The 57,671-nt window shown below is 67.9% G+C and carries 41 protein-coding genes and 1 other RNA gene (2 of these 42 only partly in view); 19 read left to right on the forward strand and 23 right to left on the reverse strand.

All coding sequences use genetic code 11. The features are described 5' to 3' along the window. Both KF907_RS06845 and KF907_RS06850 read right to left on the reverse strand, forming a co-directional pair. Positions 1 to 119, reverse strand: the 5' portion of a protein-coding gene (locus tag KF907_RS06845) for a histidine phosphatase family protein (RefSeq protein ID WP_291219250.1). It extends 487 nt beyond the left edge of the window; the window shows 119 of its 606 coding nt (coding positions 1-119); it begins with the start codon at positions 117 to 119; its stop codon lies off the left edge, out of view. A 132-nt stretch (positions 120 to 251) separates the two neighbouring features. After that, the gene (locus tag KF907_RS06850) at positions 252 to 3,215 is read right to left on the reverse strand and encodes a M14 family zinc carboxypeptidase (RefSeq protein WP_291219251.1); all 2,964 of its coding nucleotides are present in this window, start codon (positions 3,213 to 3,215) and stop codon (positions 252 to 254) included. Positions 3,216 to 3,339: 124 nt separating this feature from the next. Between KF907_RS06850 and ubiH the strand changes: the two genes are divergently transcribed. Both ubiH and KF907_RS06860 read left to right on the forward strand, forming a co-directional pair. Continuing rightward, positions 3,340 to 4,542: a 2-octaprenyl-6-methoxyphenyl hydroxylase gene (gene ubiH / locus KF907_RS06855; RefSeq protein ID WP_291219253.1), complete on the forward strand. Its 1,203-nt coding sequence runs from the start codon at positions 3,340 to 3,342 to the stop codon at positions 4,540 to 4,542. Next, positions 4,539 to 5,729 carry a UbiH/UbiF/VisC/COQ6 family ubiquinone biosynthesis hydroxylase gene (locus KF907_RS06860; RefSeq protein WP_291219255.1) on the forward strand — a complete coding sequence of 397 codons (1,191 nt, stop codon included), beginning with the start codon at positions 4,539 to 4,541 and terminating at the stop codon, positions 5,727 to 5,729. The genes ubiH and KF907_RS06860 overlap by 4 nt, the downstream gene beginning before the upstream one ends. 73 nt (positions 5,730 to 5,802) lie before the next feature. Here KF907_RS06860 and KF907_RS06865 read toward each other — a convergent pair whose 3' ends face one another. The 6 genes from KF907_RS06865 to KF907_RS06890 form a co-directional block, all read right to left on the reverse strand. Further along, positions 5,803 to 6,297 carry a cupin domain-containing protein gene (locus KF907_RS06865; RefSeq protein WP_291219257.1) on the reverse strand — a complete coding sequence of 165 codons (495 nt, stop codon included), beginning with the start codon at positions 6,295 to 6,297 and terminating at the stop codon, positions 5,803 to 5,805. Between the two features lie 70 nt (positions 6,298 to 6,367). Continuing rightward, positions 6,368 to 6,607 carry a hypothetical protein gene (locus KF907_RS06870; protein ID WP_291219258.1) on the reverse strand — a complete coding sequence of 80 codons (240 nt, stop codon included), beginning with the start codon at positions 6,605 to 6,607 and terminating at the stop codon, positions 6,368 to 6,370. A 55-nt stretch (positions 6,608 to 6,662) separates the two neighbouring features. Then, positions 6,663 to 7,997, reverse strand: coding sequence for a S8 family serine peptidase (locus tag KF907_RS06875; RefSeq protein ID WP_291219260.1), 1,335 nt, complete (start codon positions 7,995 to 7,997; stop codon positions 6,663 to 6,665). A 221-nt stretch (positions 7,998 to 8,218) separates the two neighbouring features. After that, positions 8,219 to 12,040, reverse strand: coding sequence for a translocation/assembly module TamB domain-containing protein (locus KF907_RS06880; protein WP_291219262.1), 3,822 nt, complete (start codon positions 12,038 to 12,040; stop codon positions 8,219 to 8,221). Then, positions 12,037 to 13,785, reverse strand: coding sequence for an autotransporter assembly complex protein TamA (locus KF907_RS06885; RefSeq protein ID WP_291219264.1), 1,749 nt, complete (start codon positions 13,783 to 13,785; stop codon positions 12,037 to 12,039). The genes KF907_RS06880 and KF907_RS06885 overlap by 4 nt, the downstream gene beginning before the upstream one ends. 533 nt (positions 13,786 to 14,318) lie before the next feature. After that, positions 14,319 to 16,913 (reverse strand): glycosyltransferase, encoded by a 2,595-nt coding sequence (locus KF907_RS06890; protein WP_291219265.1) that lies wholly within the window; start codon positions 16,911 to 16,913, stop codon positions 14,319 to 14,321. Between the two features lie 194 nt (positions 16,914 to 17,107). On the opposite strand from KF907_RS06890, the gene KF907_RS06895 reads away from it, so the two are divergent. The 11 genes from KF907_RS06895 (at position 17,108) to KF907_RS06945 (ending at position 34,644) form a co-directional block, all read left to right on the forward strand. Continuing rightward, positions 17,108 to 18,973, forward strand: a complete 1,866-nt coding sequence (locus KF907_RS06895; RefSeq protein WP_291219266.1) for a hypothetical protein — start codon at positions 17,108 to 17,110, stop codon at positions 18,971 to 18,973. A 28-nt stretch (positions 18,974 to 19,001) separates the two neighbouring features. Beyond that, positions 19,002 to 19,357, forward strand: an RNA gene (gene rnpB, locus KF907_RS06900) — RNase P RNA component class A. 113 nt (positions 19,358 to 19,470) lie between these two features. Then, the gene (gene gspL / locus KF907_RS06905) at positions 19,471 to 20,661 is read left to right on the forward strand and encodes a type II secretion system protein GspL (protein ID WP_291219268.1); all 1,191 of its coding nucleotides are present in this window, start codon (positions 19,471 to 19,473) and stop codon (positions 20,659 to 20,661) included. After that, the gene (locus tag KF907_RS06910) at positions 20,658 to 21,149 is read left to right on the forward strand and encodes a type II secretion system protein GspM (protein ID WP_291219270.1); all 492 of its coding nucleotides are present in this window, start codon (positions 20,658 to 20,660) and stop codon (positions 21,147 to 21,149) included. The genes gspL and KF907_RS06910 overlap by 4 nt, the downstream gene beginning before the upstream one ends. A gap of 43 nt (positions 21,150 to 21,192) precedes the next feature. Next, complete coding sequence (locus tag KF907_RS06915) at positions 21,193 to 21,960, forward strand: type II secretion system protein N (RefSeq protein ID WP_291219272.1); 768 nt, start codon at positions 21,193 to 21,195, stop codon at positions 21,958 to 21,960. Then, positions 21,960 to 22,763 (forward strand): inositol monophosphatase family protein, encoded by an 804-nt coding sequence (locus KF907_RS06920; RefSeq protein WP_291219274.1) that lies wholly within the window; start codon positions 21,960 to 21,962, stop codon positions 22,761 to 22,763. The genes KF907_RS06915 and KF907_RS06920 overlap by 1 nt, the downstream gene beginning before the upstream one ends. Positions 22,764 to 22,935: 172 nt before the next feature. Further along, positions 22,936 to 25,890 (forward strand): VIT domain-containing protein, encoded by a 2,955-nt coding sequence (locus KF907_RS06925; RefSeq protein WP_291219275.1) that lies wholly within the window; start codon positions 22,936 to 22,938, stop codon positions 25,888 to 25,890. 49 nt (positions 25,891 to 25,939) lie between these two features. Next, positions 25,940 to 26,491, forward strand: a complete 552-nt coding sequence (locus tag KF907_RS06930; RefSeq protein ID WP_291219276.1) for a Pycsar system effector family protein — start codon at positions 25,940 to 25,942, stop codon at positions 26,489 to 26,491. Positions 26,492 to 26,553: 62 nt separating this feature from the next. Continuing rightward, positions 26,554 to 30,672, forward strand: a complete 4,119-nt coding sequence (locus tag KF907_RS06935; RefSeq protein WP_291219277.1) for a hypothetical protein — start codon at positions 26,554 to 26,556, stop codon at positions 30,670 to 30,672. 5 nt (positions 30,673 to 30,677) lie between these two features. After that, on the forward strand, positions 30,678 to 31,529 hold the full coding sequence (gene prmC / locus KF907_RS06940; protein ID WP_291219279.1) for a peptide chain release factor N(5)-glutamine methyltransferase: 852 nt from the start codon (positions 30,678 to 30,680) through the stop codon (positions 31,527 to 31,529). A 175-nt stretch (positions 31,530 to 31,704) separates the two neighbouring features. Then, a complete protein-coding gene (locus KF907_RS06945; protein ID WP_291219280.1) occupies positions 31,705 to 34,644 on the forward strand; it encodes a glycoside hydrolase family 5 protein in 2,940 nt (979 codons plus the stop codon). A gap of 33 nt (positions 34,645 to 34,677) precedes the next feature. On the opposite strand, the gene dxs is transcribed toward KF907_RS06945, so the two are convergent. From dxs to modA, 9 genes are all read right to left on the reverse strand, one after another. Further along, the gene (gene dxs / locus KF907_RS06950; protein ID WP_291219281.1) at positions 34,678 to 36,570 is read right to left on the reverse strand and encodes a 1-deoxy-D-xylulose-5-phosphate synthase; all 1,893 of its coding nucleotides are present in this window, start codon (positions 36,568 to 36,570) and stop codon (positions 34,678 to 34,680) included. A gap of 294 nt (positions 36,571 to 36,864) precedes the next feature. After that, positions 36,865 to 37,767, reverse strand: a complete 903-nt coding sequence (locus KF907_RS06955) for a hypothetical protein (protein ID WP_291219282.1) — start codon at positions 37,765 to 37,767, stop codon at positions 36,865 to 36,867. Positions 37,768 to 37,979: 212 nt separating this feature from the next. Next, positions 37,980 to 38,573, reverse strand: coding sequence for an HNH endonuclease (locus KF907_RS06960; RefSeq protein ID WP_291219283.1), 594 nt, complete (start codon positions 38,571 to 38,573; stop codon positions 37,980 to 37,982). A 197-nt stretch (positions 38,574 to 38,770) separates the two neighbouring features. Beyond that, on the reverse strand, positions 38,771 to 39,253 hold the full coding sequence (locus tag KF907_RS06965; RefSeq protein WP_291219285.1) for a GNAT family N-acetyltransferase: 483 nt from the start codon (positions 39,251 to 39,253) through the stop codon (positions 38,771 to 38,773). A 27-nt stretch (positions 39,254 to 39,280) separates the two neighbouring features. Continuing rightward, on the reverse strand, positions 39,281 to 41,071 hold the full coding sequence (locus KF907_RS06970) for an acyl-CoA dehydrogenase C-terminal domain-containing protein (protein WP_291219287.1): 1,791 nt from the start codon (positions 41,069 to 41,071) through the stop codon (positions 39,281 to 39,283). Positions 41,072 to 41,105: 34 nt separating this feature from the next. Next, positions 41,106 to 41,549: a hypothetical protein gene (locus KF907_RS06975; protein WP_291219289.1), complete on the reverse strand. Its 444-nt coding sequence runs from the start codon at positions 41,547 to 41,549 to the stop codon at positions 41,106 to 41,108. A gap of 66 nt (positions 41,550 to 41,615) precedes the next feature. Next, positions 41,616 to 42,296, reverse strand: a complete 681-nt coding sequence (locus KF907_RS06980) for an ATP-binding cassette domain-containing protein (protein WP_291219290.1) — start codon at positions 42,294 to 42,296, stop codon at positions 41,616 to 41,618. Further along, a complete protein-coding gene (gene modB, locus KF907_RS06985; RefSeq protein WP_291219292.1) occupies positions 42,289 to 42,981 on the reverse strand; it encodes a molybdate ABC transporter permease subunit in 693 nt (230 codons plus the stop codon). Before modB ends, KF907_RS06980 begins: the two co-directional genes overlap by 8 nt. Continuing rightward, positions 42,978 to 43,760 carry a molybdate ABC transporter substrate-binding protein gene (gene modA, locus KF907_RS06990; RefSeq protein WP_291219294.1) on the reverse strand — a complete coding sequence of 261 codons (783 nt, stop codon included), beginning with the start codon at positions 43,758 to 43,760 and terminating at the stop codon, positions 42,978 to 42,980. Before modA ends, modB begins: the two co-directional genes overlap by 4 nt. 142 nt (positions 43,761 to 43,902) lie before the next feature. Here modA and KF907_RS06995 point away from each other — a divergent pair, with 142 nt between their 5' ends. Then, on the forward strand, positions 43,903 to 44,397 hold the full coding sequence (locus tag KF907_RS06995) for a molybdopterin-dependent oxidoreductase (RefSeq protein ID WP_291219295.1): 495 nt from the start codon (positions 43,903 to 43,905) through the stop codon (positions 44,395 to 44,397). Positions 44,398 to 44,459: 62 nt separating this feature from the next. On the opposite strand, the gene KF907_RS07000 is transcribed toward KF907_RS06995, so the two are convergent. Together KF907_RS07000 and KF907_RS07005 are read right to left on the reverse strand one after the other, a co-directional pair. Further along, on the reverse strand, positions 44,460 to 45,362 hold the full coding sequence (locus KF907_RS07000) for a prohibitin family protein (protein WP_291219297.1): 903 nt from the start codon (positions 45,360 to 45,362) through the stop codon (positions 44,460 to 44,462). 327 nt (positions 45,363 to 45,689) lie between these two features. Next, entirely contained in the window at positions 45,690 to 46,571 is an 882-nt protein-coding gene (locus KF907_RS07005; RefSeq protein WP_291219299.1) for a DUF1684 domain-containing protein, read from the reverse strand. Between the two features lie 74 nt (positions 46,572 to 46,645). On the opposite strand from KF907_RS07005, the gene KF907_RS07010 reads away from it, so the two are divergent. After that, on the forward strand, positions 46,646 to 48,148 hold the full coding sequence (locus KF907_RS07010; RefSeq protein WP_291219300.1) for a rhomboid family intramembrane serine protease: 1,503 nt from the start codon (positions 46,646 to 46,648) through the stop codon (positions 48,146 to 48,148). A gap of 732 nt (positions 48,149 to 48,880) precedes the next feature. Here KF907_RS07010 and KF907_RS07015 read toward each other — a convergent pair. Beyond that, entirely contained in the window at positions 48,881 to 50,164 is a 1,284-nt protein-coding gene (locus KF907_RS07015) for a hypothetical protein (protein ID WP_291219302.1), read from the reverse strand. A gap of 183 nt (positions 50,165 to 50,347) precedes the next feature. Then, positions 50,348 to 51,442 carry a hypothetical protein gene (locus KF907_RS07020; protein WP_291219303.1) on the reverse strand — a complete coding sequence of 365 codons (1,095 nt, stop codon included), beginning with the start codon at positions 51,440 to 51,442 and terminating at the stop codon, positions 50,348 to 50,350. 223 nt (positions 51,443 to 51,665) lie between these two features. Here KF907_RS07020 and recQ point away from each other — a divergent pair, with 223 nt between their 5' ends. Then, a complete protein-coding gene (gene recQ, locus KF907_RS07025; RefSeq protein ID WP_291219304.1) occupies positions 51,666 to 53,480 on the forward strand; it encodes a DNA helicase RecQ in 1,815 nt (604 codons plus the stop codon). 80 nt (positions 53,481 to 53,560) lie between these two features. On the opposite strand, the gene KF907_RS07030 is transcribed toward recQ, so the two are convergent. Continuing rightward, complete coding sequence (locus KF907_RS07030) at positions 53,561 to 53,821, reverse strand: hypothetical protein (protein WP_291219306.1); 261 nt, start codon at positions 53,819 to 53,821, stop codon at positions 53,561 to 53,563. A gap of 201 nt (positions 53,822 to 54,022) precedes the next feature. Between KF907_RS07030 and apaG the strand changes: the two genes are divergently transcribed. From apaG to KF907_RS07045, 3 genes are all read left to right on the forward strand, one after another. Continuing rightward, complete coding sequence (gene apaG, locus KF907_RS07035; protein ID WP_291219307.1) at positions 54,023 to 54,406, forward strand: Co2+/Mg2+ efflux protein ApaG; 384 nt, start codon at positions 54,023 to 54,025, stop codon at positions 54,404 to 54,406. A 33-nt stretch (positions 54,407 to 54,439) separates the two neighbouring features. After that, positions 54,440 to 55,288, forward strand: coding sequence for a symmetrical bis(5'-nucleosyl)-tetraphosphatase (locus KF907_RS07040; protein ID WP_291219309.1), 849 nt, complete (start codon positions 54,440 to 54,442; stop codon positions 55,286 to 55,288). 231 nt (positions 55,289 to 55,519) lie between these two features. Further along, on the forward strand, positions 55,520 to 57,514 hold the full coding sequence (locus KF907_RS07045) for a dockerin type I domain-containing protein (RefSeq protein ID WP_291219311.1): 1,995 nt from the start codon (positions 55,520 to 55,522) through the stop codon (positions 57,512 to 57,514). 33 nt (positions 57,515 to 57,547) lie between these two features. Here KF907_RS07045 and KF907_RS07050 read toward each other — a convergent pair whose 3' ends face one another. Next, positions 57,548 to 57,671: the final stretch of a DUF6522 family protein gene (locus KF907_RS07050; protein WP_291219312.1), read on the reverse strand. The gene runs 167 nt beyond the window's last position; the window shows 124 of its 291 coding nt (coding positions 168-291); its start codon lies beyond the right edge, outside the window; it ends in the stop codon at positions 57,548 to 57,550.

Genomic DNA, 57,671 nt, shown 5'->3' on the forward strand with positions numbered 1-57,671 from the left:
CCCGCGGCGAGGCCTTGCACGTCGGTGAAGCCGCGTGCCGACAGCGGTGGATCGCCATGCCCCACGCAGAGCGCGGCATCGGCATCGGTGGTGCCGTGGCAGGTGAGGATCAGGTCCATCAGAAAAAGTTCGTGCAGGTCTGGTAGGGCCGATGTTGCGAGCGGGGCGACGCGGTTTCGTAGGAGCCCGTTCACGGGCGATCGGTGTTGCGATGGAACGAACGAAGGAAAGCATCGCCCCTGAAGGGGCTCCTACAAGGAATCGAAGTGAAGGATCGCATTGGTCACGAGCGGGTAGCTGCCGAGCGTGGCAGCGCGGTACAGCGGGTTGATCGCGAACAGCAGCACGCGGCCCTTGCCGTGGCGGGCTTCGACGAGGGCGGCGCGTTGCGCAAGTTGACCGCCGCCGTCGAGCAGGCCCGAGACGAACAGTTCGTTGGCATCGGCGAAGCGCAGCAGGGCCCGCGGGCGCAGGGCTTCGGGGATCACGCGCGGATTGTTGCGGCGGTGTTCGTCGCTGAGCGGCAGGGCCTGCCAGCGTTCCGCATGCGGAAGCTCCGGTGGCGTGCCGAAGCCGGCGGTCTGCGGCAGGTCGATGTCGTCGGGGCCACCACGGCCGGTCGGGCGCCTGTGGTCGTCGGCACTGTGCGGCGGACGCCCGCCGGCCTGCTGGCTCAGGGTGAACGACAGGCCTTCCGCGGTGTAGACGGTGAATGGCTTGGCGTAACCCCAGGTCACCGGACTCGCCGATTCGGTCGCCTGCGCGCGCACGAGGGTGCCGTTGAGGCGCAGGCCGTCGCGTTTGGCGATGCCGACGCCGGGTGCCAAGCCGATCTCGATCGCGAGTTCGGCAGTGTCGCCGGCGGTGACCAGCAGGCCGCCGTCGGCGACGAAGCGCTTGAGGTTGTCGACACCGCGTGCGCCGAGACCAGGGCGCACGTCGTCCGTTTCGTCGATGCGGCCGAGGTTGGGCGTGAGCGCGGTCTTCTTCCACGGCATCGCATTGCCCCACATCGGCAGGCCGTCGACGATCTGGCGCACCGGGCCGGCATCGACCGGGCCGAACAGGATCACGTCGTAGCGTGAGCGCAGCCTTGCATCGGTGGCGACATCCTGCGTGCTGATGTAGTCGTAGCGGATGCCGAGTTCGTCGAGGGCGAGGCGCCACCAACCTTCGGTCTGGGTCGAAAGCCAGCTGTGCAGCACGGCGACGCGCGGCGTGCGCAGTGCGCGCGTGGGCACCGACGGCGCGCTGTCGGTGGCGGTCACGTCGAGGTGGAGGCGGCGTGCGATGTCATCGAAGCCGGCATCGGCCTTGCGCACGATCAGCGATCCGGCGGCGTAGTCGCGTCCGCCATGCTGGAACGCCTGCGTGGCGACCTCGATCGATGCGCCTTTCGCGGCGAAGCGCAGGCTGGCCAGTTCGGCGGTGGCGCTGTTGGCGACGATGCGCAGCGCGCCGCTGCCGGCGATCGCGCGCGCGGGAAGGGCGCCGTCGACGCGCCGCATGCGCGCCTTGAGGATGCCGGTGTCTGTGACGCGCTCTACATCGACGCCGAACTGTTCGCCGAGGGTCCAGCCGGTGTCGTCGTACGGACGCTTCTGCGGATCGTCCGGCGACCAGTACTGGCGGTCGAGCAGTACATCGGCGACGCGCGACCACGGCTGGTCGAGGCGCACGACGAAACTGCCGGCAGGGAAGCTGCGCGTTTCGGGTTCTTTTGCTGTGTCCTTGTCATTGGTTTCGCCGGGCTTGCGCCGCGGCGACGGCCGCGTGATCGTCAGCGCCTCGTCGAGGCGATGGATCTCGACATGCTGGCGACGCATGACCTCGAGCAGCTTCGCCTGCGCGGGACTGCGCGGATCGTCGGCACTGAACACGTAGGCGGCCGGGCCGCTCTCATGCGGCTTGGCGATCGCGCGCTTTGCCTTCAGCCAGTGATTGCGCAGGAAGGTCTTGCCATTCGCGGCGAAGTAGTCGAGCGCACTGAGCACGCCGCTCTGCGAATAATTGTTGTTGTTGCGCTGCGACCACAGCACCTTCGCGCGGGGTGGGTTCGGCTTGTACCAGGTGCGTTCGTACTCGTCGGGATCGAGCTGGCGCTCGACGGTGTCGGCGCCGCCGTTGCCGAAGGTCTCGTAAAGGCGGCTGATGCCGTTGCGCATCGCCGCGACGAACATGAGATAACCCGGGCTCCAGGTGTCGAAATTGCCGTGCGTGTACACGCCGGGCAGGCCGAGGCGGGTCAGCGTCTCGACATTGCTCCAGCCGAGCTGGTGCCATTCGTTGACCAGCAGAGGATCGATCCAGGCGTTGTACGGGCCGTCGCCGACCGTGTTGTCGTAGAGAAACGGCACCGACTCGTGCAGGTCGTGCAACACCTGCGGATGCCAGTCGGCCCAGGCGTCGATCATGTTCCGGGTCAGGGCGAGCGAGGCGATCATGGCGTCGCGGTTGTTGTCGTGGGCGACGTAGTGGCCCCAGTACAGCAGGCGCGGATACTGCGCATCCGGATGCGCGCGATGCCAACGATAGAGGTCGACCATGCGCTCCCAGCCGTCCGCCTCGACGACCGGCGTGATCAGGGTGATGACATTGGCGCGGATCGTGCGGATGTATGGCGCCTCGTCGACGGTGAGGCGATAGGCCAGCTCCATCAGCGAAGTCGGCGTACCGGTTTCGGTCGAGTGCAGGGCACCACTCAGCCAGTACACGGGAGTTGTGGCCGCCACCAGCTCCGCGGCGCGCGTGTCATCGAAACCAATGCGGCGCGGGTCGCCGAGGTCGGCGAGGCGCGCGCGGTTCGCGTCGAGGTCGGCGATCAGCTTCGCGTCGGCGATCGCCACAGCGATCATTTCTCGCCCCTCCTCGGAGCGCCCGATCGAAAACACCTTCACGCGCGGGCTGGCCGCCTCGAGCATGCGGAAGTAGCCGTGCACGTCGGCGAGCCGCGGCAGGTGGTTCGGCGCACCCGAGACGTCGCCGAGTACCTTGGCCGGCGTCGGCACGGTTTCCGAAGCCGGCAGGTAGTCGGTCAGGATGGTGTTGAACGCGGGTTCGGTCGTGTATTTGGCGATCTGCGCGCCATACCACGCATCGACCGGCTGTGCCGGATCGCGCGCAAAATGCGCCTCCATCGGCGAGATCGGCGCCGGCTGAGCGGTGGCGACCAGCGGCAGCACAAGCGAAGCGGCAAGCAGGAACGTTCGGCGCATGGCGAATCCGGCGGCAGGCCCGCACAGGGACATGAGCCCTGCATTGTGCCAGCGACGGGCGGGAGCGGCATGCGACATTCGTAGGCAGTCAGGCAGGGACGCGGGCTCGGCTATCATCCGGCGCATGAAGGAACGATTCGACATCGTCATCGTCGGCGGTGGGTTGGTCGGGGCCAGCCTGGCGATCGCGCTCGACCGCAGCGGTCATCGGGTCGCCCTCGTCGAGGCCGCCTTGCCACGGGTCGAAACGCAACCAAGCTACGACGAGCGCAACCTCGCCCTGGCACGGGTGACGATCGATGGCCTGGCCTCGCTCGGTGTGTGGCCGCATGCCTCGGCGGCAGCCACGCCGATCCGGCGCATCCATGTCAGCCGGCGCGGCGATTTTGGCAGCGTGCACCTGGATTGCGTGCAACTCGGACTGGCCGAATTCGGGGCGGTACTGCCGGCGCGCGAACTCGGCCGTGCCCTGCTCGCGCGGCTGGGAGCCTGTACGCGGCTGGTGCGCATCGCGCCGGCCGAACTGGTCGGCCTCGACGTGCACGCCGATGATGCCGACGCGTGTCTGCGCACGCCGGAGGGCGAACGCCGGCTGTCGACACGCCTGGTGGTCGGTGCCGACGGCACGCAATCCTTCGTGCGCGATGCGGTTGGAGTGGAGGTCGATGAAACCGATTACGCGCAGAGCGCCTTCGTGACGACCCTGACCTGCGAGCGCCCGCTCGATGGCCAGGCCTACGAGCGTTTCACCGACACCGGCCCGGTCGCATTGCTGCCGCTCGGCGGTCGGCGCGCCGGTCTCGTGCTGAGCGTGGCGAGCACCGATGCCGCCCGCGTAGCCGCGCTCGACGATGCCGCCTTCGTTGCCTTCGTGCACGAACGGTTCGGCTGGCGCGCGGGCCGTTTCAGCCGACCCGGTGCGCGCCGGCCGTATCCGTTGAAGCGCACGCTGGCGCGTGCCCTGGTCGCCGGCCGTGCCGTGCTGGTCGGCAATGCCGCGCAGACCGTGCATCCGCTCGGTGCGCAGGGTTTCAATCTCGGCCTGCGTGATGCGCTGACCTTGGCCGAGCTAGTCGAGGCGGCAGACGATCCCGGTGCGGCGGACCTGCTGGCAGCCTATGTTGAACGCCGTCGCCCCGACCGCGAGGCGACGACCGCTTTCAGTGACGACCTTGTGCGCCTGATGGGCAACGACAGCGCGCCGTTGCGCGCATTGCGGTCACTCGGCTTCGCCGCGCTCGCGGCCAGCGATGGCTTGCGCCGGCGTGTCGCCCTGCGCGGCATGGGTTTTCGCGGTGATGTGTCGGCACGGGCGCTCGAGCGATGAATCGTCGTGCCGAGCTTGATGCGATCGTGGTCGGTGCCGGCATCGTCGGCTCGGCGACCGCGCTCGCGCTCGCGCGCGAAGGTTTCGACGTCGCCCTGGTCGAGGCGCAGGCGCCGAAACCATGGCAGGTCGACGATCCGGTCGATCTGCGCGTGGTCGCGCTCGCGCCTGATGGCGCGGCCCTGCTCGATGCGCTCGGTGTGTGGCAAGGCATCCTCGCCGCGCGCGTCGGTCCGTACCGGCGCATGTGCGTGTGGGACGCGCTGGCGCCCGGCGAACTCGTCTTCGACGCGATCGAACGCGGCGAGTCCGCGCTCGGCTGGATCGTCGAAAACCGTCTTTTGCAGCATGCACTGTGGCTGGCGCTTGAGTGCGGCGCGAATCCGGTGCGCCTGCGCTGTCCCGACACGCTGGCAGGCATCGAGGATGACGACGACGGCATCGTCGCCACCTTGGCCAGCGGCGAACGCCTGCATGCGCGCGTCCTGATCGGCGCTGACGGCGTCGCCTCTCCGCTGCGCGAACGCTTGCGTATCGGCACACACGGTCGCGATTACGGCCAGCGTGCGGTGGTTGCCCATGTCGCAACCGAGCGCGCGCATGAAGCGACGGCCTGGCAACGCTTCCAGCCGGGCGGTCCGCTGGCCTTCCTGCCGCTTGCCGACGGGCGTTGTTCGATCGTGTGGTCGCTGCCCGAGGCCGAGGCCGCACGCGTGCTCGCGCTCGATGACGAGTCCTTCCGCGGCGAACTCGGTTGCGCACTTGATTTCCGCCTCGGCACGATCACCGTGACCACGCCACGCGCCGCGTTTCCGTTGCGCCTGCGCCTGGCCGAGCGCTATGTCGCCGGCCGTTGCCTGCTGATCGGTGATGCCGCTCACGGCGTGCATCCGCTGGCCGGACAGGGCATGAACCTCGGCCTGCGCGATGTCGCCAACCTGCGCCGGCAATTCATCGAGGCGCGCACGCGCGGCGGCGACATCGGCGCGGCCCACGTGCTGCGCCGCTACGAACGCGAGCGGCGCAGCGAAAACACCGTCGCCGCACGCGGCTTCGACCTCATCGAGCGCGTGTACTCGTCCGATTCGATGGCGCTGGCCTTGCTGCGCGGCAGTGCACTGGCCATGGTCAATCGCATCACCCCGCTGCGCGATCTGTTCGGCGCCGCCGCGGCCGGGCGCTTGTGACGGTGCATTGCGTGATCCGAAGGAAGCGGAATGGTGCCGGCGGTCGGCATCGGGCGCTCCGCGAATGGATGACTCAGGCCACCCCCTGGCCCGACGTGATCGCATCGAGCTCGCGCAACCGGCGTTCAACCTCCGGCGCGCTGTCGAGCGTGCGGAAGCCGCGCCATTCGTAGCCGGGGGCGACGGTGCAGCCGACCAGGGCGTATTCGCCGAGCGGGCGTGCCGATTGCCAGCAGCCGGCCGGGACGACGAACACCGGCGCGGTGTCGGCGTCGACCGGCCCGAGGCGGTGGCGCGTCAGCGCGCCGTCGCGCGGGTCGAAGCGCAGCAATTCGAGCGCCTCGCCTTCGTACCAGTGCCACAGTTCGTCGGCGTCGACCGCGTGCCAGCGGCTGATCTCGCCTGCCGTGAGCAGATAGTAGATCGAGGTCGCTACCGCGCGCGGACGAGCTTCCTCGCCGAAGGCGGTCTGTGTGGTCGACTCGTAGATGCGGCGGTAGCGTCCGCCTTCGACATGCGGCTCGAGCGCGAGCTTGCGCGCGAGCTGTTCGGATCGGGGGTTGGTCATGGGCGGCATGATACGCGAGGCCGCTGCACGCCCCGAATCGGCGGTCCGACGGGTATTCGCGCGGCCTTGCCTACCAGGTCTCGTCCGCGCCGGGCGGGCCGATGTCGATGCCGGCGTCGCGGGCGACGTCGACGACGCCGTCGATGCCGGTGATCGAGCGCGCGACGGCGGGTGTGGCCGTACCGGTGATGCTGCCGATTTCGGCGAGCACCGCGTCGACCGAGAACCCCTTCTGCTCGAGTTCGCGCGCGATGTCGCCGGCCGCGTGCTGCGGGTCGGTCGTGACGATCCAGCGTTGGCGCTTGCTCATGGTCCGATCCAGGGCTGCGGCATGGGCCGGCATCGGCCGGCCCATGCCGGTGGCGTCACGGTGCCTGCACGAGACCGGCGCCGACACGCGAGGCCGGGTACGGCAGCCGCCGTGCGGTCGCCTGCAGCTTGCGCCACAAGGCCATGCCGCGCAATGCCCCGCTGGTCTGTGCCCACAGCGCCGCGCATCCGGCCACGTGCGGAGCGGCCATGCTCGTGCCGCTGATCGTCCGCGTCAGCGTCGGTCGCGGCCATGACGAGAACACGTCGCGGCCGGGCGCGGCGATCTCGATCTTGCCGCGGTTGGAGTAGCTCGACGGCGCGAGATTCGAGTCGAGCGACGCGACCGACATGATCGTCGGCGAATTCGCCGGTGCGCCGGTGTTCGACGCGGCATTGCCGGCAGCGGCGACGACGAGGCAGCCGCGGGCGAGTGCGGCGGCACCCGCGTTGGTGTACGCGGCCTGCACCGGCGACTGGCTGCCGAGCGACATCGAAATTACTTCGCAGCGGTTGGCGATCGCCCAGTTCATGCCGGCGAGCACGCTGGCGCCGCTGCCGCTGCCCGAGTTGCTGAGCACCTTGCCGACGAAAATGCGCGTGCGATAGCCGATGCCGTAGCGCGGAACCAGGCCGGGCGGCGACTTCGGGCCGCACGCCGTGCCGATGCAGTGGGTGCCATGGCCGTGCAGATCCTGCACCGGTTGTCCGACGAAGCTGGCGCCGGTGATGATGCGGCCGGTGAAATGCGGATGACCGCGATCCATGCCGGTATCGAGCACCGCCACCTTGATGTTGAGGCCGCTGCGGGCGCTCTGCGGCACCCGGCAGGCGCGCAGCCCCCAGGTGGCGCCGAGAACCTCGGCGTCGACTTCGTCGGATTCGACGCCTTCCGTGGAACCCTCGCCGAGATCGCGTGCGATCGTGCCGGCGGCGCTGAGGAAGCCGCGCAGGTACTCGCTGCCTTCGGCGAAGACGAAGTATTCGGGCTCGACGATCTCGATCGGCTCCGCGTCCGAATCCGCCTCGGCGCGGGTGGCGAGACCGCTGGTCTCGAGCGCCTCGCCGCCGACGAGGGCGACGCCGATTTCGGGGAACACGAGCGCGTCGGCATCGCCCGTGTCCTCGGCGGACACCGACTGCCCCTTGAAATCGCGGGCGTCGGCGACGCGCAGGCTGCGGCTGCCGAATGCCTTGATGCCGGCGTCGAGGGCGCCCTCGCGGAAGGTGACGAGATAGCGGCCGGTTTCGTTGGCGTCGCCGCCGCGCTCGAGCGCGGCGAGCAGGAGTTCGTCGATGCCGGATGCCAGCGATGCGCGCGGTGTTTCCGCCTGCAGCGTCTTGCGGGCGCTGCCGCGCGAGGTTTTTCGCGTTGTCTTTCGTGTGGCCATGTTCATTCTTCCTGAATGAGTGGAGGAGTCACTGCGCGGCGTCGCGAAGGACGCGGTTCGGGCGCAGCGAGAGGGCTTTGATGCCCTCTCGAACATGCATACGGAGGAACGATCGGATTTCTGCCACGGAGCGAGCGTGTGCCGCCGCGCGTGCCGTCGGCGATCGCGTGCGCGGGGGGGCGAGGCGACGCGGGCATCCCCGCGGCTGCGGTGACGTCGCGTCAGCGCTCGTAGCGGTAGTTGATGCCGGCGCGGCTGCCGGTGGTGGCGTTCTGTGCCTCGAAGTTCCAGCGTCGGTGGAACAGGTAGCGCAGGGTGACGACTTCGCCGGGTTCGAAGATGCCGACGCCGTAGCTGAGGTACAGCTTCGGCGAGAGGTATTTGCCGACCGTGAACGCGGCACCGCCGAGTGCGGCGTTGTCGGAGACGCCGATGTCGTCGACGCCGAGCCGGCCGCCGATGCTCTTGGCGAGCAGGTCGCCGCCGGCCGTGCCGAGTGCGCGCGCGGCGGTACCGAGCATGTCGCCTTCGCCGCTCTTGAGCGCGCTCAGCGGCTTGCCGGTGACGAGATAGGCCAGCGCGTCCGACTGTTCCATCGCGGGATCGGCGTACACGGTGAGGACCGGCAGCCGCGCGGTGCCGCGCACGAGCAGGCCGGCGCTGACCTGGTCGGCTTCGATCCTGCGCGAAGCGCGGATGTCGAGGCCGGGGTTGTCGATCGGCGTGCCGGCGAACAGGATGCGCCCGGTTTCGATGCCGAGATTCTGGCCGTAGGCCTTGTAGGTGCCGCTGACGTCGAGTGTGCCGGTACCGGTCGTGGCACGGCCGGGTCGCTCGTTGACGACCAGCCGGCCGTCGAGCTTGCCGTCGAAACCGAAGCCGGCCAGTTTGACGTCATCGCCGAGCACGACGGTGACGCTGGCCGTGATGGGCGGCCGCTTGCCGGCCTGCTCGCGCTGGGCGTCGACGATGACGACATCGGCCGAGGTCGACGCTGCGCCGCCACCGGGAAGTTTGGCCAGATCGACCCTGGCCGAAGGCACGCCGACCTTGCCATCGACGACGAAGCCGCCGGCACCACGTTCGATGGCGAGATCAGGATTGATGAGGACGCGCGCGGCCGGGATGTCGGCGGCGAGGATGTTCTCGCCCTTGATCCTGAGCTTCATCGGCGCGTCGGCGGCGAGGCCGCCCTCGCCGTCGAATGAAAGTCGACCCTCGCCCGAGGTGATACCGCCTTCGAGGACGAACCGCTGTGCGTCGACCGCGCGCAGGTCGATGTGGCCATCGTGCAGCCTGAGCCCGGCCGCTGGCACCTCGGTGGCGAAGTCCTCGAGTGTGAACGCACCGCGCAGCTCAGGTTCGGCGCTGTTGCCGCCGATGCGGTAACTGGCGACGAGGCGACCTTGCGGATTGGCCACTTCGGAAGTCAGCAGTTCGATGAAGGCGAGGCGCTTGAGGACGAGTTCGATCTCGCCATCGAGCGCCTGCGGCGCGCCGGCTGCGCCGGACAGTGCGACACGGCCGTCGAGACGGCCGTCGTGGTCGAACGTGGCATGCAGGGTGGCCGTGGTCGATTGCGGGCCGAATCGCGCGTCGGCGACGAAGCCCGTATAGCTGAGCAAGGCGTCGTTGTTGCCTTCGTGGTGCAAGCTGCCTTCGGCCGAAGCGAGGGTCGCCGTGCCGGTCAGGGTGCCGTTGGCATCGCGCACGATGTGGCCCGCGCCGCCGAGCATGCCGCGCAGGCGCACCGGCGCATCGGGCGCGGCCAGGCGCATGAACAGGCGCAGCGGCAGGTGTTCAAGCGAATAGCGCGCGTCGAGGCGACCATCGGCGAAACCTTCGCCGCCGATGCACAGGCGCGCCGGCTCGCGTTCCACCGTTGCTTCGCGCGCGACGGCGTCAGCGTCAGCGCCGCTGGTCCTGGTCGGTGCGGTGTTCGCGCGGCGCGCGAGCGTGCCGACCAGGCAGCGTTGCTCGGCGCCGAAACGCGTGCCATCCCAAGTCAGTGCCATCGGCGCGTCGAGGGCGAAGTCGGGCAGGGTGCGCTGGCGTGGATCGAGCTCGAGCGATTTCAGGCTGCCGTTCCAGCGGCCATCGCGTGCGCTGCCGGCGAGGCTCAGGCGCAGCGAGGCCGGCGTGCCGACGGCGTCGACAGCGAGTTCGTGCGCACCCTCGTTGCCATTCGCCTCGATGGCGACGGAATCGAATCGGGCCGTGCCCTGGTTCACGCCGTTCGCCTTCAGCGTGAGCGCGCCGGCGGGCTTTTCGAGGTTACTCAGGTTGACGACGAGATCGAGCGAGCTCACGCGCAGGTCGCCATGGGTGAGATCGCGCGCCTGCGCATTCGCCTCGACATCGAGCGCTGGCCAGCGTCCGTGCAGGCGCAGCCTGCCGTCGGCACGACCTCCGGCATCGGGCAGCCAGTCGCCGAGCGTGGCAACGGCGAAGCGTGCATCGACGTCGGTGGCATCACCGTCGCGGCCTCGCAGGTTCAGCGTGCTGCCGCCCGCAGCGAGGTCGAGCGTGCCGTCGACGATGTAGCCGGGCTTGATGGCGAGATCGGCCTTGCCCGATACGCGCCGTTCGCGCAGCGTGCCGGCGAGGCGCTCGATGGCAAGCGTCGCTTCGATGCCGTGGTCGACGAGCCTGCCCCGCGTGGTGACATCGAAGTCGAGTGCACCGGGCCAGCCGGCGGCGAACGCGCCCGGATCGAGGGCCTTGGCCTGTGCCGCGATCTGCCAGCCGATGGTCGGTGCGAGCATGACCGTGCCAGTTGCATCGAGGCCGCCCTTCGGTTGCACCAGGGCCAGCGTTTCCAGTGCGATCCGCTCAGGCGTGCCGCTCAGCTTGAGGCGCAGGTCTGCGGGTTGACCGGGTGGGCCGATCGTCAGGGTGCCGTCGGCGGCGTAGTGAGCGGCGCTGCCGGAGACGTCCAGCGTACCGTGCGTGGCCAATGCCTGGCCGACGAGGTCGGCCGGCAGTTCGACGCCTTGCCAGGCGAGCGTGAGCATGGCGCGCGGCGGTGTCTCGTCGAGATGCACCTCGCCGTGCGCATCGAGCGAACCGCCCGCATCGGGCGAGCGCAGGGTCAGCGCCTCGATCGTCAGCAGCTCATCGGCGAGCGCAAAGCGCAGTGGATCGATGGCGATCTTGTGCGCATCGAGCGTGACCATGCCGCCGAGCGTGCCGCGCGCGCGGTCGCCGCTGCCTTCGAGGGCGAGGGCGACCTGGGTGAGGCCGCTGTCCTTCGCAAGCACCTTCGGGTCAAACGCCGGCGCGTCGAGCTTGAGCGTCCAGGGCAGGGCATCGTCCTGGCCGAGCGTGGCGTCGAGGTTGGCCGCGAACGGCGCGGCGAGGATGAACCTGATCGATGCGCGGCGGCCATCACTCGTGGCATCCAGCGTGCCGGTGTATTCGGTCTCGCCGATACGCCAGCGGAAGCGCGTCTCGCCTGCTCCCGACCAGCCGCCAAGCGTGGCCAGCGTGCCTTTCAGGTCGACTTCGCCATCGGCCGCGCGCAGCCGCAGGTGGTTCACGGCGATGCCGTTGCGCAGCCACGCGGCGGCGAGTTCGAGGCGGTCGGCGGTGAACACGGGTTCGCCGTCCTGGCGGATGTTCGCGCGTTGCAGGGCGAGGCGGTCGACGACGATGTCGATCGGCGCATCGAGCGAGAATGGCGGTGAAGGCTCGTCCTTCGGCGGCATCGTCGTCAGGGCCAGGTCGACGTCGTCGATCGCGAGGTCGTCGACCTGCACGCGCCAGGCGAACAGCGCACCGATGCGAAGGTCGAGCGAGACGCGGCCGATGCGCGCATCGACGCCGCTTGCCGGATCGTTCCAGCGCAGGCCTTCCAGTACCAGCGGCCCGGCCAGCGAACCGCGGTGGTGCTCGACTGAGAGCTTGCCGTCGAGCACGCCCTGCGCGCGCGCCAGCACGAAGCCCGCACCGGCCTCGCTGTTGAGCGCCCAAGCGAGCACGCCGGCGAGTACCAGCAGGAATGCCAGCAGGACGATGCCGAGCCGTTTGAGCCAGCGCTTCACAGGTCCGGTCCGATGATGACGTGGAGTTCGACGCCGCTGGCGTATTTGTCGCCGATCGGCGTGCCGAGGTCGACGCGCACCAGGCCGACCGGCGAACGCCAGCGCAGGCCCAGGCCGGCGCCGAGCTTGAGGTCGAAGTGGCTGCCGGTGAAGGCGTCGCCGGCATCGACGAAGGCCGCCGCGCCCCAGTTCGGGCTGAAGTAGTGCTCGTATTCGGCACTGGCGACGGCGAGCTGCTCGCCGCCGATGACCTGCGGATCGTCGCGGCCCGGCACCGGCTCGCGCGGACCGATGGTTTGGAACGAGTAGCCGCGGATCGAGCGGTCGCCGCCGGCGAAGAAGCGCAGTTCCGGCGGCAGCTTGGCGAAGGTGTCGACCTTCGTGTAGCCAAGCGCGCCGCGCGTGATGAATCTGCCATGGTCGCCGAGACCACGGATCCATTTCGCATCAGCGGTGACCTGGGCAAAGCTCGTGTCCGACAGTAGGCCATCCTGGCCGGCGCGCGCGGCCAGTGTCAGCGACCAGCCGCGGCGCGGGAAATTCGGATCGTCAGCGCGCTTCTTCGTCAGCGACATTTCCGGATAAAGCAGGGTGGTATTGCCCTTCTGGTCGGCGACCTTGAAGTCGCCGGTCAGGAACTGCAGCCCGAGCGTGCGCGTCCAGCCGTGCCAGATGCGCGAATCGGTCGCGGCCAGACGCAGGGTCTTCGACTGGCTGGTGTCCGTGTTCTCGTCACGATAGGCGATGCCGAAGTTGAGGCTGTGGTTGTCCCGTCCCGGCAGCGGGATCTGGTACAGCGTGGAAAGGGTCTGCAGGCGCTGGGCGAGGATCGTCTCGAACTTGAGCTTGTGTCCGCGCTTGTTGACCCAGCGTCGTTCAACGCCGCCACGCACGCCGGGGCCGGTGTCGGTGCCGACGAACAGGCCGCCGGTGTAGACCGTGCGCTTGGCCGGCGCCAGCATGACCGTGATCGGCACGTGGCCGTCGGCGGCTTTTTCGGTATCCGGCGAAACCTGCGCGATCGAGAAATAGTTGGCATCGACCAGGCGCTGCTGCAGGGCGAGCAGGGCGTCTTGCGAGTAGTAGTCGCTGGCGTCCCAGGGAATGTAGCGTTCGAGGAAACGATCCGGGAACTGCGCGCCCTCGAAATGCGTGTCGCCGAAGCGATAGCGCTCGCCGGCTTGCCATTCAAGCCTGATCGTCGCGCTGTTCTCGGCGCGCGTGACCTCGACACGATGTCCGGTGAGCCTTGCATCGAGGAAACCGGCACCGAACAGCGCGGCGTGGATCGCCGCCTTGCTGCGTTCGTAGGCGGCGTGGTCGAGGCGTTCGCCCGTGTAGGGGACGAACGTCGAGCGGGCCATGTCGATTGCGCGGATGCCCTCGACTGCGCCGACGATGCGGATGTCGAGTTCGCCGATCGTGACCGGCGGGCCGATCGCCAGCTTCAGTGCGGCGACGAAGTCGTTGCCGTCCTGGCGCAGTTCGCCCTCGACCTTGGCGTTGTAATAGCCGTAAGGTTCGAGTGCGGCCTGGATCTGGCGCTCGGCGCGCCGGTAGAGGCGTCGTGCCTGCGCCGGGCTGATCTCACGTTCGGCGTACTGCTGCACCTCCAGAGCAGCCAGCACGGCCGTGCGCAACTCGCCATCGATGCCCTCCAGTTCGACGCGGATGCGCGCAGCCTCGGCTGTCGCCGCAACGAGCAGAGCGGACACGGCGAGCAGCAGGCGGAGGGGCGTGCGCAAACGGGACGACTTCATCATCGAACGCGGGCAGGGGAGGCGGGTTTATAGCAGGAGCGACCTTGCCGGGATGTTGTCGTGACGTTTTTTGTCGAGGCAAGAGCCGCGTGCGCGGCCACACGAATCCGCAGGAGCGCAGCGTGCGCGCGATCGAACCATCACGACCGTCCATCGCGCACAGGGTGCGCTCCTGCGAAAGAACGGCAACGCGCGCTTTGCCTTGCTTCGGCTCCTGCTCCCCGGGCCCCCTGCGGAAGCGCCGATGCCGGGGTGTCCTTTCCTTTGCTTGCTTTCCTTGACTCCGCGCATCCTGCGCTCCGCCCTTTCGGGGCCGGCTTCGCCGTTCGCGCCGCTCCTGCGGCGCAGTGGACAAGCAAAGGAAAGCAACGCGCTTGCCGCCGAGGCGAGCGGAACACCGAGAAAATATCGCCAAGAGAAAGCGAAGAGCCAAAGCCAGGAGCTGGATGCCGGCCTTCGCCGGCATGACGCGACGAGGGGTGCTGCCGAATCAGAATCGTTACCACGCGCATGCGTACTCACCCCACCGAATCGCCCGATCGGTGCGCCACCCAGGCGCCGATCAGGGCCGAAACGTAGGGAATCGCCTGGGCGGCGAGGATGCCGACCCAGAGCTTGCCTTCGGTGTACTGGATGCCAGTCGAGTGGATCATGCCGATGATGCAGCCGGCCAGCGCGACCGCCATCAGCAGTTCCTCGCGCACCGACGAGAACGCGCTCGGCTTGCCGCTCAGACGCCGGCTCTTGGCCGTGCGCACGAACTCGCCCTTCTTCTTCCAGAGGCCGAGGAAGATGCCGCGCGCGATGGCGTGCGACAGCCCCATGCTGGCGATCGAGGCCATGATCGTGTCGTACCAGCCGCAAGGCACGCGCTTGCGGTACAGCACGATGCCGAACACGGCCTTGCTGACGAAGAATCCGATGACCGGGATCAGGAACAGCTCCATCGGCAGGGTGAACAGGGTCGGCCAGCCGACCATGCCGATCGTCCAGGCGATGGCCATCATCGTGAACACCAGGTGCAGCGCGTCCGCAAACCAGGAGAACCAGCCGGTCAGGAAGTGGAACTTCTGGCCGCGGCTGAGCGGGCTGTCCTTGCGCGTCATCCAGCCGAAGCGCGCCTTCATGATCTGCATCGCGCCGAAGGCCCAGCGATAGCGCTGTGACTTGTAGGCAGTGAAGTCGGCCGGGGTGAGACCCTTGCCCATCAGCTCGTCGACGTAGACGAGTTCATAACCCTGGTGCATCAGGCGCAGGCCGAGTTCGGCGTCCTCGCAGATCGTCCATTCCGACCACGCACCGGTGTCGACCAGCATGTGCCTGCGCACCATCGTCATCGTACCGTGCTGGATGATCGCGTTGCGTTCGTTGCGATGGTGCATGCCGATGCGGAAGAAGCCGTCGTACTCCCAGGCGGTCATGCGGCGGAAGCGGTTGTGCTCGAAGTCACGGTGCGCCTGCGGACACTGCACGACCGCGACCTTCGGGTCGGCGAAATACCCGGTCAGTGCGCCGAGCCAGTCCTTGCGTACCACGTAGTCGGCGTCGATCACGGCGACGATTTCGGCGCGCGGGTCGGTCTGTTCGAGGCCGAAATTGAGCGCTCCGGCCTTGAAGCCGGGCCAGGGATCGAGGTGGAAGAAGCGGAAGCGCGGTCCGAGTTTCGCGCAGTATTCCTCGACCGGGCGCCACACATCCTCGCGCTTGGTGTTGTTGTCGATGACGAGAACCTCGAAGTTCGCGTAGTCGAGCGCGGCCAGCGAGTCGAGGGTCAGGATCACCATCTCCGGCGGCTCGTTGCAGCAGGCCAGGTGGATTGACACGAACGGCTGCGCTTCGGGCGGCGACGGTTCGAGCAGCCCGGCGTGTCTGATCCAGCGCGGCCGCCACAGCACTTCGGTGAATTCGAAGCCGTTGATCAGCAGGACGAGGATGATCGCGATCTGTGCCGGAAACAGCAGCAGCAGCATCGACCAGTCCAGTGGGCTGAGATAGAACGCCAGCGGCAGGCTGATCGACCACACGATGACCGAGGCCGAGAGCTGGATCAGGCCGAGGAAGAACACCAGGCCGGTCGCGTAGAAGCGGATGAAGTGGCGCGCGAACCAGAACATCGGCAACAGCGCGAGCAGGCAGGCGGCGATCGCCTTGATCTTCCAGGTCGGATCCTCGACGACCTTGCCGGTGAAGGAGAACTTCGGTTCGCGTGCGGCGTTGAACACGCCCCAGTAGGCCTCGGCGCGTCCGCCGCCGTGCGACTCCTTCCACGGCTGGTCGATCGCTTCCATCACGTAGTAGTCGATGCGCTCGCGCGCGGCGACGTTGAACCATTCGCGCAGGAACTGGGCCTCGTTCTCGACTGACGGCTGCGCATAGGTCTTGCGGTCGCCGTTCGACGGCCAGCCGATTTCGCCGATCACGACCGGCTTGTCGGGGAACAGTTCCTTCAAGCGCTTGTATTGGCCGAGGGTGAAGTTGATCGCGTCCTTGCGCGGGATGTGTTCCCAGTACGGCAGCAGGTGCACGCTGATGAAGTCGACGTGGCGGGCGAGCTCGGGATTGCGCTCCCACACGAAGAATGGCTCGGCGGTCGACACCGGGATGTCGAGCTGCGCGCGCGCGCGGTCGATGTAGGCGATCAACTGTTCGACCGAAAGGTCGCCGCGCAGGATGGACTCGTTGCCGACCATCGCGCGGGTGATGTTGGCGTGTTTTCGCGACAGCGCGATCAGGCCCTCGATCTCCTCGTCGTTCTTCTGCAGGCGGCGGTCGAGCCAGGCGCCGGACATGACCTCCATGCCGTAGAAGTCGGCGATGCGCGGGATCTGCGGACTTTCGATCGACGAGTAGGTGCGCAGGCGCTTGGCATGCCTGGCCATCAAGCGGATGTCCGCGGCGAGTTCGCTCTCGCTCGGGAACAGGCCCTTGGTCGGATCCTGGTTGCGCTGGAACGCGCTGAACGCGAAGCCCTCGACGCGGCCGGTCCAGTCGGCGATCTGCACGGGCCGGTTGAGGAAGGCCCACAGACCGTAGTTGAGTGCGGCGATCGCAAACGCGAACAGCAGCGCACGCCAGGTCGATTTCGCGGAGGGATCGGCGGTCTTGCTGCTCAACGGAAACGCGCTGCGGTCGCAACCGCGGATGCGGCGCGGCAGCATAGCCGAAGCGTGCGCGGTCGCTCAATTCGCCCCCGGTTTGCGGAAAGTAGGCATCCGGGCGATGATGCGCGACCCTGCGTGCCCGCCACGCGTGAACACGATTGTGGCCGCGCTGCGGTGGCCCGGCCGGGCGGTCCCTGGCTGCGAACATGCACAAGGAACCCATCATCGGCATGCAGGACGCATCGACCCTTGCTCGCCCGACTTCGTCGCTCGCCGCCCGTTTGCTCGCCTGGGGCGTGGCTGCCGTCGCCGCAGCCTGGATTCTGGCGACGCTGCTGGTGATCGTCGAGTTCGGCCTGCGCTATCCGGCCTTCGACCAGTTCAGGCTGTATCCGCTCTATCTCGGCCTGGCGTTCCCGGATTCGGCGATCCAACTCGAGAACGGCCATCGTCCCGTCCTGCCTGCGCTGGTGCGACTGCTCGAAGTCCAGTGGTTCGGCGCCAACCAGCAGCTGCAACTCGGTGTCGGCATTGCGCTGGTGCTGGCAACGGTCGCCCTGATCGGCCTCGCCGGACGGCGTGATGGTCGAACCGCCCTGCGTGGCTCGACCGCCTGGCTGCTCGCCGTCCTCGCGGTGCTTTGGCTCGGCAACGCGCGCATGCTCATCCATGGCAACGAACTCGTCCACGCCTACCTGGTAACGAGCTTCACCGTGCTGAGCCTGTGGGCCGTGCATGCCGCGACACTCGGCCGGCCGCTGCGCTGGATGCTCGTGGCTGGCCTGTGCGCGTCTGGCGCGGCTTTCAGTTTCGGCTCCGGCATGGCGGCGTTTGTCGCTCTGTTCTTCACCGCTGCCGCCGGCCGCGTGGCGTGGCGGGCATGGCTCGCGCCATTGGCCCTGTTCCTGGCCGCGATCGGGCTCTACCTGGCCGGCATGCCGGGCGACTCGGGGGTGCGCAACTCCCTGTTGCTGTCACCGCTGGACAACGTCGTCGTCGGCCTGCGCTGGTTGTCGGCCCCGTGGATGCATGCCTGGCTCGGCTATGCCAATCCGGCGATGTTCCCGTTCGTACCGACGCCGGCCGAACCGGCGAACCTCGTCGAAGCTGCGCTGCGCGGCAGTGCCGGCTTCGTGCATTCCATGCTCGGTACGCACGCGTTTCGGATCGAGGGCATCGTGATCGGTGCCGCCGCTGTGGCGGCGTGGCTGGCCTGCCTGTGGCATGTGCGCCGGCACGAGGTTTGGCGCGGGCGCCTGGTCGCCTTCGGCCTGGCCACGTTCGGCCTCGCCGTCGGCGCGACGATCTGCCTGGCCAGGCTGGCCCATTTCAAGACCAGCCCCGGCGACGTGCTGGCCGAGCGTTACCTGCCGTGGAGCTGCCTGTTCTGGCTCGGACTTGCGCTGTATGCGCTGGCAGCGCCACGTCGACCATCGCCGCGCCGCGATGTGATCGCCGCCATGTTCGCCGTCGCGCTGGCCGTGATGCTGTATCCGAGCCATCTCTGGTGGGTCGGCTGGGCCGCCGCCGTGAATCGCATCAACAACGCCTCGGCCGTGGCGGCGCAGATGGGGATATGGGACCCCGAACGTTTCCCCGACGGCCCTGACGCGCGCAAGGCCGACGTGTTGCGCTCGCTCGAACTGATGCGCGAGCGCCGGCTGTCGATGTTCGGCGAGCCCGGTTACGCACTGTGGTCGTCGCAGTGGCGGGAGCCGGCGTTGCTGCTGCCGCCGCAGTCGGGGCTGTGGCTGCACGCGATGTCGGAGTTCCGCAACGACGACGGTCGCCGCGTCGTGCGCATCGAAGGCGTCCTGCCGCGGTCGGGTCCGTTGCCGCAGGACGCGGTGATCGCCCTTGTCGCTGCCGGCGGCGGCTTGCGCGGCATGGCCAAGCCGAGCTTCTTCGAACCTGACGAAACGCTTCCACGACGGATCACCGGCCTGCGCCCGGGTTTCGATGGCTACCTCATCGATCCGCAACCGGGCGAGACCTTCGAGCTGCTGATCATCGCAGCCGATGCGCAGACTGCGCTCGTGCGCTTCCCGATTCCGCAGGGTGCGATACCCTGACCGGACGTTCACCGCTACACTCCGCGGCGGAGTCGGCCAGGCAGTCGCGTCACGCATTGCGTGCCGAGGAAAGTCCGGGCTCCACAGGGCAAGGTGCCAGGTAACGCCTGGGCGGCGCGAGCCGACGGAAAGTGCAACAGAGAGCAGACAGCCGAACGGCATCGCAAGATGTGCGTGGTGATGGTGAAACGGTGCGGTAAGAGCGCACCGCGTGCGGGGCCAACGCCGCACGGCACGGCAAACCCCACCTGGAGCAAGACCGAATAGGGGAGTCATGACGTTGCCCGCGTCGCTCCCGGGTTGGTCGCTCGAGCCCTGCGGCGACGCAGGGCCCAGAGGAATGACTGTCCACGACAGAACCCGGCTTATCGGCCGACTCCTTCTTTTTTGGGAAATAGGGAATAGGGAATGGTAGAAGCGGGAATCTCTTCCTGCGTTGGCTCTATTCATTCCCCGTTCCCCGTTCTCCATTCCCGGCTTCTCATACAATGCCCCGCATGTCCGAACGCCTCCTCATCCGCCTCGCCAGTGACGGCCGCCTGACCTGGCGACGCCTGGCGGTGGACGCGCGGGCGTCGCATGCGAGCGCGCAGGGCAAGCCGCCTGCAGCCGTGCTCGCCGCAGCCGAGGAGGTCATCGTGCTGGTGCCGGCCGAGGATGTGCTGCTGACCCAGGCGAAGATCGGCGCACGCAATCGCACGCAGCTGCTGCAGGCCGTGCCGTACGCGGTCGAGGAAAACCTGCTCGGCAATGTCGAGGACCTGCATTTCGCCGCCGTGCCGATGGCCGATGGCGATACCGGCATCGCCGTGGTTGCGCGCGCCCGCCTGCGCGAATGGATCGAGCGTCTCGCAGCCGACGGCATCCGCGCCGATGTCATGCTGCCGGAATCGCTGGCCCTGGCGCCGGCCAGCCTGCTCGTCGAGGACGGTCGCGTGATCGCGCGGCTGGCGCCATGGACCGCATTCGCCTGCCCGTTGGGGGACGCGACCAATTGGCTTGCACGGGTGCGCGACGCCGGCTTCGACACGCCGCTAGACGTGCATGTCGTCGGCGAGGACACGGCACCGGTACCGATCCAGGCGGTCGACCTGCGCACCCAGGTCGGTGTCGGCGATGCGCTCGCCTTCTTCGCCCGCCAACTCGGCGCACCGACGCTCAACCTGCTGCATGGCGAGTTCGCCGGTCGCCAGCGCCAGGCGCGCGGCCAGCGCTGGTGGTGGCGCGCGGCGGCTCTCGCCGCCGCCGTGGTCGTCATGGCCTTCGCGCATCGCATCGTCGAGGTCGTGCAGCTCGGTCGCAGCCTCGATCGCATCGAGGCGGCCAGCGCGGCCAGCCTTGCCGAAACCTTTCCCGACCTCGGCGCGGCCGAACGCGCGCGTCCGCCGGAACTGGTCATGCGCGCGCGCCTCGAAGGCCTGCGCGGTGGCGATGCCTCGAGTGGCCTGTTGCGCCTGCTCGGTCGCATCGCGCCGATCCTCGGCGCGACCACGCGCGTGCAGTTGCGCGGCCTCGAGTTCCGCAACGAGATGCTCGAGATCAACCTGCGCGCACCTGATGTACAGACACTCGACAGCATCCGCGAGCAGGTTGCCGCCACGCCCGGCCTCGGCGCCGAACTGACCGCGACCAACCCGATCGACAACGCGACCGATGGTCGCCTGCGCATCCGTGCGGTGGCGCCATGATCGCGACCTGGTGGCAGGCACAGAGCGCACGCGACCAGCGCATCCTCAAGATCGGCGCGGTGGTCGTTGTCGGCGTGCTGTTGTGGGCATTTGCCTGGCATCCACTCGGTGTCGAGCGCGACCTGCGCAGCGAGCGCCTCGACCAGGCGCGCCGCGAGCTCGCCTTCGTGCGCGCCTCGGCGGCCGAAATCGCACGCCTGCGCAACGCAGGCACGCAGACGCGTGCCGACCGCCAGGGGAAGTCGCTGCTCGCCCTGGCCGATGCCAGCGCGCGCAGTGGCGGCCTCGATGGCGTGCTCAAGCGCATCGAGCCGGTCGGCCCACGCAGCGTGCGCGCCGGCTTCGAGTTCGCCGCCTTCGACACGATCATCGATTGGATCGAACGCCTCGCCCGCGAACATGGCGTGCAGGTTTCGGATTTCTCGGCCGACCGCATCGACTCGAGCGGCCTCGTCAACGCCCGCGTAACGCTCGAGGATGTACCTTGAGCATCGTGCATTTTCCCGCCTTCGCCTCGCCCAAGAACCGATGATGAAACTGATCAAGTGGCTGTTTGCCCTGCTCGTGCTGGCCCTGGTGGTTGCTGTCGTGGTCGCGTGGACGATGCCGGCCGACGTGGCTTGGCGCTACATCGCGCCGAAGGCCGGTCCGATCAGCCTGGTCGGCGTGCGCGGCACGGTCTGGGACGGTCACGCCGATGGCATCAGCGTGTTCGGCCGCGATCTCGGCGAACTCGACTGGCGCATCGACAAGGCGCCGCTGCTGAGCCGCCGGGTGGTCGCCGACCTGCGCATCAAGGGTGCCGACATCGACGGTTCCGGCGTGCTCGAACGTACCGGAAGCGGTCGCATCGAGGCGCGTGACGTGCGTTTCCGCGTGCCGGCCGCACTGTTCGCGCCGGCGCTCGACATCCCCTCGCTGAGCCTGCTCGGTGCGGTCACCGGCACCTTCAGCAAGGCCACCTTCGCCGATGGTCGCGTCAGCGATGCCGCGGGCACGGCGCGCTGGACCGAGGCCGGTGTCAGCGGCAGCGCCGAGGCGCGCTTCTCCGACATCCTCGCCGATTTCGCTTCCAGGCCGGATGGCAGCATCGCCGGCACGCTCGCAGACGACGGGCGCGGCGATCTCGCGGTCGAAGGCCGCTTTTCCGTGTCACCCGCCGGATTCGATGCCGAGGCCTTCCTGTCCGCGCGCAACGACGATGTGCGCGTAAGCGAGGCCTTGCGCTACATCGGCCAGCCGCAAGCGGATGGTTCCTCGCACCTGGTCATCCGTGGCGAGCTGTTCAAGCTGTTCTGATGACTCTCGCACGCACCTTTCTCGACCGTGCCCTCGTCGCCGCGCACACCGCCGCCGATGCCGCCGAGGTCGGCATCCGCGCGCACTACCGCGCGCGTGACTTTGCCGTCGAGACCAAGGCCGATGCCACGCCGGTGACCGAAGCCGACCGCGAGGCCGAGGCGGCGATCAAGCGCGTGCTGCGCGCGGCGTTTCCCGGCCATGCCTACTACGGCGAGGAGGAAGGCCGCGAAGGCGACAGCGACTTTCTCTGGCTGATCGACCCGATCGACGGCACGAAGTCGTTCGTGCGTGGCTATCCGTTCTTCTCGACCCAGATCGCGCTGATGCACGAAGGCGAACTCGTGCTCGGCGTGTCGGCGGCCGGCGAATACGGCGAACGCACCTGGGCGACGCGTGGCGGTGGCGCTTTCCTCGGCACGAACGGGCGCGACGGGCGCGCGATCCGAGTATCCGGTGCGCGCGAACTCGGTCCGGCGACAGCGATCTCGACCGGCAACCTCAAGTCGCTGGCCTGCGATCCGCGGCGCTGGAACGCACTCGCCGGCCTCGTCGCACGCAGCGGTCGCATCCGCGGCTACGGCGATTTCCTGCACTACCACCTGCTCGCCCGCGGCGCGATCGACCTCGTCATCGAATCCGACCTCAACATCCTCGACGTAGCCCCGCTCGTCGTCGTCGTGCGCGAAGCCGGCGGCGTGTTTACCGCCCTCGATGGCGGCAAGGTCGATCTTTCACTCTCGAGTGCGCTTGCGGGGCCGCCGGGGTTGCATGGTTTGGCGCTCGAGGCGCTCGCCGCGTAGGAGCCCCTTCAGGGGCGATGCTTCTTCTTTGCATCGCGCCGAAAAACATCGCCCTTGAAGGGGCTCCTGCGGGAGGCTGTGGCTTCCCTCCAACCCCGCATGCGATGCATCTTCGTTGCATGCCACCACGACGGGCCGCGCCGCGGTTCGCATTTCCAGGGAAGCCTTGCCGATGAGCCTGCCTTCGATCCTTTCCGTGCGGGTGCGTGCGTTGTTGTTGACGCTCCTCTTCGTAGCCTCCGTGCCGCTGCATGCCGTATCGATCGTCGCGCCACCGCCGCCGCGGGTCGAGCTGCGCGACGGGGGTGAGCCGGTCGCGCTGCGTGACCTCGACGTGCGCGCCGAAATCGTCGGCGGACTCGCGCGCACGCGCGTCGAGATGGTGTTCGTCAATCCGAACGCGCGCGTGCTCGAAGGCGAACTCGTGTTCCCGCTGCTGGATGGTCAGGCGGTCGACGGTTTCGCGCTCGACATCGACGGCGTGCTGCGCGATGCCGTGCCGGTCGAGAAGGCCAGAGGCAAGCAGGTGTTCGAGGACACGATCCGCCGGCGCGTCGATCCGGCCCTGCTCGAAACGGCCGGCGGCAACGTGTTCCGCCTGCGTGTGTATCCGTTGCCGGCCAAGGGCACGCGCCGCGTGGTGGTCTGGATCAGCGAGGCGCTGGAAGGCCGCGACGGCCAGTGGTCGTACCGTTATCCGCTCGCCCAGGCCAACAAGCTGGCTTCGTTCGCGCTCGAGATCGACGTGGCAAACGCGGCGCAGAAGCCGGTGCTGACGCGTGCCGACGGCCTCGACGGTGCGCTGAAACTCGCAGCGGTCGGCACGCGCTACCGCGCCACGGTCCGCCGCAATGATTTCGTCGCGCGCGGCTGGGTCGAACTCGCCGTGCCTGATGGTGGTGCCGACACACCGGCGCCGGCGTTGGTCGAACGTTGGAACGGCGCACGTTACCTGTATGCCGATCTGCCGCTCGCACTGCCGCGCCTTGCACGCAGGCCGGCGTCGCGTGTCGGTCTGGTGTGGGACAGCTCCGCCTCCGCACGACAGCGCGACCACGCGGCCGAGTTCAGCCTGCTCGATGCGTATTTCAGGGAGATGCGCAATGGTGAGGTTGCGCTCGTGCGCGTGCGCGACGTGGTCGAGGATGGTGGCCGCTACACGATCCGCGACGGCGACTGGCAGGCCCTCAAGCGTGCCCTGCAGGAAACCGTCTACGACGGTGCGACCAACCTCGCCGCCTGGAAGATCGACGCCACGCTCGACGAAATCCTCGTGTTCACCGACGGCCACGCCAACTACGGCACCGGCGTGCTGCCGGCCGGCCTCGACCAAGCCAAGGCACGCATCATCCCGGTCAACGCCTCGGCCTCGTCGGATCGTGCCGTGCTGCGCCGGCTCGCGCGGGATGGCGTCGTGGTCGATCTCACGCGCGGCCTCGAGGCGGCAAGCGGCGCGCTGCTGACGACGACGGCGACGATCCTCGCGATCGAGGCGGCCGGCGATGCCGACATCGTCGCCGATGCCGAAGCCTGGTCGCGCGGTCGTCTGCGCCTGCACGGCCGCATTACCGGCGAACCGCCGCGCGAGTTGCGCGTGCGCGTGCGTGAAGCGATCCGCGGGGAGCGCGTGGTGAACATTCCGCTGGCTGCGGCGGTCGAGGCGGAGCCGGGATCGGTACCGTTCGCGGCGCGACTGTGGGCGCGCCAGCGCATCGAACGCCTCGAAGGCGAACGCGGCCTGCATCGCGCCACGATCCGCCGCCTCGGCCTCGAGTTCGGCCTGGTCACACGCGAGACCTCGCTGATCGTGCTCGACACCGTGGCCGACTACGCGCGCCACGGCATCGAGCCGCCGGCGCCGCTGCGCGGCGAATATCTCGCCCTGCGCGAGCGCGAGCAGGTGCGCGAGCGCAAGGACAGGGATGCCCACCTCGACACGATCGCCGCGCAGTATGCCGACAAGCTCGCATGGTGGAATCGCGACTTCCAGAAGACGAAGCCGCCGCTGCAGAAGGTTGCCGGGGAAGCGTATCGCCAGAGTCACGCGGTCCTCGCCGAGGCTGCGCCGATGGCCGCTGGCGCACCGCCACCGCCGCCTTCGCCGCCACCGTCCGCCGCGCCGGCGCGTGACGAGCAACGGCTGGAATCCGTGCAGGTCACGGGCAGCCGCATGCGTCGCGCCGATGTGGCCGCTGCCGCGCCCGGACAACCCGCGCCGGTCGAGGCCACGATCGCGTTGAAGAAATGGACGCCCGACGCGCCGTACATCGCGCGCCTGCGCGAAGCCGATGCCAAGGCGTTGTACGCGACCTATCTGGACGAGCGTGTGGACTGGCAGGACAGCAGCGCCTTCTACCTCGACGTCGCCGACCTGCTGTTCGAGCGCAAGCTCGATGCGCTGGCCCTGCGCGTGCTGTCGAATCTTGCCGAACTCGAGCTCGAGAACCGCCAGGTGCTGCGCATCCTCGGTTATCGCCTGCTGCAGGCGGACCAGGCCGCACTGGCCGTGCCGCTGTTCGAGGAGGTGCGTGAGCTGGCGCCGTTCGAGCCGCAGTCGTTCCGCGACCTTGGCCTGGCCTACGCCGCCGCCGGCACAACGCAGAAGGCCGCCGACGCGCTGTACGAAGTCGCCGCGCGGCCGTGGGATCCGCGTTTCGCCGAAGTCGGCCTGATCGCGCTGACCGAGCTCAACGCGTTGATCGCGACGAAGGCCGGCATCGATACCGCGCGTTACGACGCGCGCCTGCTGCGCAACCTGCCGGTCGACCTGCGCGTGGTGCTGAGCTGGGACGCCGACAACTCCGACATGGACCTCTGGGTCACCGACCCGCACGGCGAGCGCGCCTTCTACGGCCATCGCCTGACCCACCAGGGTGGACGCATGTCGGCCGACCTGACCGCCGGCTACGGTCCCGAGGAGTTCATGCTCAAGCGCGCCATCCCGGGCACCTACAGGGTCGAAGTGAACTACTACGGCAACCGCCAGCAGGTCGTTTCGGGCACGGTCTCGCTGCGCCTCGCCTTCTTCACCGGCTTCGGCCGCCCCGGACAGCAGGAGCAGTCGGTGATCCTGCGTCTGCGCGACCAGCGCGAAACGGTGCTGGTCGGCGAGTTCGAGGTCAAATAGCCGCCCCATGCCGGTAAGATGCGTCGCATCTCGACCACGGAACGCAGGCATGGCCGACCCGGTGAAGGCTCCGCTGAGCTACTCGGACATCCCCGAGCGCAACACGGCCGACAATGTGTTGCGCACGGCCCAGCAGCACCACGTGCAGTTGTCGGCGATGGCCGACACCAAGGCCAACATCATCATCACCGTGTCGTCGATCGTGCTGACTCTGTCGCTCGGTCGCGTCAACGACCCCGAGCTGCGCACCGGCGTGCTGATCCTCGCCGGTTTCACCTTGGTCGCCCTGCTGCTGGCGATCCTCGCCGTGCTGCCGAAGTACCGGCCGATCCGTCTCACGGACGAAACCCTGCCGCCGCATTTCAACCTGCTGTTCTTCGGCCATTTCGCCGAACTCTCGCGCGAGCGCTATCTGATCGAGATGAACCGCGTGCTGATGCCGGGCGGGGTGCCGTATGCGACCTGGGTGGCCGACATCTATTCGCTCGGCACCTATCTGCGCCGCCACAAGTACCGCTACCTTCGCTACAGCTACCTGTTCTTTCTCGCCGGTTTCGTGCTGGCCTGTCTCGAACAGGGTTGGCGTTTGCTCGCCCATTGAGCAAACCCCGGCGACTTCCTCGTCGCGTTGCATCGCCATCGTTCCGAAGTGGAGGGACCATCATGCGTGCATGGCTGCTGATCTCGATCCTGTTGCTGGCCGTCACGGTGGAGGCCGCCGAACCGGTCGTGCCGGCACCGCTCGAACCCTGGCGCGCGTGGGTTCTGAACGGCCATGAACATCGTGCCTGTCCGCTGATCGCCGGCCGCAACGGGGCGCAGCGCGACGATTACCTCTGCCAATGGCCCGGCGTGCTCGAACTGGCTGCGGATGCGAGCGGCGTCGCCATCACGCAACGCTGGCAGCTGGCCGCGGAAGGTTGGGTGCCGCTGCCCGGCAATGCGCAGCACTGGCCGCAGCGGGTCACGGTCGGTGGGCGGCCTGCGGTCGTGGTCGACCGCCAGGGACCGATGCTCTGGCTTGGCGCCGGCAGCCACGAGCTGCGCGCGCGCATCGACTGGGATGAGCGTCCGCAGTCGCTCGACGTACCCGAGGTGATCGCCTCGATCGCGCTCAGCGTCGACGGCAGGCCGGTGTTGCCGGTGCAGCGTACGGGCAAGGCCCTGACGCTCGGCCGCGCGCAGGGTGGCGCGGTCGAGGCCGACAGCGTCGATCTGACCGTGTTCCGCAGGTTCACCGACAACGTGCCGGGCGAGCTGACCACGCGCGTGTCGATCGATGCTTCCGGGCAGGCGCGCGAAGAACGCTTCGGTCCGGCGTTGCCGGAAGGTTTCGTGCCGGTCGCGCTGTCCAGCACGCGTTGGCCCGCGCGACTGGACGAAGACGGCATGCTGCGCGTGCAGGTGCAGCCGGGGTCGAACGAAATCAGCCTGATCGCGCGCGCGATCAGGCCGGTCGAACGTCTGGTCGCGCGCGTGCCGGAACAGTGGGCGAGCCAGGAGGTGTGGAGTTACCAGGCGATGCCCTCGCTGCGCGTGACCGGAGTCAGCGGCGCCGTGCAGGTCGATCCGCGTCAGGCCAACGTACCCAACGACTGGCAGGCATTGCCGGCATTCGCGCTCGATGATGGCGGCACCTTGGCAATCGAGGTGCGCTCGCGCGGACTCGATCCGGCCGAGGCGAACCGGCTTGTCCTGGTGCGCGAAGCCTGGCTCGACTTCTCCGGCGCCGGCTGGTTCGCGCGCGACCGTGTGAGCGGAACCATGCAGAGCGGCTGGCGCTTCGACGCGGCCGCGCCATATGCCTTGCAGCGCGCGGGCAGCGGTGTCGAGGGCGACGACGAATCGCTGCTGGTCACGCGCGGGCAGGGCGAAGGCCTGACCGGCACCGAGTGGCGCACCCCGCAGGTCGATCTGCGTGCCAGTCTGCGCATCGATGCCCCGGCCGGCACACTGCCGGTGACCGGCTGGCAGCAGGTGTTCGACCAGGTCACCACGACCCTGCACCTGCCGTACGGTCATCGCCTCGTCGCCGCGCCGGGCAGCGATCGCGCCGTCGGCAGCTGGCTGTCGCGCTGGACCCTGCTCGATGCTTTCCTTGCCGCAATCATCGCGCTGCTCGCCGCGCGCCTGTTCGGCCTCGTCGGCGGCGTGCTCGCTGCGATGTACCTGCTGCTTGCCTACCAGGAGCCTGGTGCGCCGGTGTGGAGCCTGCTGCTCGTGCTCGCATTCGGGCTCGTCGTGCGTGCGCTGCCGACTGGCCTGCGCCTCGCGCGGGTGCTCGGCGCGCTGCGCATTGCCGCACTGATCGTGTTCGCCTTCATCGCCTTGCCCTTCGCCGCGCAGCAGGTGCGCATGGCCTTGTATCCGCAACTGGAAGGACGATTCGGCTTCGGGCCAGGGCCTGCGCTCGCCAATCTCGCCATGCCACAGACGCCGATGCCGGCACCGGCGATACCCATGATCGCTGTCGAACAGCCGATGCCGACCGAACCCGACGTCGAGAGTGCGGGCAAGGTCGGCAGTTCACGCGTGCAGGACACCGCCACACGCGAGCAGGTCACGGTCACCGGCTCGCGCATCCGCCGCGCCGACCAGATGGCCAAGTACAGCCAGAACACCGTCGTGCAGACCGGTGGGGGCGAGCCGGGCTGGCGGCTCGGCAACAGCTACACGCTGTCGTGGAGCGGGCCGGTGTTGCCGGCGCAGGAAGTGCGCCTCGTCGTCGCGCCGCCATGGCTGGTGCGCAGCCTGCGCATCGTGCTGGCGGTGCTGGTCGGCCTGCTCGGCTGGCGCCTGCTGGCTGGTATCGCCCGGTCGCGTCGCGGCGTGGGCACGGTCACGAGTGCATCCGCGCTGCTGCTGGTCGGCCTGCTCGTCGCAGGCTCGCCGGTACAGGCGGAGGACTATCCGCCCGAACACCTGCTCGACCAGTTGCGCGCTCGCCTGCTTGAAGCACCACCGTGCGCGCCGGCCTGCGCGAGTCTCGCGCGTGCCGAGGTGTCGGCGCGCGGCGAGGAGATTCGCGTCGTACTCGAAGCGCATGTTGCGGCAGCGCGCGTGGCCTTGCCGGTGCCGCTCGACGAGCGTGCTGCACCCTTGCGCGCGGCCTACATCGACGGCAGCGCAAACCCCAGTCTCGTCCGCTTCGGCGGCAAGCCGTGGATCGCGCTGGAGCGCGGCGTGCATCAGGTCGAACTCGTGTACGCCGCGGTCGGTGACAAGGTCGATCTCGCCTTTGCACTGCCGCCTCGCCATGTCGTCTACCGCGGCGATCGCTGGCAGGCCAGTGGTCTCGCCGATGGTCGCCTGCTCGCCGACACGTTGACGATCGCGCGTGCGCGCGATGCCGATGCGGCGCGTCCGACGGATGGCGCGCAGAGCTTCCCGGCCTGGGTGCGCGTGGTGCGCGACATCAGCTTCGACCTCGACTGGAGCGTGGCCACGCAGGTGCGGCGTGTAGCGCCGCGTGAAGGCGGTTTCACCGTCGATGTGCCGATCCTCGCTGGCGAACACCTCGGTGATGCGCGCCTGCGCGTGCGCGACGGCAAGGTCGCGGTCTCGCTGCCGGGCAATGCGCGCGAGATGGCCTGGCACTCGACGCTCGACAAGGCCGATACGCTGAGCCTGACCGCGCCATCGCTCGGTGAGCGCGCCGAGGTCTGGCAGTTTGCGGTCAGTCCGACCTGGCACGTCGAGTTCAGTGGCGTGCCGGAGTCGGCCATGGCCGTCACCGATGCCGCCGACTATCGTCGCTTCGAGTTCCATCCATTGCCCGGTGAAACGCTGACCCTGAAGGTGCGCCGGCCCGAACCTGCCGCCGGGGCCACGCGCGCCATCGACAAGGTCGACCTCACCAGCGAGTTCGGCAAGCGCGCCAGCACGCACACCCTGCGGCTGCAGGTGCGCGCAAGCCAGGGTGGCGACCAGGTGATCGACCTGCCGGCAGGCTTCGACGTGCTCGCGGTCAGCGTCGATGGTGTCGCCGTCAATGCGCGGCCGATCGACCAGCGCTTGAGCGTGCCGGTACGTCCAGGTGCGCAGACCATCGAGGTTCGCCTGCGCGGCACCACCGAACCGGGCCTGCGCGCGCACACGCCGGCGATTTCGCTCGGCCTGCCGGCGGCGAACATCGACTTGCGCGCACAACTGCCGCGCGACCGCTGGCTGCTTGCCGCATCAGGTCCAGCGGTCGGACCGGCCGTGCTGTTCTGGGGCGAACTCGCGGTGATGATCGTCGTCGCCGTGCTGCTGTCGCGCTGGCGGCGTTCGCCGCTGAAGCTGCACCAGTGGCTGCTGCTCGGCCTCGGCTTCTCGACATTCTCGTGGATCGCGCTGGCTTTCGTCGTCGCCTGGTTGTTTGCCTTCGAGGCGCGCAGGCTTGGCGCGGCGGCGAAGAACTGGGTGTTCAACCTCGGCCAACTCGGCCTCGTTGCGCTCACCGTGATCGCACTCGTGTGCCTGTTCGCGAGCATCCACAACGGCCTGCTCGGCGAACCCGACATGGTCGTCAGCGGCTACGACTCCTACGCACGCAGCCTGCACTGGTTCGCCGATCGCAGCGGCGACGTGTTGCCGGTGGCCAGCGTCGTCTCGCTGCCGCTGTGGGTCTACAACATCGTCATGCTGGTGTGGGCGCTGTGGCTGGCCTGGGCCGTGGTCGGCTGGCTGCGCAGCGGCTTCAAGGCCTGGTCGGAAGGCGGCTACTGGCGTCGCTGGAGCGAGCCGAAGCCGATCGAAACCGCCGAAGTGCCGCCGCCGCCACCCGTGCCGGGGGGTTGACCCGGGTGGCGACGATCCGCGATCTCGTCGCCGCGGCTGCATCGTCCGGTGAGATCGATGCCCGCCACGAGGCCGAGCTCCTGCTCGGCCACGTGCTCGGGCGTCCGCGCGCGTGGCTGTATGCACACGCACAGGACGGGGTCGATGTCGACGCGCAGCGTCGTTTCGAAAGTCTCGTGGAGGCGCGCCGTGGTGGTCGGCCCGTCGCCTACCTGACCGGCACGCGCGGCTTCTGGACACTCGATCTGCTCGTCACGCCGGACGTGCTGATCCCGCGCGCCGAAACCGAGCGCCTGGTCGAACTCGCACTCGAACGCATTCCCGTCGACAAGGACTGCGCCGTCGCCGACCTCGGCACCGGCTCCGGCGCGATCGCACTCGCCATCGCCAGCGAACGACCGCGCGCGCGCATCGTCGCCACCGACGCCAGCCCCGCCGCACTGGCCGTCGCGCGCGCCAACGCCGAACGCCTCGGCCTCGCCAACGTCAGCTTTGCCGGCGGCGACTGGTGCGCCGCACTCGGTGCGCAACGCTTCGACGTCATCGTCTCGAACCCACCCTACATCGCCGCCGCCGACCCGCACCTCGGCCAGGGCGACTTGCGCTTCGAACCCGTATCCGCACTCGCCTCCGGCAACGACGGCCTCGACGCCATCCGCAGCATTGCCGCCCAGGCACGCGCCCACCTCGAAGCCGGCGGCTGGCTGCTCGTCGAGCATGGGTTCGAGCAAGGTGAAGTGGTGCGTGCCCTGTTCAGCACAAACGCCTACACCGAGATCGCCACCGCCCGCGACCTCGAACAACGCGAACGCGTCACCCTCGCCCGCACCCCGCTGCGACCCTTGCGGATGTCATGACGCCGTTGCGGGGTTGATCAGAGCAGCCCTAACATGCGCGGTTTCGGGGCCGGGGGATGCTCCGAGCACTGGGACGAATGCAGGGGGAGAGCCGATGTCGGGGAAATGGATTGCGGGCATCCTTGCGTGCTTGATCGGCGCAGGTGCGGCGCAGGCGGCATTGCCGATGCGCGGAGTGAATCTGGCAGGCGCGGAGTTCGGCGAGGGCAATCTGCCCGGCCAGTACGGCGTCGACTACACGTTTCCCACCGTGCAGGAAGTGGACTACTTCCATGCCAAGGGCATGACCACGATCCGCCTCGGGTTTCGCTGGGAACGCCTGCAACTGACGCTCGGCGGTCCGTTGGATGCAACCTATCTGGCCGGGCTGGATACCGTGGTGAACCATGCCGCCAGCCTCGGCATGAAGGTCATCATCAACCCGCACAACTATGCGCGCTATCACGGCAACCTGGTCGGCTCGCCGCAGGTGCCGCATGCGCAGTTCGGCGATTTCTGGGCGAAGCTCGCGCAGCACTATGCCAACGTTCCACAGGCGGTGTTCGGCCTGGTCAACGAACCGCATACCATGCCGACCGAACAATGGCTGGCGGCGGCCAACGCCGCCATTGCGGCGATTCGTGCGACCGGCTCCACACACCTGATCCTGGTGCCGGGCAATGCCTGGACCGGCGCACATGCCTGGTCGCAGAACTGGTACGGCACGCCAAATGCCCAGGTGATGACGGGTGTGGTCGATCCAGGCAACAACTTCGCCTTCGAGCTGCACCAGTACTTCGATGCCGACTACAGCGGCAGTTCTTCGACTTGCCAAAGTGCGGCCGGCACCGGCGCCAACCAGTTGCAGGGTGTCACCCAATGGCTGCGCACGCATGGCTACAAGGGTTTTCTTGCCGAATTGGCCGGCGCCAACAACATCCCTTGCCGCAACGCGGTGGAAAGTGCGCTGGATCACCTCCAAGCCAATGCCGATGTCTGGCTCGGTTGGGCGTGGTGGGCGGCCGGGCCGTGGTGGGGCGAGTACATGCTGACGCTGGAGCCGACCAACAACTTCACCGTCGATCGTCCGCAGATGGCGTGGCTGGCGCCCTATCTTGCCCCGACCGGCAACGCGGCGCTGATCGTCTACGACGACTCCTTGCAGAATGGCTTCGCCGACTGGTCCTGGGGCGGTGGCAGCAACTTCGCCAATACTGCGCCCGTGCACGGCGGCACCCATTCGATTGCCCTGACCGGCAACAACTACAACGCCATTTCGATGACGCGCGAAACCGGCGCACTTTCCACGGCCAATTTTCCGGTGCTGCGTTTCTGGATCCATGGCGGCACCAGCGGCGGACAGGCATTGGCCTTGATCCTGCAGAAGAATTGCGGCACCGGCACCTGCGTGGTTGCCGCACAAGCCAATCTCAACGCTTTCATTGCCGGCGGTGCGCCAGTGGCGAACGCCTGGCGCGAAGTGACGGTGCCGATCACGCAGGCGCCGCTGGCCTACAACGGTGACTACGACCGCATCGACATCCAGAGCGCATTGGCCGGGACACAGCCGGCCGTGTATTTCGATGACGTCTCGCTGCAATCCAGTGGTGGGAGCGGCAACGACCTGGTGTTCGCCGACGGTTTCGATGGTGCGCCAGCGGCCGTGAACGGCTTGGTGCAGGAGCGTGATGTCACGGTGGCCTCGATGCTGAGCGATCGTTTCACCTGGCGTGATTCGTCGAACAAGCCACGCGTCGCCGTACTCGCACACAATGATGGCCAGTTCGGTCCGGTCGCACCCGGCGGTTCGCAGAATCGCGGCGGTGCCCTGCGCGAGTTCCGCTACCAGATGCCGGATGACTCCACCCGCGTGGCCGGGGTCACCAACTACGGCAATGCAGGACAGGGCGGCTTCGGCTACGTCGTCTCGCATTCGGCCTGGCCGAGCAATGGTGGCGGCTGCAATGGCAACGACTCACCGCTCGGCTATGGCTTCCCCGGCGCGTTCCAGCGCGTTTTCGAGGGTCGCCACCACGCAATCTTCCGCTTCACCCAGAGCTACCCGCGCCGCTGCAGTCCCGCGCCCGGCGGCGCATCCACGTCGGTGCCTGTCACCATCGACTGGATGTTTTCCACCGGTCGCGACAACCCGCTGTGGGCCATCACCTACGACATGAGCGCGCTGCCGGCCAACTTCCTGTTCGATGATTCACGCGCGCCCTATGGCGAGCTTGCGATCGACGGTGTGGGTGCCAGCAACATCAGTGGTGTTGCCTGGGGCGATCGCTGGCAGTTCACCAGCACCACGGCACCTCTCACCTTGAACAGCCAGTGGACGTGGAACACGCCCAATACCGTGCCCTACGTGAAGCTCTGGGTGGATTCGACGAACGCGACCATGGGTCTGGTGCAGAGCCAGACCATGACGCAGCAGGATGCCGGGGCGCGCAACCAGTTCTATCACGACATCACCGCGTTCTGGAACAAGACCAGCGCCCAGGGCAATGCCGGCGGCAGTTACGTGATGCCCTGGCAGGACAGTTGGCCCTACCAGGCCAATGCCTATTCGATCGGTCCGTCCACACCCAACGGCAATGCGCGCCTGACCTGGGGCACCTCGTACGGCTTCCTCGGCCAGACCAGCTACAGCGTCCACGATGGCGTCGTGGCCACGGCACCCGGCTATCCGCGCAAGAGCTACGCGCTCTACGTCGTGCTCGGCGCACACAGCACCAGCCCGATCGAGACCCAGCGCAGCGAGATCGAAACCCGCCAGACCCTGACCTTGAGCACCAGCGTCGGCAGTGTCGCCAGCAGCGGCCCGGCCGGCCCCGGCCGCAGCGACACGATGGCCTACCAGCCGGCAGGCAATGATCCGGTGCATGGCGCGTTGACCTTCGTCGCCAGCGGAAACGCGCTCGATGCGAACATCGCGGTGGGTTCCGGCACGCTCCGGAATCCGCTGATCATCGTGCGCGGTGCAAGCGCCTATCCCGCTTCCGTACGGCTCAATGGCGCGCTGCTCACGGCCGATGCCGACTACTTTCCTTCGCTGCGCGCTGGCGCGAACGAACTGTGGTTGACGCTCAACCGCAACCTTGCCGGCGCCAACAACCGCTTGCAGCTGCAGCCCTGACCGACATCCGAAGGGCGACGCCGGACAGGCTGATCACCCCGCGCTGCGCAACGCCGCCTGCGGGATCAGCGCACCGAAGCGTGCGCGGATCGCGGTCTCGATGCCGGTGGCGTCGAGGCCGGATTCGGCGAGGAGTTCCTCGCGGCTGGCGTGTTCGAGGTATTCGTCCGCCAGGCCGAGGTGGAGCAGGGGCAGGGCGATGCCGTGCGCGGCGAGCAGTTCGCCGACGCCGGCGCCGGCGCCGCCCATGATCGCGTTGTCCTCGACGGTGACGATCGCTGCGTGGGTGCGCGCGAGTTCGAGCACGAGCTTCGCGTCGAGCGGCTTGATGAAACGCATGTTGACGAGGGTCGCGCCGAGTGCGGCGGCGGCCTTCTCGGCGGGGGCGACCATGGCGCCGAAGGCGAGCACGGCGATCGCTTCGCCGCGCCGACGCAACTCGGCTTCGCCGATCGGCAGGGTGTCGAGGTCGCTGCCGGGTGCCATGCCGATGCCGCTGCCGCGTGGATAGCGCACCGCAGCCGGGCCCTGGTGGTGGAAGCCCGTGCTCAGCATGCGCCGGCACTCGGCCTCGTCGGCTGGCGCCATGACGACCATGTTCGGGATGCAGCGCAGGTAGGAAAGGTCGAAGCTGCCGGAATGCGTGGCGCCGTCCGGGCCGACCACGCCGCCGCGGTCGATGGCGAACAGCACATCGAGGTCTTGCAGGGCGACGTCATGGATGAGCTGGTCATAGGCGCGTTGCAGGAAGGTCGAGTAGATCGCGACGACCGGCTTGGCACCCTCGCAGGCCATGCCGGCGGCGAGCGTCACCGCGTGCTGCTCGGCGATGCCGACATCAAAGTAGCGGTCGGGATACTCCTTGGAGAAACGCACCAGGCCCGAGCCTTCGCGCATCGCCGGGGTGATGCCGAGCAGACGCTCGTCGGCGGCGGCCATGTCGCACAGCCAGTCGCTGAAGATGTCGGTGTAGGTGGCCTTGCCGGGGGCCTTCCTAGCCAGGCCCTTTTCGGGATCGAAGGGGCCGACCGCGTGGTAGTCGATCTGCGCGTTCTCGGCCGGGGCGTAGCCCTTGCCCTTGGTGGTGATGACGTGCAGGAACTGCGGACCGTCGAGCTCGCGCAGCGTCTTCAGCGCGTGCAGCAGTTGCGGCAGGTCGTGGCCGTCGACCGGACCGGTGTAATGGAAGCCGAATTCCTCGAACAGCGTGCTCGGCATGAACATGCCCTTGGCGTGTTCTTCCCAGCGCTTGAGGAAGCGCCAGGCGTGGCCGTCGCGGCGCATCATGCGCTTGCTGCCTTCGCGCAGGCGGTTGAGCGTGCGGCTGGCCATCAGGCGGGCGAGGATCTTGGTCAGCGCGCCGACGTTCTCGCTGATCGACATCTGGTTGTCGTTGAGGATCACCAGCATGTTGGGAGCGATGTCACCGCCGTGGTTGAGCGCTTCGAAAGCCATGCCGGCGGTCATCGCGCCGTCACCGATGACGGCGACGATGCGGCGCGGATCGGCCTTGCGTTGCGCGGCGATCGCCATGCCCAGCGCGGCACCGATCGAGGTGGAGGAATGGCCGACGCCGAAGCTGTCGTAGGCGCTTTCGTCGCGGCGCGGGAAAGGCGCGAGGCCGTCCTTCTTCTTGATCGTGGTGATGCGGTCGCGGCGGCCGGTGAGGATCTTGTGCGGATAGCACTGGTGGCCGACGTCCCAGACCAGGCGGTCCTCGGGCGTGTCGTAGAGGTAATGCAGGGCGACGGTCAGCTCGACCACGCCGAGGCCGGCGCCGAAATGCCCGCCCGACGAGGCCACCGACTCGATCAGGTACTCGCGCACCTCGCGGGCGATGTCGCCGAGCTCAGACTCGGGGAAGCAGCGCAGGTCGGCCGGTGTCTCGATGCGCGCGAGGCGCGGATAGCGATTGGGGTCGATCATCAGGGGCGGCCGTCAACGGACCGTCATTTTCGGCCTTCCGGCGGTGCGTAGCAAGGAAGCAGCCGGGCACGTGGCAGGCAGGCGGGGCCGGTAGGTTGGCTGATCAAGCTCGACGCCACACACTGCGCGCTTGTGGCTGATGTTATGGCTGGCGGGAGTCTCCGATGGGAACTGATCTTGGGCTGCGTTCCGAGCGAGAAGCCGGTACGCGCGAATCGATGGAGCGCGCCATCCGCTGGACGATCGCCGACACGGTTGGCCCGTGCCGGCGGTGGGGTGCTTCGTCCGTCGAGATCAGTTCGGTACGACGGTGCAGGTGAGCTTGGTTCCATCCCACGAGCAGATCATGCGACTGCCACTGGTCGAGCCGCTCGTGATGGTCACGCCCATGCTCCTGAGGAAGGTGAGATAGGCGGCGAGATCGTTGCCATTCATGGGGTAATTTCCCTGGTATCCGGCTGCATTGCCTTCCACGACAGCGGATCCATTGGGATTTCTTGCGGAGTTCTTCACGACTTCGAACTTTCTCTCATTCACCTTGAAAACCACGGTCACCTTCGATCCATCCTTGAACGTGATATCGATGAAGAGTGTGCTGCTGAGGACGTTGAAGTTGCCAGCAACCATGGCGGCAACGGCCATCAAGTAGGCTGTGACCGTCTGATTCGATTGCTCGAGATTGTCAAGCAGGCTCGTTCTTATCTGGTAGTCGGAAAGGACGCCGTAAACGGAGTCGCCCTCCAGACCGACACCCGTGTTACCTCGATAATCGACTTGTATGTCGGATGCATTGTTGCCGTTGAGGACATAGAAGTCATGCGCCGCATTGAATGCGGCAATCGCGCCTGCGGAAAGTTCCATGACGTCGGCGCGCAACGGGGCACCGAACGGACATGAGCTTGGTCCGGATTGAACGCTTGCATGTGGGACAAGCTTGCCGCCGCTGTCCTGCGACGAACGGTTCCCAATCCGGGTTCCCGGTCCGATGCTTTCAATGACATCGCCCTCGCAAACCACGTTGAATCCATGAACCGAGTTCGTGGAGAGGCTGAATATCCGATGTTGCCCTTTCCCCAGCTGGATGGCTTTGGAGGACATCTGGGAGTAGCTGCATCCCTCGCAAGGGACATCAGCCGCAAGGGCGGTCGTCGACGAGGCGAGCAAAATAAGAACACACAATGATTTTCCGAGATCCATGTGTAAAGTCCTGTTTGTATACGATGCTCCAATGACTCCTGCATGCTCTGCCGTGGCAAAAGCCGCCGATTCGGGCCGCACTTGCATCGTCCGGACCGAACCGGTCGGAATTTTTAGCTAATGCGGGGGGGGGGCTGGCAACCATTGACTTCCTGGTCAACTCCTGAACGCGGAATCGCGGCCGGGTCATCCGAGGACGCGACGTGACACATTCAGGTCGGCCGGCGGTCCTTCGGCAGGTGGTTGACCAGGAACTCCATCTGGTCGGCGAGGATGTTGCGGTTCGACAGGATCAGGTGTTCGACCCAGCTCGGCCGGTACGGCACGGCGAGCAGCGGCATGTGCGCCTGCTGCGGCGTGCGGCAGCCCTTCTTCACGTTGCAGTGCAGGCAGGCCGTGACGACGTTCTGCCAGATGTCGCGGCCGCCCCTGGAGATCGGCACGACATGGTCGCGGGTCAGTTCGCCGCGCGTGAAGTGGTTGCCGCAGTACATGCAGATCATGCGGTCGCGCGCGAACAGCGCCGGATTGGTCAGCGCCGGTGCCGGGTCGATGCCGTGCAGGCGCGCATGGCCGGTGCTGGCGACGATCGGGTGCAGTTCGAGCACGCTTTGCCGGCCGGACAGCCGGTTCATGCCGCCATGGATGGTCAGACAGGGGTCGCCGAGGGTCCAGGCGACCGCCCCGCGCACGTACAGGCAGGTCGCATCCTGCCAGGAGATCCAGTCCATGATGCGCCCGCTCGCGTCGAGCGAGAGCACGCGCGTGGCGTGGATGTCACCGATCGTGCGCGCGACTGCCTGCATTCGGTCCTCCTCGATGGGGCCGGATCCGCGGCATGCGCGGACATGGCCGGCTTGCGAAGCTGGCGCAGCATAGACCAAGTCGATGGCGGATTTGCAACACCTTGTGGCCGGGAACCCCCATCGCCGTCATGCCGGCTATGGGTGTCACCAAGGCGACAACGGGCGACGGGGCATGCGGCAAACCCTGCGGAGCATCCCTACCGCAATGGCTTGACCATGCGCACCGCTTCGACGCCGAAGCCGAACTCCTCGTACAAGGCTATGGCCCGCGTGTTGCCCGGGAACGCGGCGAGGCCGAGGTATTTGCAGCGGTGCTCGCGCGCCCAGCGTTCGGCATAGGCGAGCAGGGCGCGGCCGACGCCCTTGCCGTCGTGGCCGTCGGCGACGGCGAGGTCGGAAATGTGGCAGTTCGGCGCGCCGGAAAAGAAGTCGATGTTGGTATGCAGATGCAGGAAGCCGACGCGCTCGCCGTCGTCGTTCTCGGCGACGAAGACATGGGTCCCGGCCGGCTGCTCGCTCAGGTGGCGGACGATGTCACGGCGAATGCCTTCCAGGTACTCGCCGCGGCGTCGCCATTTCGGCAGTTCGAAGCCGTCGACGAAGCGCGGTACCAGGCCGAGGATGAAGGCGTCGTCGTCGACGTCGGCCAGGCGGATGTGCAGGTCGGCTTCGGTGTCCACGGCGCGGCTCCGTGTCAGTTGTCGTGGTCAGCCAAACTGTACATCGGAGATGCCCATGAGCGTATCGGCTCCGGCCCGGATCGCCGCGCCGTGGCTGTGGATGCGCGGCAGGATCCGGCTGAAGTAGAAGCGCGCGGTCTGGCGTTTGCCCTCGCGGAAGTCGGTCGATTGTGCCGACGTGGTTGCGGCGAGCACGCTGCGTGCCCAGAAGTAGCCGAGCGCGACGTAGCCGGAATAGAACAGATAGTCGACCGCGGCCGCACCGACTTCGTCGGGGTTGGCTTGCGCCTTCCTGGCGATTTCCTGGGTCAGCTCGCTCCACTCGCGGGTCACGATGGCGAGCGGGGCGACGAATTCGCCGAGGTCCGGGTTGGCCGCGTGCTCCTGGCAGAACGCCGAGATCTCGCCGAGGAAGTGCTTGAGGCCGGCGCCGCCGGTGGCGAGCACCTTGCGGCCGAGCAGGTCGTTGGCCTGGATCTGCGTGGTGCCTTCGTAGAGCGTGGTGATGCGCGCATCGCGCGCGTACTGCTCGACGCCGGTCTCGGCGATGTAGCCGTGGCCGCCGAAAACCTGCACGGCGTCGTAGGTGCACTCCTGGGCCAGCTCGGTCAGCAGGCCCTTGACGATCGGGGTGAGGAACGAAACGAGCTCGTCGCCACGCTTCGCCTCTGCTGTGTCGGCCGAATGGGTCGAGATGTCGTGCTGCAGGTAGGCGTAGAGAGCAAGCAGACGACCGCCTTCGGTGAATGCCTTCTGGGTCAGCAGCATGCGCCGGATGTCCGGGTGCACGATCAGCGGATCGGCCGGCTTGTCGGGGAACTTCGGCCCGGTCAGGGCACGCATCTGCAGGCGTTCGCGCGCATAGGCCAGCGCGTTCTGGTAGGCGCGCTCGCTCAAACCAAGGCCCTGCACGCCGACCGCCAGACGCGCGGTGTTCATCATGGTGAACATCGCATTGAGGCCCTTGTTCGGTGCACCGATGAGCCAGCCTTCGGCACCGTCGAAGTTCATCACGCAGGTAACCGACGCCTTGATGCCCATCTTGTGTTCGATCGAACCGACCGCGAGCGCGTTGCGCTCGCCGACCCTGCCCTCTTTGTCGACCTTGAACTTGGGCACGATGAACAGCGAGATGCCTTTCACCCCCGGCGGCGCGTCGGGCAGGCGCGCGAGCACGAGGTGGACGATGTTTTCGGTGAGGTCGTGCTCGCCGGCGGTGATGAAGATCTTGGTGCCGCTGACGCGGTAGCTGCCATCGGCGGCCGGTTCGGCGCGCGTTTTCAGCAGGCCAAGGTCGGTGCCGCAATGCGGTTCGGTCAGGCACATCGTGCCGGTCCAGCGGCCATCCGTGATCGGCTTCAGGAACACTTCCTGCTGCCAGGCTTCGCCGTGCGCCTTTAGCGCCTCGACCGAGCCGTGCGAAAGCATCGGGAAGTTGCCCCACGATACGTTGGCCGCGTCGATGAACTCCTTGACGATCGCGCCGATCGTCTCGGGCAGGCCCTGGCCGCCGAACTTCTCCGGCGTGGTCAGGGTCGACCAGCCGCCGTCGACGTAGGTCGCATAGGCCTCCTTGAACCCCTTCGGCGTGGTCACGCTCGCGCTTGCCTTGTCGAGCAGGCAGCCTTCCTGGTCACCACTGTGGTTGATCGGTGCGAGCACCTGCTCGGCGAATTTCGCTGCTTCCTCGAGCACAGCGTCGACGATGTCGGGCGTGGCCGATTCGAGGCCGGGCAGGCGTTGGAACAGCGCATCGGCGCCGAGCACCTCGTTGAGCGCGAAGCGGACGTCGTTGATTGGGGCGGCGTAACGGGTCATGGGAATCGCTCCGGAAGAATGCGGTGCAGGCGCATCAGCGCCAGGTGTCGGCGAGGCCGGGGACGGGCGAGAGGCGGCTGCTGCGCTCGAACGGGAAATCGCCCTTCGGCTCGCGGCTGGTGATGCGGCCCTTCAGCTCATACCCGAAGTCGGCGGCGACAAGGGTCGAACCCGCGGCGGGCATCAGGCGTACTTCGAACACGTCGGCGCTCTCGGGGGCGATGTCGAGATCGAGCGCTTCGTCGATTCGGCCGATTTCGCGGCCAGTCACGGTCAGCGTCGCGGTCAGGCGGTTGAAGGTCATCGCCACGTTGCTGAAGTTCTGCAGGCGCAGACGCAGGCGCCAGTGGCCGTCGGGCTGCACGGCAAGTTCCTGGATGCTCGCGGTCGGGGCACTCACGCGCTTGACCGGACCGCCGCCGCAAGCGCTGGCGAGAAGGAGGACGAACAGCGCGGCAAGGACGTTGCGCAGCGACATGGCGGGCCTCGAACGATCGTTTGAATGTCGCCTAGCGTAGCCGGTTCGCCCGGCTGCGCAAAGCGGTCAGCGGATCGCTGTGCCGTGCATTGCAGCAAAGGTGTCGACGGCGCATTGGCCGCCCACGCGGCCGGCCTCGAGCAGGACCACCTGGTCGGCCAGGGCGACCACTTCCTCGGGCTGGTGTGTGACCAGCAGGCTGGCGACCCTGAACTCACCCTTGAGTCGGCGCAGATGCTCGAGCACCTGCGCGCGCGCCTCGCGATGCAGGCCGGTCAGCGGCTCGTCGAGCAACAGGATGCGCGGTCGCGACATCAGTGCGCGACCGATCGCCACGCGCTGGCGTTCGCCGCCCGACAGCGTGCCGGGGCGGCGCGCGAGCAGGGGGCCAAGTTCGAGCAGGTCGACCAGCATGGCGAAATCATCCGCGGCGCGGCGGCGCGCGCGCGTGCCATAGAGCAGGTTCGCGCGCACATCGAGGTGCGGGAACAGGCGGTCATCCTGGAACACGTAGCCGATGTCGCGCGCAGCCGGGGCCAGGGAGATGCCAGCCGCGCGGTCGAACAGGCATTGGCCGTCGAGCACGATGCGTCCCTGCTGTGGTTCGAGCAGGCCGGCGATCGCGTTCAGCACGCTGGTCTTGCCCGCACCGGAATCGCCGAACAGGGCAAGCGCGCGCGCCGGCGAGGCGAAGGCAACCTCGATGGCGAGATCGCGCAGCGCATGCGTGATGGCGACCTCAATCATCGCGGCGGCGCCTCCACGCGGTGCCGCCGAGCACGGCGGCGGCGAGGGTGGCCGCGATCGCAACGGCGAAGGCGACCAAGGTCAGGCGCTGCACGCCGGGCATGCCGCCCGGCACGTTCATCAGTTCGTAGATTGCGATCGGCAGCGTGCGCGTCTCGCCGGGAATGTTCGAGACGAAGCTGATCGTCGCGCCGAACTCGCCGAACGCGCGCGCGAAGGCGAGCACGCAGCCGGCGACGATGCCGCGCACCGACAGCGGCACGACGATCGTCACGAAGCGTCGCCAGGCGCCGGCACCGAGCGTCTCGGCGGCGCGTTCGAGGCGACGGTCGACGCCGTCGAAGGCGACGCGGATCGACAGCACCAGCAGCGGAAATCCCATCACCGCGGCGGCGAGCACCGCGCCGGTCCAGCGGAACGCAAAGACGATGCCGAACTGCGCGAGCCATTCGCCGATCATGCCGTGGCGGCCGAACAGCACGAGCAGGGCGTAGCCGGTGACGACCGGCGGCAAGGTCAGCGGCAGGAACAGCAGCGCCTCGACCAGCACGCGCCCCGGAAAGCGCACGCGCGAGAGCAGCCAGGCCAGGCCGAGTGCGAACGGCAGCGATACGAGCACACTGATGCCGGCCACGCGCAGGCTCAGCGCAAGTGCTTGCCATTCCTCGGGCGCGAGCGCGGTCACCGTGTCGGCACGTCGAAGCCGTGGCGCTCGAACACCGCTTTCGCCCCGGCCGAGTGCAGCAGGGCGAGCAGTGCGCGCGCGGCCGGCGTGTCGTGTTCCTTCAGCACGGCGACCGGATAGACGATCGGCGCGTGCGTCGATGCCGGAAACGTGTCGACCACGCGCACCCCCGATTCGGAGACCGCATCGGAGCGGTAGACGATACCGAGCGGCACCTCGCGGCGCACGACGAAGTTGAGCGCGGCGCGCACGTTGTCGGCGGCGACCAGGCGCATCGATACCGCATCCCAGGCACCGAGCGCAGTCAGTGCGGCCTTGGCGTACTTGCCAGCCGGCACGCTGTGCGGTTCGCCGACGGCGAGGCGGCCGTCGGTGCCGAGCGCGGCGGCGAGGTCGACGCCGTGGACGAGTCCGACTTCGATGTCCGAGTCGTCCGGCGCGACCAGCACCAGCGAGTTGCCGAGAAGGTTCGTGCGCGTGCCAGGCGTGAGCAGGCCGGCCTCGTCGATGACATCCATCCAGTCCTGGTCGGCGGAAATGAAGACCGCCGCCGGCGCGCCGGCCTGGATCTGCCGGGCGAGCTGCGACGAAGCGGCATAACTCGTCCTGATCGTGCCGATGCGTTGCGCGTCTGGCGTAATCAGAATCGAGTCGAGCGCGGGCTTCAGGCTGGCCGCGGCGAACACGAGCACGTCAACGGCGTACGCGCGTGGGCTGGACAGCGCGAGTGCGCAGGCGAGCAGGGCCACCAGGCGTGACATCGGGGACGGTTCCCTCATCGGGTGCGGATCGAGCCTGTAGCATACGGCGCTTTCACGGCGGAGCATCACGATGACGGCGGCTGGCGGAACCCGCGGACGATCCTGCCACCATCGCGCTGGCAGGTTTTGGCTTGTGCTGTGCTGCGCGTGGCTGGTTGCGATGCCGTGCGTCGTAGCGGCCGACGCCACGGCGTCGGCCGCGCATCGCCATGTGCCGCTTGCCGCGAATGGGGCAACGACCGTGAGCATCGGCGGCAAGGTCGAGCGACCGCTCGTGCTCGACCGCGCTGCGCTCGCGGCCATGGAGCGCCGCACCTTGCGCGCCAGCATCCACGGCATCGAGGGCGAGTTCGGCGGCGTGCTCCTGGTCGACGTGCTGCGCGCCGCTGGCGCGCCGCTCGGCGAAACGCTGCGCGGCCGCAATCTTGCGCTCTACGTGCGTGTCAGTGCGGCCGATGGGTTTCGCGTCGTCTACGCCCTCGCCGAGCTCGACCCGAAGTTTCGCGATGACGACGTGCTGCTCGCCGACACGCGTGATGGCAAACCGCTCGATGCCGGTGAAGGGCCGTTCCGCCTGGTTGCCCCGGCCGAGAAACGCCCGGGGCGCTGGGTGCGCCAGGTCACGCGCATCGACGTGCTCGAAGCGGCGGAGTGAGGCCGCGCACGAAAGCAGGCCCCTTCTTATGATGGAAATTGCGAATGTCGACGCGCGCGGGATCACTCACCCTGCGTATTCGCCCGGACGTTGAGGAACGGCACGGTGCCGCCCGGCACCATCGTCGTCGGCAGCACGCCGTTCCATTTCTCGGCCTGGGTCAGCGCGACGATGCCGGTGTTCTGCCTGAGCGCCTCGCCGCGTGCCTTGATCGCGTCGGCCTCGGCGATGCCGCGCACGCGGATCGCCTCGGCCTCGGCCTGCGCCTGGGCGAGCGCGGAGTCGGCGCGCGCCTTGGCCTGGGTCACGGTGATCTCCGCATTGATGCGTTCGGTCTCGAGGTTCTGCCGTTTGGTCTGGATCTCGACCTCGGCCATCATGCGCTTCTCGATCGACTGCTCGTAGGCATCCGAGAAGATCACTTCCTCGATCTGCACGCTGTCGACGACGACCGGTCCGGTGACGGCCTTCTTCAGCGCCTCGTTGACGTCCATGCCGAACTTGGTGCGGTCCTGGATCGCCGAGATCGCGGTGTAGCGGCCGAACACGTTCTTGACCTCGTCGGGCACCTTGCGGCTGATCAGGCGCTCGACCATCTTGTCGATCGTGCCGTACTGCGAATACAGCTCCTCGACGCTGGCCTCGGGCACGCGGTAGCTGACCGAGATGCGCAGCGTGGCCGGCTGCTGGTCCTTGCTATAGGCCTCGACGCGTTCGTAGACGATGGCTTGGTTCTGCACCGAGATCTGCCGCACCGTGTCGACGAACGGGATCTTGAAGTTGAGGCCCGGCTCGGCAATGCCGACCACGGCGCCATAGCGCAGCTTCACGCCGCGCTCGCCCTGGTCGACGGTGTACCAGCTGCCGAACACGATCGACAGCAGGAGCAGGCCGATCACGGCGAGGATGATGCCGACCACACCAAGGCGTTTCGGCAGGGTGAACGGGACGGCTGGTCGATTCATTCTTGGCTCCCCGGATGTGGATGGTGCGAAGCGCGCATCAGCGCCGCGAGCGGAAATCGTGCCAGAAGCCGATCGCGCCGCGGATCATCAGCGCGACGACGACGAGACCTCCGAAAACCTGGATCAGGACACCCATCTGGCTGGCTCCCCGTGCGACCGCGGAGCGGTCGTCGGCACCAATCTGAGGGCAATCCAGGCGCGGATCAAGCGCTGCAGGTCCCGGGTCGGGCGGTGCCCTGATCAGGCCCTTCGCGAGCGAAACTGCTCGCACAGCGCTTTGAGTCCGCGCGGGAGGCGTCAGTCACGATCCGAACGTTCGTGGCCCGCTCAATGCACGGCGTACTTCTTTTCCCCGGCGGTGACGCGCACGGCGAGGCGGTTCTGCGGTGGCGCGGTCGGGCAGACGACATGCGGGGACAATGCGCAGGGCGGGTTGTAGGCGAGGTTGAAGTCGAGCACGACCTTGCCGTCTTGCGGCGGGTCGGCGTAGAGGAAGCGCGCGGCGCCGTAGGTTTCCTTGCCGCTGGTCCTGTCGGCGATGATGAAGAAGAGGCGGCCGTCGTCCTCGACCACGGGTTCGAGGCTGAAACTCGTGCCGTCGCGAGTGAACACTGCCTTGCCCGGCACTTCGGCGGTCTGCAGCGTATTGATGATCGTCACCAGTTCGATCGCATGGGGTGGATCGTAGGGTTGCCAGTCGGCCACGATGCGCCATGACGGATCGGTCGGGAAGGTTTCGATACCCTTGAACGCGGCCAGCGCGGGCGATTCGGGATCGCGCAGGCGCCAGCTTGTCACGTCACCGCTGCGGACCACGTAGAACCAGGCTTTGCCGAAATGGACCTCGGTCGGGCGCTGGCCATCTGCATTGGTCTGCAGTTCGACTTCGCCCTTGATCGGCGCGCCATCGATCGTCGCGTCGGCCTTGGCATCGGCACGGAAATGCACGCGACCATCGGTGTCGAGACGCAGCGTGCCCAGACGATCCGGCCCCTTGGCGAGCACGATGGCATTGCCGGCCCCACGCCCCACCGTGCTTTCGCCTTCGCGCACCATGCCCGAGCCGACGAAACTGAACCAGCCATCCGGTTTCTGCAGCGAGGCGATGCGCGCCGCACGCCACTCCTCGACCGAGCGCGCGTGCTCGTCGTCGGCATGCAGCGGGGCGGACAGGGCAACGATGGCGGCAAGCAGCAGGGCACGGCGCATGGATCGGTTCCTCGGGGACTCCGTGCGAGTATAGGCGCAGCCGGCCGCGATCGTTGGTCGGAGCCGGGAGAGTCATGCTGATCGTTCCGCTGCATCGCGCACCGACCTGGAAGAACTTTCCGTGGATGACGTGTGCACTCATCGTCGTCAACGTGTTCGTGTTTGCCGTGTTGCAGTCGGGTGACGCGCGCGCCCGGGTCGTGGCGATCGACCGATACCTCGCCCATGGTTTGCCGCGCATCGAGTTCCCGACCTATGCCGACTGGCTGCGCGACGAGGGCGAAAGCGAGCGGGCCGAAGCGTTCGACCTGCTGGCCAGGGCAAAGCCGCGGGTTGCCGCCGAGGTACTGCAAAGCGACGACACATTCGTTGCCGCGCTGGCCGACGGACGCATCGTGCCGCGAGCGCTCACCGCCGTTGCCGATGAATCGGCGCGTGGCGACTGGCGACAGGCACGTGCCGATTTCGAGCGGGCCTGGGGTGAAGTCTTCAGTTATCGTTGGCTGCAACGCTTCGATCGCTTCGATCCGGTCACGCTGGTCAGCGCGACGTTCCTGCACGCTGGTGTCGGCCATCTGCTCGGCAACATGCTGTTCCTCGCCGTGCTCGGCCTGCTCGTCGAAGGTGCGCTCGGGCGTGGCCTGTTCCTTGCCGTATACCTGCTCGGTGGCATCGGTGCCTCGCTGGTGTCGCTGGCCAACCACTGGGGCGAGCCGGGCGGTGCACTCGGAGCATCCGGCGCGGTGGCGGCACTGATGGGTGCGTATTGTGTGCTCTGGGGCATGCGCCGCGTGCGCTTCTTCTGGTGGTTCTTCGTTGCCTTCGACTACGTCAAGGCGCCGGCGCTCGTGCTGCTGCCTTTCTGGCTCGGCTGGGAAATCTGGAACCTCGCCTTCAACGGCGATGCCGGAGTCGGCTTCGATGCGCATGCCGGTGGCATCGTCAGCGGCGCGCTGCTCGCGCTGGTCGTGCGCTGGCAGGGCTGGGAACACAAGGAGTTCATGGACGAGGACATGCGTGCCGACGAGGTCGCTGGCGATCGTGCCGCGCTGGACGAGGCACGCGCCTGCCTCGGTCGCCTCGAGGTGGCGCGAGCGCGCGCCCTCGTCGAACCGCTGCTCGCGCGCCGACCCGGCGAGTTCGAACTGCTCGCCCTGATGTACCGCTGCGCACGCTACGAACGTGGGATGCCACGCCTGCATCCGGCTGCCTTTGCCGCGTTGCGTGCCGAACCGGTCGACAGCGATGGGGTGCGCGCGCAGAAGGCGTTGTACGAGGACTACATGAAGACCGCGGCTGGCGCAGCGCGCGTGCCGGCCAGTCTTGCCTACAGCCTGGCCAGGCGTTGGCTGGCGATTGGCGCAGGCGACGAGGCGATGCGCCTGGTGAGCGCATTGACATGGTCGCCGGCGACGTCCGCGACGCTTGCCCGCGACAGTCTTGCCATTGCCCAGGCCGCCCGGCTGAAAGGCTTCGTGCGCGAGGCTGCTGGTGTACTTGAGCGCATCGTCGCCGAGGCGCCGGATTCGACCGAAGCCGGCAAGGCACGCGCGTTGCTGGCGGATGCGGGTTCGTGATTCCCTGCCGACCTGCTCACCCGTAGGAAACGGCTTTGGCCGTGATGCCCTGTCTGTACAAGACCACAAAGAACGAGCATCACGGCTAAAGCCGTTTCCTACGGCGTTGTGCGGCCGGGCATCACGGCTGAAGCCGTTTCCTACGGCGTTGTGCGGCCGGGCATCACGGCTGAAGCCGTTTCCTACGGCGTTGTGCGGCCGGGCATCACGGCTGAAGCCGTTTCCTGCGGCGTTGTGCGGCCGGGCATCACGGCTGAAGCCGTTTCCTGCGGCGTTGTGCGGCCAGGGCATCACGGCTGAAGCCGTTTCCTGCGGCGTTGTGCGGCCAGGGCATCACGGCTGAAGCCGTTTCCTGCGGCGTTGTGCGGCCAAGGCATCACGGCTGAAGCCGTTTCCTACGGCGTTGTGCGGCCAGGGCATCACGGCTGAAGCCGTTTCCTGCGGCGTTGTGCGGCCGGGCATCACGGCTGAAGCCGTTTCCTACGGCGTTGTGCGGCCGGGCATCACGGCTGAAGCCGTTTCCTGCGGCGTTGTGCGGCCAGGACATCACGGCTGAAGCCGTTTCCTGCGGCGTTGCGCGGCCAGGGCATCACGGCTGAAGCCGTTTCCTACGGCGTTGTGCGGCCAGGGCATCACGGCTGAAGCCGTTTCCTGCGGCGTTGTGCGGCCAGGGCATCACGGCTGAAGCCGTTTCCTGCGGCGCATATATGGCCGTTTCCACAACCGCGGTGTTCAACCCGCCGCCGGCGGCTTCGCCGATGCGGCGATGCTGGCGAGAAAGCGGTCGTAGGTCGCGATCTCGTCGTGCAGCGGGTGGTCGGGGAAGTTCTGCAACAGGAATCCGGTCAGCTTGCGCGCCTCGGCGTCGCGGCCGAGTCGATCGCCGAGCAGCCGGGCGGCGAGCAGGTAGTTGGCCGGCAGGTCTTTGTGCTTTGGATGCGTGCGGTGGAAGTTCGCCAGCAGGCTCACGGCAAGCTGTGACTGCCCGCCTTTCGCCGCGCGCTCGGCCAGCATGTTGATCGCGTCGGCCGGTGGGCGGAACGACGGATCGAGCGCGATGCAGTCGCGCGCCAGGTCGAGCGCACGCTTGCCGTCCTCCTGGGCGAGCAGGATCTCGATCCACTCGCGGCCGTGGCGCAGCGATTCCTCCTTGTGCCCGCCGAGCGCGAGCAGCTTGCGGTACTGCTCGTGCAATTCGGGCGTGCCGCCGCGCGAATGCAACTGCTCGCGCAACTGTTCGAGCGCGGCCTCGATATGGCCGTCGCGGACGAGCTGCTGGGTCTCGGCAAGGAAGCGCTCGTCGGCGCTGAGCGGGCGATCGAGCGGCGTTTGGATCACCGGGTCGTAGCCGAACTCGCGGTGGTACTGCCAGATCATGTAGCCCATCAGGTGGAAGTTGGCGATGACGACGTAGTGCGAGGCGAAGTCGTTGATGAGCTTCGCGATGAAACCCGGCATCACCGATCCGAGCAGGCCCGACAGGTTGCCGGCGCTGGCGAGGAACACGAACGACAGCAGCACGACGGCCAGGTACGGGCTGCCGAGGCGGCCGATAACCGCGAACCACGTGCCCGGGTTGAGTGCGTGGCCGAGGCTGCCGTCCATCGCCAGCGACATCGATGCGGCCGGTTGGGCGAAGGTGAGCAGGAGGATGATCGCGATCGCCGCCAGCGGTGGCAGGAAGACGGCGCCGACCGTGGCGATGATGACGATGATGGCCTGCAGCTTGATCATGTCCCAGCCGACCGAATCCTCGACCGTCGTGCTCAGCACCGGCGGATCGAGACGGCCGTTGGCCGTGGTGCGCAGGCACTCACAGGCGTACTTGTACAGCGCGATCCAGACGAAGATGTCGAACGCCCAGCCGAACGGCAGGTAGCGCACCAGGTGGCACAGCGCGAGCACGCCGATTGTCAGCAGCGCGTCGCCGCGAAGCGGGTACAGCGAGATCTCGCGCAGGCGCGACCAGAATGGCTCGATGTTGTCCGGGTCCGGGGCGCGGGCGGTCTTCGGCATGGGTATTCGCAATCCTGTCCGTCAGAGAGCGGCGGCGCGCGAGCATAGCAGCGTGCCGGTTCTATGAATCGCGACCAAAGTCGCTCCCAAAAAGCCGGGGATGAAGCGTGCGCAGCGGGAAATGGATAAACACTTGCTCTTGCGAATCACGAATCACCAATCACGGCTTTTGTGGGAGCGGCTTCAGCCGGGAACCTCGAAGCCGTGCCTGAAGATGAGGTCGGCGATGGTCGGTGTGGAACGCACGCAGTTCCAGGTTTCCCCGATGCGCGGGCCGGTGTCGATGACCTGGAAATGGCTGACCAGCAACGGCGTCGATCCGTTGGCGCCGTTCCAGAACACCTGCGCGCCGATGCCCAGGTCCGACCATTTCGCCGTCGTGTGGCGGTCGCTCTCGAAGGTCAGGGCGATGTTGCCGCCGTCGGAGAGGACGATGCCGTAGCGTTGCATGGTGCGCAGGATCACCCGCGCGGCGGCGTTGTAGCCGCTCATGTCGAAGTCGGCCTTGAGGCGCATGCGCACGCCATAAGGCACCGTGCCGACCGGGCCACCGGGACTGCCGGCATGCGAAGCCGGGCGCACGTAGAGCCGTCCGCCGACACCGCCGAGCGAGGCGTCGTTGGCCATGCGCGCGTTGGGCAGGATGAAGCGGATCGCGTGACCCAGATCGGAATCGGCGCTGCCCTGGCGTGCAGCGACTTCGTCGGCGTTCACCAGCAGCGGCGCGATCGGGAAGCCGGCGGCGTCGGCGCTCGTGCAGTGCTCGCCGCGACCCTCCGGTGGATAGTTCGCGTTGAGATTCCATACGGCGAGGCAGCGCGCGTTGAGCACGTTGCCGTTGAGGTTGCCGGAATAGAGTTCATAGAGCAGATGGCCCTTGCGCACGATCAGGTGGCAATCCTCCGAGTTGTTGGGGCAGGACAGGCCGGACTGCCCCTCGAACGCGGCATCGGCCGGTACCGGCATCGATGCGGGCAGGGCTTCGCAATCGGGCGTCCAGTACTCACCCGAGCCGAGGTGCGGCACGATCGCGCGCATCGGCGCGTCGTTCCCCGCGTCGTGGTGGACATGGATGGAGAAATCGATCTGCATGCGGTTGCCGTTGCCCCAGCCGCCGAGGCTGTTGAGGGTGTCGAGCATCGATGTCGACTGCGGATGCAGCGGCGCGTTGCGGATGTCGGTGTGCCAGACCGAGCCGGGTGGGAACCGCGGCGGTTCGGCGGCGTGCGCGAACGTCGTTGCGGCGAACATGGCGGCGAGGAAGGACAGGCGATGCATCGGGCAGGCACTCGTGGTCGTGACGGGGCATCCAAACCGATCGGCCGGCGTGCTGCCGTGACGCAGGTGGCGATCCTTTGGAGCGTTGATCGCGGCTGAAGCCGCTCCTACAGAAGCTGGTCCTGTGAGAGACCCTGTAGGAGCGGCTTCAGCCGCGATCAGCCCTGATGATGCACCCACACCGCTGCGTGCGCATCCCGCACGACACCGGTAGCATCCGCGCATGTCCGCCGAAGCATTGCGCATCCTCCATTCCGTCTTCGGCTATTCCGCCTTCCGCGGGCACCAACAGGCCATCATCGAGCACGTCGCCGGCGGCGGTGATGCGCTGGTGCTGATGCCGACCGGCGGCGGCAAGTCGCTGTGCTACCAGATTCCGGCACTGCTGCGGCCGGGCACGGCGATCGTCGTCTCGCCGTTGATCGCGCTGATGCAGGACCAGGTCGATGCGCTGCGCCAGTCCGGCGTCGAGGCGGCCTTTCTCAATTCGAGCCTCGATGCTGAGGCCCAGCGCGAGGTCGAGCAGCGCCTCGTCGGCGGAGACCTCAAGCTGCTCTACGTTGCGCCCGAGCGCCTGCTGACCGCGCGCTTTCTCGATCAACTCGCGCGCATCGAGATCGGTTTGTTCGCGATCGACGAGGCGCACTGCGTCTCGCAGTGGGGTCACGACTTCCGCCCCGAGTACCGTCAGCTGACGATCCTGCACGAACGGTTTCCCGCCGTGCCGCGCATCGCCCTGACCGCGACCGCCGACACGCCGACACGGCGCGAGATCGTCGAGCGGCTAGGCCTCGAATCGGCACGGCGCTTCGTGTCGAGTTTCGATCGCCCGAACATCCGTTATCGCGTGCTCGGCAAGGATGACGGGCGCGCGCAGTTGCGCGATTTCCTGCGCGGTCATCGTGGCGAATCCGGCATCGTCTATTGCCTGTCGCGCAGGCGCGTCGACGACACCGCCGCCGCGCTCGTCGCCGACGGCATCGCGGCGCTGGCCTACCACGCCGGCATGGACGCCGAATCGCGCGCGCGCAACCAGCAACGCTTCCTGCGCGAGGACGGCATCGTCATGGTCGCCACGATCGCCTTCGGCATGGGCATCGACAAGCCCGACGTGCGCTTCGTCGCCCACCTCGACCTGCCGAAAAGCCTCGAGGGTTACTACCAGGAGACCGGCCGCGCCGGCCGCGACGGCCTCGCCGCCGAGGCGTGGATGGTCTGGGGCCTGTCCGATCTGGTGCAGTTGCGCCAGTTCATCGCCCAGTCCGAGTCCGGCGACGAGCGCAAGCGTGTCGAATACGCCAAGCTCGAGGCCCTGGTCGGCTATGCCGAGACGACCGCCTGCAGGCGCCAGCGACTGCTCGCCTGTTTCGGCGAGACGCTGGAGCAGCCCTGCGGCAACTGCGACAACTGCCTCGAACCACCGGTCACCTGGGATGCAAGCGTGGCCGCGCAGAAGGCCTTGTCCTGTGTCTATCGCACCGGCCAGCGCTATGGCGCGCGCCATCTGGTCGACGTGCTGCGCGGCGTGGAAGGCGGACGTGTCGCCGAGCTTGGGCACGACCGGCTCAGCGTGCACGGCATAGGCGGAGAACTCGACGATCGGCAATGGCTGGGCGTGTTCCGCCAGCTCGTCGCCAACGGCCTGCTCGCCACCGACGAGGACGGCTATGGCGTGCTGCAGCTCACCGAGGCCAGCCGTGGCGTGCTGCGCGGCGAGACGAAGGTGTCGCTGCGTCGTGTCGCCGACCGCAGCGAGCGTCGCGCCGCGCGCAAGGCCGCGCGCAGCGCACGCGAACGCACCTCGCTCGACATCGCCCCGCAGGAAGCCGCGTTGTGGGATGCCTTGCGCGACATGCGCGCGCGCCTGGCCCGCCAGCAGGGGGTGCCGGCCTACGTGATCTTCCACGATGCGACCTTGCTCGCCATGTTGCGCGAACGCCCCTCCTCACTCGACCAACTCGCTGCGATCAGTGGCGTCGGTGAACGCAAGCTCGCGCGTTACGGTGAGGCGTTTCTCGGCGTGTTGCGCGCGGGCTGAGGTGTTGCGGCGCGAGCGTCGTCGGCTCGGATGTCGCTGCCCGGGCGCCGCGCTCGCAGGAAGCCGTGCCCACGGGAAGGTCAAGCCAGCCTGACTCCCATCACATCGACCCGGCTGCGCGCGCATTCGTAGCGGATCGCGTCGAGCAGGCGGGCGTAATCCGCACGGGCCTCGAGCTCGATCTGCATGGCCACGCTGTGCCAGACCGGAGGCTGCGGCGCACCCGTGGTCGCCAGGCGGTGGCGGGCGAGCACGCCGTTGACGACGGCGCGCGCACGCTCGGCGATCTCGCGCGCGGTCGCCTTGCGGGCGCGGTCTCCGAACAGGATGGTCAGGCCCATGGCTGGCTCCGGTGGCATCGGCATGATCGACGCCGGCCAGTCTTGCCATGTTTGGATGAACGGTGTGCGTACGCGACGGCGCGGGATTGTCGCCGTTGACCCATGTTCACCAATGGCTCCGCCGGCCCTCGCCGGGCAAGCCACGCAAAGCCCCGCGTCCCCGCTTGCCGGCTGCGGCGCCGTCCCCGACAATCGTTCCCGATGAGTGCCGGCAAGCCCCATGACATCGCGGTCTCCGTCGAGGCACAGTTCCTCGACGAACAGTCGCAACCACACGACAACCGTTACGTGTTCGCGTACACGGTGACGATCCACAATCGCGGCACCGTGCCCGCGCGCCTGCTCGGCAGGCACTGGATCATCACCGACGGCAACGGCGACGTGCGCGAGGTGCGCGGCGAGGGCGTGGTCGGCGAGCAGCCGCACATGCGTCCTGGCGAGGGCTACGAGTACACCTCGGGCGCGGTGCTCGAGACCGCGGTCGGCACCATGCACGGCAGCTACCAGATGCTCGCCGACGACGGCACGCGTTTCGATGCGTCGATTCCTCCCTTCGTGCTGTCGATCCCGCGGACCTTGCACTAGTGATGGCGCACACGGACGGGGCGGACCACTGACATGGCAACCTGGGCAATCGGCGACATCCAGGGTTGCCACGACGAACTCGCGCGCCTGCTCGACCTGATCCGCTACGACCAGGCGCGCGACACGCTGTGGTTCTGCGGCGACCTCGTCAACCGTGGCGGGCAGTCGCTCGAAGTGCTGCGCCTCGTGCGTTCACTCAACGCCGGCACGGTCGTCGTGCTCGGCAACCACGATCTGTCCCTGCTCGCCATCGCCGAGCGCAGCGAGCAGGACCAGGCCAAGGTCAACCCCGAGCTGCGCGCCGTGCTGTTCGCCCCGGACCGCAGCGAGCTGCTCGACTGGTTGCGCAGGCGCCCGCTGCTGCATGCCGACCGCGAACTCGGCTACATGATCGTGCACGCCGGCCTCGCCCCGCGCTGGGATGTCGCCCAGGCCGAGCGTGTCGCCCGCGAGATCGAGAACCGCCTGCGCGCCGACGACTACCGCCGCCTGCTCAAGCAGATGTTCGGCAACCGCCCCGATTTCTGGTCGCCGAAGCTGCGCGGCATCGAGCGTCTGCGTGCCGGCATCAACATGTTCACGCGCCTGCGCTACTGCGACGTGCGCGGCCGCATCGCCTTCGCCGAGAAGGGCACCCCGGGCACCCAGCGTCCGGGCCTGTATCCGTGGTTCGAAGTGCCCGGACAGGCGAAGCGCGACTTGCGCATCGTCTGCGGCCATTGGTCCACGCTGGGTCGCTTTGCCGGCCTCGGCGTCTACGCCATCGACACCGGTTGCGTCTGGGGCGGCGCCCTCACCGCCATGCGCCTGGATGTCGAGGAACCCGAGTTCGTCGCCCTCAAGTCGAACCGGCCGAAGCCGGTCGGCAAGGATGGAGACTGACCCGGACGGCGGGGCCGCACCGTTGCACCGGGACCTTCGACCCGCCCGCACAGGGCGCAACCACTTAGCGGCGGGATCACGGCTGCGCTGACGCGGTGTCGGTTTCGCGCCGCCGCCACCAGCCCATGACCGCCCCGATCCGGCCACCGATCAGGACATCCCTTGACGCGCGTCAATGCGTGCGCATGGCCGACTGCCAAGCATGGCGGGATACGGGTTGCGAGGTTCGCAATGAGCACGATCCATTCGACGGCATCCTTGCGCGCAAGGATCCGCCTGCTGTTGCCGATCCTGCTCGTGCTGGCCGGCATGCCCGTGGCGATCGCCGACCCGGTCCCGACCACCTTGCGCGACTTCCACGTCTCCGGAACCCAGTTCGGCGACGCGCATCCCGACAATTTCCAGTCGCCGGCCGTGTGCGAGGCCTGTCATGCGAATACCGGCAGCAGCGGCGAGCCCTATGCCAGTTGGAAGGGCAGCCTGATGGCGAACGGTGGCCGCGATCCGCTGTTCTTCGCCCAGCTCGCCACGGCCAATCAGGATGTCGCCAACGTCGGCTATTTCTGCCTGCGTTGCCACGTGCCGAACGCGGTGTCGAGCGGGCATGCCCTGGTCGCCGACGGCAGTACGCTCGATCATCGCGACCGCGACGGTGTCGATTGCCATTTCTGCCATTCGATGGTCGATCCCGACTACAAGCCGGGGGTGAGCCCGGCGCGCGACGCCGACATCCTCGCCGCGCTCGAATCAGTGCCTGCATTCACCGGCAACGCGATGTTCGTGCTCGATCCGGAAGGGCAGCGCCGCGGTCCGCGCACCGACGCCCAGCCATCGCACGAGTTGCTGGTCTCGCCGTACCACCGCGACAGCGCGCTGTGCGGTTCCTGTCACGATGTCGGCAACGTCGCGGTATCACGCCAACGCGACGGCACATACCGCTACAACGCCCTCGACACACCGCCGGACAGCGAGGATCTGGCGACCCACTTCCCGCTGGAGCGCACCTACACCGAATGGAAGCTCTCCGCCTTCGCTGCCGGCGGCGTCGACATGCAGGGCCGATTTGGTGGCGAGGGCGGCGGCGTCGTCTCGAGCTGCCAGGACTGCCACATGCCGGTGCGCGCGGGCTATGCGAGCTTCATCGGTCCCTTGCGCCCGGACCTGCGCAGCCATGATTTTGCCGGTGCCTCGTCGTGGGTGCTCGACATCATCGGCCGCTACTACGCCAACGATCCCGCGGTCGACCAGGCCGCGCTGGCGGTCGGCATGGCTGCGGCCAACGACATGCTCGGTCGTGCCGCCTCGCTCGAACTCGCCCAGGACGGCGGCGGCGTGCTGCGCGCGCGCGTGATCAATGAGAGCGGCCACAAGCTGCCCACCGGACACATCGAAGGCCGGCGCGCCTGGGTGCAGGTGCGCCTGCGCGATGCCGACGGCAACCTGCTGCGCGAATACGGCGCCTACGATCCAGTCAGCGCCGAGCTCGATGAGCACTCGACCATCGTCTACGAGATGGCCGTGGCGCTGTCCGCCGAAGCCGCCGCGGCCACCGGCCAGGCGCCGGGACGCACCACGCACATGGCGCTCGCCGACACCATCGACAAGGACACGCGCATTCCACCGCGCGGATTCACCAATGCCGCATTCGTCGCCGGCGGTGCGCCGGCGGTCGGCCGCCACTACGCGGATGGCCAGTACTGGGACGATGCGCGCTTCTGGATCCCGCCGGGCGCAGTCAGTGCCGAGGTCAACGTGCTGTACCAGACGGTCACCCGCCACTACATCGAGGCCTTGCGCGACGGCAACCAGACCGACCACTGGGGCCAGACCCTGCATGACCTGTGGGAGCAGAGCGGTCGCGCCGCGCCGATCACAATGGCCTCGGCAACGATCACCCTCGCTGGTTTCCTGCGCGGTGACTTCGACGGCAACGGCGTGCTCGATGCGGGCGATGCAGCACGCCTCACGCGATGCCTCGAACCTGATGCCGATGCCGAGAGCTGTCGCGCCGGCGACTTCAACGGCGACGGTGTCATCGACTGCACCGATGCGGCGGCGATGGTCGCCGCATGGAGCGGACCCGATCCTGCGCCAGTCTTCGCCGCCTGCCGCGGCAGCGAGGCGATTGCGGTTCCGCTGCTGGATGCGCGCATGCTGGCCGTGCTGGCCGTGCTGTTGCTGCTCATTGGCGCAGCCAGGCTGCGGCCGCGCCGTCGCCGGACCTGAGGCGCGCGGCCGGCCCGGTCCAATCCACCCGGATCAGTCCGTCGAAGGTCCGCTGTCGCGGCCGCTGCGGCCTTGTTCGATCGGTGCGCAGAGGCGACCGTCGCGATCGACGACGATGCGCACGCGCCGGCGATCGAGGTAGAAGCTTGCACGATGG

Source organism: Dokdonella sp. (assembly GCF_019634775.1).
Taxonomy (GTDB): domain Bacteria; phylum Pseudomonadota; class Gammaproteobacteria; order Xanthomonadales; family Rhodanobacteraceae; genus Dokdonella.

Bases quoted from the DNA above. Each gene is read 5' to 3' on its own strand.
- apaG (WP_291219307.1), top strand. From the start codon at position 54,023: ATGAGTGCCGGCAAGCCCCATGACATCGCGGTCTCCGTCGAGGCACAG.
- KF907_RS06860 (WP_291219255.1), top strand. From the start codon at position 4,539: ATGAATCGTCGTGCCGAGCTTGATGCGATCGTGGTCGGTGCCGGCATC.
- KF907_RS06935 (WP_291219277.1), top strand. From the start codon at position 26,554: ATGCGTGCATGGCTGCTGATCTCGATCCTGTTGCTGGCCGTCACGGTG.
- KF907_RS06865 (WP_291219257.1), bottom strand. From the start codon at position 6,297: ATGACCAACCCCCGATCCGAACAGCTCGCGCGCAAGCTCGCGCTCGAG.
- KF907_RS07000 (WP_291219297.1), bottom strand. From the start codon at position 45,362: ATGAATCGACCAGCCGTCCCGTTCACCCTGCCGAAACGCCTTGGTGTG.
- KF907_RS07030 (WP_291219306.1), bottom strand. From the start codon at position 53,821: ATGGGCCTGACCATCCTGTTCGGAGACCGCGCCCGCAAGGCGACCGCG.
- KF907_RS06960 (WP_291219283.1), bottom strand. From the start codon at position 38,573: ATGCAGGCAGTCGCGCGCACGATCGGTGACATCCACGCCACGCGCGTG.
- KF907_RS07005 (WP_291219299.1), bottom strand. From the start codon at position 46,571: ATGCGCCGTGCCCTGCTGCTTGCCGCCATCGTTGCCCTGTCCGCCCCG.
- KF907_RS06970 (WP_291219287.1), bottom strand. From the start codon at position 41,071: ATGACCCGTTACGCCGCCCCAATCAACGACGTCCGCTTCGCGCTCAAC.
- KF907_RS06925 (WP_291219275.1), top strand. From the start codon at position 22,936: ATGAGCCTGCCTTCGATCCTTTCCGTGCGGGTGCGTGCGTTGTTGTTG.
- KF907_RS07010 (WP_291219300.1), top strand. From the start codon at position 46,646: ATGCTGATCGTTCCGCTGCATCGCGCACCGACCTGGAAGAACTTTCCG.
- KF907_RS06955 (WP_291219282.1), bottom strand. From the start codon at position 37,767: ATGGATCTCGGAAAATCATTGTGTGTTCTTATTTTGCTCGCCTCGTCG.
- KF907_RS06895 (WP_291219266.1), top strand. From the start codon at position 17,108: ATGCACAAGGAACCCATCATCGGCATGCAGGACGCATCGACCCTTGCT.
- KF907_RS06870 (WP_291219258.1), bottom strand. From the start codon at position 6,607: ATGAGCAAGCGCCAACGCTGGATCGTCACGACCGACCCGCAGCACGCG.
- ubiH (WP_291219253.1), top strand. From the start codon at position 3,340: ATGAAGGAACGATTCGACATCGTCATCGTCGGCGGTGGGTTGGTCGGG.
- KF907_RS06920 (WP_291219274.1), top strand. From the start codon at position 21,960: ATGACTCTCGCACGCACCTTTCTCGACCGTGCCCTCGTCGCCGCGCAC.
- KF907_RS06980 (WP_291219290.1), bottom strand. From the start codon at position 42,296: ATGATTGAGGTCGCCATCACGCATGCGCTGCGCGATCTCGCCATCGAG.
- dxs (WP_291219281.1), bottom strand. From the start codon at position 36,570: ATGATCGACCCCAATCGCTATCCGCGCCTCGCGCGCATCGAGACACCG.
- modA (WP_291219294.1), bottom strand. From the start codon at position 43,760: ATGAGGGAACCGTCCCCGATGTCACGCCTGGTGGCCCTGCTCGCCTGC.
- KF907_RS06930 (WP_291219276.1), top strand. From the start codon at position 25,940: ATGGCCGACCCGGTGAAGGCTCCGCTGAGCTACTCGGACATCCCCGAG.
- KF907_RS07020 (WP_291219303.1), bottom strand. From the start codon at position 51,442: ATGCATCGCCTGTCCTTCCTCGCCGCCATGTTCGCCGCAACGACGTTC.
- KF907_RS07040 (WP_291219309.1), top strand. From the start codon at position 54,440: ATGGCAACCTGGGCAATCGGCGACATCCAGGGTTGCCACGACGAACTC.
- KF907_RS06875 (WP_291219260.1), bottom strand. From the start codon at position 7,997: ATGGCCACACGAAAGACAACGCGAAAAACCTCGCGCGGCAGCGCCCGC.
- recQ (WP_291219304.1), top strand. From the start codon at position 51,666: ATGTCCGCCGAAGCATTGCGCATCCTCCATTCCGTCTTCGGCTATTCC.
- KF907_RS07045 (WP_291219311.1), top strand. From the start codon at position 55,520: ATGAGCACGATCCATTCGACGGCATCCTTGCGCGCAAGGATCCGCCTG.
- KF907_RS06850 (WP_291219251.1), bottom strand. From the start codon at position 3,215: ATGCGCCGAACGTTCCTGCTTGCCGCTTCGCTTGTGCTGCCGCTGGTC.
- gspL (WP_291219268.1), top strand. From the start codon at position 19,471: ATGTCCGAACGCCTCCTCATCCGCCTCGCCAGTGACGGCCGCCTGACC.
- KF907_RS06910 (WP_291219270.1), top strand. From the start codon at position 20,658: ATGATCGCGACCTGGTGGCAGGCACAGAGCGCACGCGACCAGCGCATC.
- KF907_RS06975 (WP_291219289.1), bottom strand. From the start codon at position 41,549: ATGTCGCTGCGCAACGTCCTTGCCGCGCTGTTCGTCCTCCTTCTCGCC.
- KF907_RS07015 (WP_291219302.1), bottom strand. From the start codon at position 50,164: ATGCCGAAGACCGCCCGCGCCCCGGACCCGGACAACATCGAGCCATTC.
- KF907_RS06995 (WP_291219295.1), top strand. From the start codon at position 43,903: ATGCCGTGCGTCGTAGCGGCCGACGCCACGGCGTCGGCCGCGCATCGC.
- KF907_RS06915 (WP_291219272.1), top strand. From the start codon at position 21,193: ATGAAACTGATCAAGTGGCTGTTTGCCCTGCTCGTGCTGGCCCTGGTG.